Annotated in this window: 57 protein-coding genes and 2 pseudogenes (2 of these 59 only partly in view); 29 read left to right on the top strand and 30 right to left on the bottom strand. The window is 67.9% G+C overall.

Features of this window, described 5'->3' with window-relative positions; all coding sequences use genetic code 11:
* From G6N20_RS06720 to G6N20_RS06695, 6 genes are all read right to left on the bottom strand, one after another.
* Positions 1-438, bottom strand: partial view of a hemolysin family protein gene (locus tag G6N20_RS06720; RefSeq protein ID WP_083051037.1) — the start only. Its footprint begins 612 nt before the window's first position; the window shows 438 of its 1,050 coding nt (coding positions 1-438); the start codon lies at positions 436-438; its stop codon lies beyond the left edge, outside the window.
* Entirely contained in the window at positions 438-1,817 is a 1,380-nt protein-coding gene (locus G6N20_RS06715; protein WP_083051040.1) for a hemolysin family protein, read from the bottom strand. Before G6N20_RS06715 ends, G6N20_RS06720 begins: the two co-directional genes overlap by 1 nt.
* A gap of 177 nt (positions 1,818-1,994) precedes the next feature.
* Positions 1,995-3,431 carry a GuaB1 family IMP dehydrogenase-related protein gene (locus tag G6N20_RS06710; RefSeq protein ID WP_083051043.1) on the bottom strand — a complete coding sequence of 479 codons (1,437 nt, stop codon included), beginning with the start codon at positions 3,429-3,431 and terminating at the stop codon, positions 1,995-1,997.
* Between the two features lie 16 nt (positions 3,432-3,447).
* A complete protein-coding gene (gene gndA, locus G6N20_RS06705; protein WP_083051045.1) occupies positions 3,448-4,899 on the bottom strand; it encodes an NADP-dependent phosphogluconate dehydrogenase in 1,452 nt (483 codons plus the stop codon).
* Between the two features lie 113 nt (positions 4,900-5,012).
* On the bottom strand, positions 5,013-5,954 hold the full coding sequence (locus G6N20_RS06700) for a M56 family metallopeptidase (RefSeq protein ID WP_083051047.1): 942 nt from the start codon (positions 5,952-5,954) through the stop codon (positions 5,013-5,015).
* Between the two features lie 14 nt (positions 5,955-5,968).
* Positions 5,969-6,385 (bottom strand): BlaI/MecI/CopY family transcriptional regulator, encoded by a 417-nt coding sequence (locus G6N20_RS06695; RefSeq protein WP_083051050.1) that lies wholly within the window; start codon positions 6,383-6,385, stop codon positions 5,969-5,971.
* A gap of 299 nt (positions 6,386-6,684) precedes the next feature.
* Between G6N20_RS06695 and G6N20_RS06690 the strand changes: the two genes are divergently transcribed.
* Positions 6,685-7,110, top strand: a complete 426-nt coding sequence (locus G6N20_RS06690) for a PaaI family thioesterase (RefSeq protein ID WP_083051809.1) — start codon at positions 6,685-6,687, stop codon at positions 7,108-7,110.
* A 74-nt stretch (positions 7,111-7,184) separates the two neighbouring features.
* Here the strand turns inward: G6N20_RS06690 and G6N20_RS06685 are convergent, their stop codons facing one another.
* Together G6N20_RS06685 and G6N20_RS06680 are read right to left on the bottom strand one after the other, a co-directional pair.
* Complete coding sequence (locus tag G6N20_RS06685) at positions 7,185-8,567, bottom strand: NAD(P)/FAD-dependent oxidoreductase (protein ID WP_083051764.1); 1,383 nt, start codon at positions 8,565-8,567, stop codon at positions 7,185-7,187.
* A gap of 176 nt (positions 8,568-8,743) precedes the next feature.
* A complete protein-coding gene (locus G6N20_RS06680; protein WP_083051767.1) occupies positions 8,744-9,421 on the bottom strand; it encodes an SDR family oxidoreductase in 678 nt (225 codons plus the stop codon).
* Between the two features lie 245 nt (positions 9,422-9,666).
* On the opposite strand from G6N20_RS06680, the gene modA reads away from it, so the two are divergent.
* From modA to G6N20_RS06650, 6 genes are all read left to right on the top strand, one after another.
* Entirely contained in the window at positions 9,667-10,428 is a 762-nt protein-coding gene (gene modA / locus G6N20_RS06675; RefSeq protein WP_083051770.1) for a molybdate ABC transporter substrate-binding protein, read from the top strand.
* A gap of 19 nt (positions 10,429-10,447) precedes the next feature.
* A complete protein-coding gene (locus G6N20_RS06670) occupies positions 10,448-11,242 on the top strand; it encodes an ABC transporter permease (protein ID WP_083051773.1) in 795 nt (264 codons plus the stop codon).
* Between the two features lie 6 nt (positions 11,243-11,248).
* Positions 11,249-12,358 carry a sulfate/molybdate ABC transporter ATP-binding protein gene (locus tag G6N20_RS06665; protein WP_083051776.1) on the top strand — a complete coding sequence of 370 codons (1,110 nt, stop codon included), beginning with the start codon at positions 11,249-11,251 and terminating at the stop codon, positions 12,356-12,358.
* A 51-nt stretch (positions 12,359-12,409) separates the two neighbouring features.
* Positions 12,410-13,399: an alanine and proline-rich secreted protein Apa gene (locus G6N20_RS06660; protein ID WP_083051779.1), complete on the top strand. Its 990-nt coding sequence runs from the start codon at positions 12,410-12,412 to the stop codon at positions 13,397-13,399.
* Positions 13,400-13,505: 106 nt separating this feature from the next.
* Positions 13,506-13,805, top strand: coding sequence for a GlsB/YeaQ/YmgE family stress response membrane protein (locus G6N20_RS06655; protein ID WP_083051782.1), 300 nt, complete (start codon positions 13,506-13,508; stop codon positions 13,803-13,805).
* Positions 13,806-13,844: 39 nt separating this feature from the next.
* The gene (locus G6N20_RS06650) at positions 13,845-14,870 is read left to right on the top strand and encodes a zinc-binding alcohol dehydrogenase family protein (protein WP_276003707.1); all 1,026 of its coding nucleotides are present in this window, start codon (positions 13,845-13,847) and stop codon (positions 14,868-14,870) included.
* A gap of 50 nt (positions 14,871-14,920) precedes the next feature.
* Here G6N20_RS06650 and G6N20_RS06645 read toward each other — a convergent pair whose 3' ends face one another.
* The 3 genes from G6N20_RS06645 to G6N20_RS06635 all read right to left on the bottom strand — a co-directional run bounded on the left by G6N20_RS06645 (position 14,921) and on the right by G6N20_RS06635 (position 17,337).
* Positions 14,921-15,685, bottom strand: a complete 765-nt coding sequence (locus G6N20_RS06645; protein WP_083051788.1) for a CPBP family intramembrane glutamic endopeptidase — start codon at positions 15,683-15,685, stop codon at positions 14,921-14,923.
* Positions 15,686-15,772: 87 nt separating this feature from the next.
* Complete coding sequence (locus tag G6N20_RS06640; RefSeq protein ID WP_083051815.1) at positions 15,773-16,438, bottom strand: MOSC domain-containing protein; 666 nt, start codon at positions 16,436-16,438, stop codon at positions 15,773-15,775.
* A 50-nt stretch (positions 16,439-16,488) separates the two neighbouring features.
* Complete coding sequence (locus G6N20_RS06635) at positions 16,489-17,337, bottom strand: SDR family oxidoreductase (protein WP_083051812.1); 849 nt, start codon at positions 17,335-17,337, stop codon at positions 16,489-16,491.
* 182 nt (positions 17,338-17,519) lie between these two features.
* Between G6N20_RS06635 and G6N20_RS06630 the strand changes: the two genes are divergently transcribed.
* From G6N20_RS06630 to G6N20_RS06620, 3 genes are all read left to right on the top strand, one after another.
* Entirely contained in the window at positions 17,520-19,928 is a 2,409-nt protein-coding gene (locus G6N20_RS06630) for a CaiB/BaiF CoA transferase family protein (RefSeq protein WP_083051791.1), read from the top strand.
* Positions 19,929-20,558: 630 nt separating this feature from the next.
* The gene (locus G6N20_RS06625) at positions 20,559-22,043 is read left to right on the top strand and encodes an acetyl-CoA acetyltransferase (protein WP_083051794.1); all 1,485 of its coding nucleotides are present in this window, start codon (positions 20,559-20,561) and stop codon (positions 22,041-22,043) included.
* 135 nt (positions 22,044-22,178) lie between these two features.
* Complete coding sequence (locus G6N20_RS06620; protein ID WP_083051796.1) at positions 22,179-24,281, top strand: NAD-dependent epimerase/dehydratase family protein; 2,103 nt, start codon at positions 22,179-22,181, stop codon at positions 24,279-24,281.
* Here the strand turns inward: G6N20_RS06620 and G6N20_RS06615 are convergent, their stop codons facing one another.
* From G6N20_RS06615 to G6N20_RS06600, 4 genes are all read right to left on the bottom strand, one after another.
* Positions 24,282-25,514, bottom strand: a complete 1,233-nt coding sequence (locus tag G6N20_RS06615; protein WP_083051799.1) for an NAD(P)/FAD-dependent oxidoreductase — start codon at positions 25,512-25,514, stop codon at positions 24,282-24,284.
* A 65-nt stretch (positions 25,515-25,579) separates the two neighbouring features.
* Positions 25,580-26,305: a DUF72 domain-containing protein gene (locus G6N20_RS06610; RefSeq protein ID WP_083051801.1), complete on the bottom strand. Its 726-nt coding sequence runs from the start codon at positions 26,303-26,305 to the stop codon at positions 25,580-25,582.
* Between the two features lie 34 nt (positions 26,306-26,339).
* Positions 26,340-26,729 carry a nitroreductase family deazaflavin-dependent oxidoreductase gene (locus G6N20_RS06605; RefSeq protein ID WP_083051803.1) on the bottom strand — a complete coding sequence of 130 codons (390 nt, stop codon included), beginning with the start codon at positions 26,727-26,729 and terminating at the stop codon, positions 26,340-26,342.
* Between the two features lie 120 nt (positions 26,730-26,849).
* Positions 26,850-28,094 (bottom strand): alpha-hydroxy acid oxidase, encoded by a 1,245-nt coding sequence (locus G6N20_RS06600; RefSeq protein WP_083051821.1) that lies wholly within the window; start codon positions 28,092-28,094, stop codon positions 26,850-26,852.
* Between the two features lie 33 nt (positions 28,095-28,127).
* On the opposite strand from G6N20_RS06600, the gene G6N20_RS06595 reads away from it, so the two are divergent.
* A complete protein-coding gene (locus tag G6N20_RS06595; RefSeq protein WP_083051806.1) occupies positions 28,128-28,562 on the top strand; it encodes a DUF1810 domain-containing protein in 435 nt (144 codons plus the stop codon).
* 165 nt (positions 28,563-28,727) lie between these two features.
* A pseudogene (locus G6N20_RS06590) lies at positions 28,728-30,044 on the top strand (HNH endonuclease signature motif containing protein); the annotation flags it as partial.
* 244 nt (positions 30,045-30,288) lie between these two features.
* On the opposite strand, the gene G6N20_RS21070 reads toward G6N20_RS06590, so the two are convergent.
* Complete coding sequence (locus G6N20_RS21070) at positions 30,289-30,630, bottom strand: group II intron maturase-specific domain-containing protein (RefSeq protein WP_232065450.1); 342 nt, start codon at positions 30,628-30,630, stop codon at positions 30,289-30,291.
* A 63-nt stretch (positions 30,631-30,693) separates the two neighbouring features.
* Entirely contained in the window at positions 30,694-31,389 is a 696-nt protein-coding gene (locus G6N20_RS21065) for a reverse transcriptase domain-containing protein (protein WP_232065449.1), read from the bottom strand.
* 759 nt (positions 31,390-32,148) lie between these two features.
* On the opposite strand from G6N20_RS21065, the gene G6N20_RS06580 reads away from it, so the two are divergent.
* Positions 32,149-32,865: an EthD domain-containing protein gene (locus tag G6N20_RS06580; RefSeq protein WP_083048987.1), complete on the top strand. Its 717-nt coding sequence runs from the start codon at positions 32,149-32,151 to the stop codon at positions 32,863-32,865.
* Positions 32,862-33,305, top strand: coding sequence for a TIGR03618 family F420-dependent PPOX class oxidoreductase (locus G6N20_RS06575; RefSeq protein ID WP_083048996.1), 444 nt, complete (start codon positions 32,862-32,864; stop codon positions 33,303-33,305). The genes G6N20_RS06580 and G6N20_RS06575 overlap by 4 nt, the downstream gene beginning before the upstream one ends.
* Here G6N20_RS06575 and G6N20_RS06570 read toward each other — a convergent pair.
* Complete coding sequence (locus G6N20_RS06570) at positions 33,302-33,517, bottom strand: (2Fe-2S)-binding protein (RefSeq protein WP_083048998.1); 216 nt, start codon at positions 33,515-33,517, stop codon at positions 33,302-33,304. The two genes, G6N20_RS06575 and G6N20_RS06570, sit on opposite strands and share 4 nt — an antisense overlap.
* 308 nt (positions 33,518-33,825) lie before the next feature.
* Between G6N20_RS06570 and bfrA the strand changes: the two genes are divergently transcribed.
* The 7 genes and pseudogenes from bfrA (at position 33,826) to G6N20_RS06545 (ending at position 38,289) form a co-directional block, all read left to right on the top strand.
* Positions 33,826-34,305: a bacterioferritin BfrA gene (gene bfrA, locus G6N20_RS06565; protein WP_083049109.1), complete on the top strand. Its 480-nt coding sequence runs from the start codon at positions 33,826-33,828 to the stop codon at positions 34,303-34,305.
* Between the two features lie 61 nt (positions 34,306-34,366).
* Positions 34,367-34,561: pseudogene (locus G6N20_RS22150) on the top strand (MFS transporter); the annotation flags it as partial.
* Positions 34,562-34,728: 167 nt separating this feature from the next.
* A complete protein-coding gene (locus G6N20_RS22145) occupies positions 34,729-34,932 on the top strand; it encodes a hypothetical protein (protein ID WP_372516299.1) in 204 nt (67 codons plus the stop codon).
* 51 nt (positions 34,933-34,983) lie between these two features.
* On the top strand, positions 34,984-35,235 hold the full coding sequence (locus G6N20_RS22140; protein ID WP_372516289.1) for a hypothetical protein: 252 nt from the start codon (positions 34,984-34,986) through the stop codon (positions 35,233-35,235).
* 9 nt (positions 35,236-35,244) lie between these two features.
* Positions 35,245-35,775: a carboxymuconolactone decarboxylase family protein gene (locus G6N20_RS06555; RefSeq protein ID WP_083049001.1), complete on the top strand. Its 531-nt coding sequence runs from the start codon at positions 35,245-35,247 to the stop codon at positions 35,773-35,775.
* Positions 35,776-35,797: 22 nt separating this feature from the next.
* Positions 35,798-37,150, top strand: a complete 1,353-nt coding sequence (locus G6N20_RS06550; RefSeq protein WP_083049004.1) for a type I glutamate--ammonia ligase — start codon at positions 35,798-35,800, stop codon at positions 37,148-37,150.
* Between the two features lie 32 nt (positions 37,151-37,182).
* On the top strand, positions 37,183-38,289 hold the full coding sequence (locus G6N20_RS06545; protein WP_142272065.1) for an amidohydrolase family protein: 1,107 nt from the start codon (positions 37,183-37,185) through the stop codon (positions 38,287-38,289).
* Here G6N20_RS06545 and G6N20_RS06540 read toward each other — a convergent pair.
* From G6N20_RS06540 to G6N20_RS06520, 5 genes are all read right to left on the bottom strand, one after another.
* Entirely contained in the window at positions 38,286-39,668 is a 1,383-nt protein-coding gene (locus G6N20_RS06540; protein WP_179961520.1) for a phenylacetate--CoA ligase family protein, read from the bottom strand. The genes G6N20_RS06545 and G6N20_RS06540 overlap by 4 nt on opposite strands.
* Positions 39,669-39,823: 155 nt before the next feature.
* The gene (locus G6N20_RS06535) at positions 39,824-41,140 is read right to left on the bottom strand and encodes a cytochrome P450 (protein ID WP_083049009.1); all 1,317 of its coding nucleotides are present in this window, start codon (positions 41,138-41,140) and stop codon (positions 39,824-39,826) included.
* A 75-nt stretch (positions 41,141-41,215) separates the two neighbouring features.
* Positions 41,216-41,626 carry a lipoprotein LpqH gene (locus G6N20_RS06530; protein ID WP_083049012.1) on the bottom strand — a complete coding sequence of 137 codons (411 nt, stop codon included), beginning with the start codon at positions 41,624-41,626 and terminating at the stop codon, positions 41,216-41,218.
* Positions 41,627-41,841: 215 nt separating this feature from the next.
* A complete protein-coding gene (locus G6N20_RS06525; RefSeq protein WP_142272060.1) occupies positions 41,842-42,300 on the bottom strand; it encodes an SRPBCC family protein in 459 nt (152 codons plus the stop codon).
* A gap of 54 nt (positions 42,301-42,354) precedes the next feature.
* Positions 42,355-42,771: a transglycosylase family protein gene (locus tag G6N20_RS06520; RefSeq protein WP_083049117.1), complete on the bottom strand. Its 417-nt coding sequence runs from the start codon at positions 42,769-42,771 to the stop codon at positions 42,355-42,357.
* Positions 42,772-43,264: 493 nt separating this feature from the next.
* Between G6N20_RS06520 and G6N20_RS06515 the strand changes: the two genes are divergently transcribed.
* Positions 43,265-43,801 carry a hypothetical protein gene (locus tag G6N20_RS06515; RefSeq protein ID WP_232065448.1) on the top strand — a complete coding sequence of 179 codons (537 nt, stop codon included), beginning with the start codon at positions 43,265-43,267 and terminating at the stop codon, positions 43,799-43,801.
* Positions 43,802-43,842: 41 nt separating this feature from the next.
* On the opposite strand, the gene ag85B is transcribed toward G6N20_RS06515, so the two are convergent.
* Positions 43,843-44,820, bottom strand: a complete 978-nt coding sequence (gene ag85B / locus G6N20_RS06510; protein ID WP_083049016.1) for a diacylglycerol acyltransferase/mycolyltransferase Ag85B — start codon at positions 44,818-44,820, stop codon at positions 43,843-43,845.
* A 515-nt stretch (positions 44,821-45,335) separates the two neighbouring features.
* On the opposite strand from ag85B, the gene G6N20_RS06505 reads away from it, so the two are divergent.
* A complete protein-coding gene (locus tag G6N20_RS06505) occupies positions 45,336-46,469 on the top strand; it encodes a DUF7159 family protein (RefSeq protein ID WP_083049122.1) in 1,134 nt (377 codons plus the stop codon).
* A 17-nt stretch (positions 46,470-46,486) separates the two neighbouring features.
* Here the strand turns inward: G6N20_RS06505 and G6N20_RS06500 are convergent, their stop codons facing one another.
* Positions 46,487-47,035 carry a YceI family protein gene (locus tag G6N20_RS06500; protein ID WP_083049018.1) on the bottom strand — a complete coding sequence of 183 codons (549 nt, stop codon included), beginning with the start codon at positions 47,033-47,035 and terminating at the stop codon, positions 46,487-46,489.
* A 582-nt stretch (positions 47,036-47,617) separates the two neighbouring features.
* On the opposite strand from G6N20_RS06500, the gene G6N20_RS06495 reads away from it, so the two are divergent.
* Genes G6N20_RS06495 through G6N20_RS06485 form a run of 3 tightly spaced genes read left to right on the top strand, consistent with a single transcriptional unit; the run spans position 47,618 to position 48,577 of the window.
* Positions 47,618-48,025 (top strand): hypothetical protein, encoded by a 408-nt coding sequence (locus G6N20_RS06495; protein ID WP_083049125.1) that lies wholly within the window; start codon positions 47,618-47,620, stop codon positions 48,023-48,025.
* 11 nt (positions 48,026-48,036) lie between these two features.
* Positions 48,037-48,348, top strand: coding sequence for a hypothetical protein (locus G6N20_RS06490; protein ID WP_083049021.1), 312 nt, complete (start codon positions 48,037-48,039; stop codon positions 48,346-48,348).
* Positions 48,349-48,358: 10 nt separating this feature from the next.
* Positions 48,359-48,577, top strand: coding sequence for an Rv1893 family protein (locus tag G6N20_RS06485; protein WP_083049023.1), 219 nt, complete (start codon positions 48,359-48,361; stop codon positions 48,575-48,577).
* A 56-nt stretch (positions 48,578-48,633) separates the two neighbouring features.
* Here G6N20_RS06485 and G6N20_RS06480 read toward each other — a convergent pair whose 3' ends face one another.
* Both G6N20_RS06480 and G6N20_RS06475 read right to left on the bottom strand, forming a co-directional pair.
* The gene (locus G6N20_RS06480; protein WP_083049026.1) at positions 48,634-49,764 is read right to left on the bottom strand and encodes a nitronate monooxygenase; all 1,131 of its coding nucleotides are present in this window, start codon (positions 49,762-49,764) and stop codon (positions 48,634-48,636) included.
* Positions 49,765-49,873: 109 nt separating this feature from the next.
* The gene (locus G6N20_RS06475) at positions 49,874-50,332 is read right to left on the bottom strand and encodes a hypothetical protein (RefSeq protein WP_083049127.1); all 459 of its coding nucleotides are present in this window, start codon (positions 50,330-50,332) and stop codon (positions 49,874-49,876) included.
* Positions 50,333-50,435: 103 nt separating this feature from the next.
* Between G6N20_RS06475 and G6N20_RS06470 the strand changes: the two genes are divergently transcribed.
* Together G6N20_RS06470 and G6N20_RS06465 are read left to right on the top strand one after the other, a co-directional pair.
* Positions 50,436-52,367 (top strand): flavin-containing monooxygenase, encoded by a 1,932-nt coding sequence (locus tag G6N20_RS06470; RefSeq protein WP_083049029.1) that lies wholly within the window; start codon positions 50,436-50,438, stop codon positions 52,365-52,367.
* A gap of 10 nt (positions 52,368-52,377) precedes the next feature.
* Positions 52,378-53,403, top strand: a complete 1,026-nt coding sequence (locus G6N20_RS06465; RefSeq protein ID WP_083049032.1) for a zinc-binding dehydrogenase — start codon at positions 52,378-52,380, stop codon at positions 53,401-53,403.
* Between the two features lie 79 nt (positions 53,404-53,482).
* Here the strand turns inward: G6N20_RS06465 and G6N20_RS06460 are convergent, their stop codons facing one another.
* A complete protein-coding gene (locus tag G6N20_RS06460; protein ID WP_083049034.1) occupies positions 53,483-54,394 on the bottom strand; it encodes a class I SAM-dependent methyltransferase in 912 nt (303 codons plus the stop codon).
* A gap of 16 nt (positions 54,395-54,410) precedes the next feature.
* Positions 54,411-54,842: a D-aminoacyl-tRNA deacylase gene (dtd, locus tag G6N20_RS06455; RefSeq protein ID WP_083049036.1), complete on the bottom strand. Its 432-nt coding sequence runs from the start codon at positions 54,840-54,842 to the stop codon at positions 54,411-54,413.
* A gap of 32 nt (positions 54,843-54,874) precedes the next feature.
* On the opposite strand from dtd, the gene G6N20_RS06450 reads away from it, so the two are divergent.
* Positions 54,875-55,180, top strand: a complete 306-nt coding sequence (locus G6N20_RS06450; RefSeq protein WP_083049038.1) for an MTH1187 family thiamine-binding protein — start codon at positions 54,875-54,877, stop codon at positions 55,178-55,180.
* Here the strand turns inward: G6N20_RS06450 and G6N20_RS06445 are convergent.
* Positions 55,177-55,466: the 3' portion of a macro domain-containing protein gene (locus tag G6N20_RS06445; protein WP_083049129.1), read on the bottom strand. The gene runs 205 nt beyond the window's last position; the window shows 290 of its 495 coding nt (coding positions 206-495); the start codon falls outside the window, past its right edge; it ends in the stop codon at positions 55,177-55,179. The two genes, G6N20_RS06450 and G6N20_RS06445, sit on opposite strands and share 4 nt — an antisense overlap.

Raw genomic sequence — 55,466 nt, 5'->3', positions numbered from 1 at the left:
ATAGGCCAGGTAGGGGGGGACCAACAGCATCGCTGTTCGCTCCGGGCCGGCCAGCGCGATGTTCTTCGGCACCATCTCACCCAGCAGCACATGCAGCGTCACCACGATCGCCAGAGCGACCACGAACGACATCGTGTGCAGCAGAGCCGGAGGTATGCCGGTGAGCCCGAAAATAGCCTGCAGCAAATGCGCGACGGCGGGTTCGCCGATGCGGCCGAGCAGGATCGAGGCGACGGTGACACCCAGCTGCGCTCCGGCCAGCATCAAAGGAAGCCGCTCGCCGGCCCGGATCACGGTGACCGCGCTGGCCCGGCCTTGCTCCGCCAACGCTTCCAGACGGTCACGGCGGGCCGAGATCAGCGCGAACTCCGCTCCGACGAAGAACGCGTTGGCGCCGATCAGCAGGATCGCCAGCAGCACCGCCAGCACGGCGCCCATCAGTCGCTCCGTCCGGTGGCCGACCCGGCAGACCCGTCGGGTTGACCGCCGCGTTCCGTCAGCTCGAGCAGGTCGATCCGGCGGCCGTCCATCCGGACCACCGTGGCCTGCCACCGCACCGAATCGTCGGGCAGGCCGTCGGGGTCCAACGCGGGCAGCTGGACCGTTTCGCCGGCCACCGGGATGTGGCCGAGCTCCCGCAGCACCAGCCCGCCGATCGTCTCGTATGGCCCCTCGGGGGCTCGATAGCCGGTGGCGGTGGCCACCTCGTCGATGCGCAGCAGGCCCGAGACCCGCCATCCGCCGCCGGCGGCCACCACATCGGGAGTGGCATCGTCGTGCTCGTCGCGGACGTCGCCGACGATCTCCTCGACCAGATCCTCCAGGGTGACCATGCCCGCGGTGCCGCCGTATTCGTCGACAACCATCGCGGTGTGCAGCGCATCGGCCCGGATCTGGGCCAACACCGCGTCGCCGTCCAACGTGGACGGCACCACCGCCGCCGGCTTGGCGACCGTACTCAGCGTGGTCTGGGCGCGCTCGGCGGGCGGGACGTCGAACGCCTGCTTGACGTGCACCATGCCGACGGTCTCGTCGAGGTCGCCCCGGACCACCGGGAACCGGGAGAACCCCGACGTGGCGGCCGCGGCAACCAAGTCGGCGATGGTGTCGTCGACCTGCAGCGCCACGATCTTCGATCGTGGCGTCATCAGCTCCTCGGCCGTCAAGGTCCCGAACCGCAGCGAGCGGTGCATCAGTGACGCGGTGGCGTCATCCAGCGAGCCGCTGCGTGCGGAGCTGCGCACCAACGACACCAATTCCTGCGGTGAGCGCGCCGACCGCAGCTGCTCCGCCGGCTCGATACCCAGCCGTCGCACCACCCAGTTCGCCGCCCCGTTGGTCAACCGGATGGCGGGGGTGAACAGCAGGGAAAACGACAGCTGCGGAACCACCACCGCGCGGGCGATCCGCAACGGGCGCGCCACCGCAAGATATTTGGGCACCAGCTCGCCGAACACCATCGACACCGATGTGACGATCACCAGCACCAGAAACGTCTGGATACCGTCGGCCACCCGGTCGGGTATCCCGATCGCCGTCATTGCCGAATGCGGAATTCGGGCCACCAGCGGTTCGGTCAGATAGCCGGTCGCCAGCGTGGTGATCGAGATGCCTATCTGGGCACCCGAGAGCTGGAACGACAGCCTGTGATGCGCGCGCCGGATGAAGCGATCCCGGTTGCCCCCGGCGCGCGCGTTTGCCTCGACGGTGCTGCGGTCCAGCGCGGTCAGCGAGAACTCGGCCGCGACGAACACCGCGGTGCCCACGGTGAGCGCCAGAATGGCCAGCACGCTGATCACGACGCCGACATGGTTCATCGGCGGGTCGCCTGTCGGTCTACCTTGGGCCGAGCCCGAGCACCCGGTGCCGGGGATGGCCGCCCGGCCCGGGAGCCCACGGCCACCACGGGTGCCTGCGGCACGTCAACCCTTTCGCTCGATGCCGCGCAGCCCGTCGCGGCGGTTGTGAAGTTCATATGGTAGCGCCGCGAGGCGTCACCAACCCGTCGGCAATGGATGGCCCTCGGCGAAGCCCGCCGGCGACTGCACGCCGACCACGGCCCGCTCGTGCAGCTCCGCCAGATTCGAGGCCCCGACATAGGTGCAGGTGCTGCGCACGCCGGAGGTGATGTGGTCGATGAGATCCTCGACACCCCCGCGGTCGGGGTCAAGCCCCATCCGCGACGTCGAAATGCCTTCCTCGAACAACGCCTTGCGTGCGCGGTCGAACGGGCTGTCGGTGGTGGTGCGGGCGACCACCGCCCGCTTGGACGCCATGCCGTAGCTCTCCTTGTAGGGCCGATCGTCGCGGTCACGCATCAGGTCGCCGGGGGACTCGTAGGTGCCGGCGAACCACGACCCGATCATCACGTTGGCCGCGCCGGCGACCAGCGCCAGAGCCACGTCACGCGGATGACGGATCCCGCCGTCGGCCCATACGTGCCCGCCGAGCTGCCTTGCGGCGGCTGCACATTCGAGTACGGCGGAAAATTGCGGGCGGCCGACGCCGGTCATCATCCGGGTGGTGCACATGGCGCCCGGCCCGACGCCAACCTTGACGATGGTCGCCCCGGCTTCGAGCAGATCCCGCGTTCCCTGTGCGGACACCACATTCCCCGCCGCCAACGGCACGCCCAAGCCCAGCGAGGAGATGGCCTTGATCGCGTCCAGCGTCTTGACCTGGTGCCCGTGCGCGGTGTCGATGACCAGCACGTCCACCCCGGCCTCGACCACGGCTTGCGCCCTGGCGGCCACCTCACCCGTGATGCCGACGGCCGCGCCGACCCGCAGCCGGCCCGCGGCGTCGGTGGCCGGGGTGTAGATGCCGGTGCGGACGGCCCCGGTGCGGGTGAGCACCCCCGCCAACGTGCCGTCGGCTGCGGTCAGCACCGCGACGTCGATCGGGGCGTGCTCGAGCAGGTCGAAGATCTTGCGCGGGTCGGTGCCCGCCGGGGCGGTCACGAAGTCCGTCGTCGCGACATCGCGCACCCGGGTGAAGCGGTCCACGCCGACGCAGGCCGATTCCCGCACCAACCCCAGCGGGCGGCCCTCGAAGACCACCACCGCGACGCCGTGCGCCCGCTTGTGGATCAGGGCGGTGGCGTCGGACACCGAATCGTCGGGGGCCAGCGTCACCGGGGTGTCGAGCACCAGGTCACGGCTCTTGACGAACTCCACCGTCTGCCGCACCGCCGGGATGGGCAGATCCTGCGGCAGGATCACGATGCCGCCGCGGCGGGCCACGGTCTCGGCCATCCGGCGCCCCGCTACCGCGGTCATGTTGGCGACCACCACCGGAATGGTGGTGCCCGAGCCGTCGGCGGTGGACAGGTCGACGTCGAACCGTGACGCGACGTCGGAACGGTTCGGCATGATGAACACGTCGTTATAGGTCAGGTCGTACCCGGGTCGATGCCCGTCCAGAAACCTCATCGGCAACACCCGCTCGCTAGGCCGGCACTTCGCTTCGATCTCCGCTCCACAGGGTGTGGAACGTGCCCGGCTGGTCGACGCGCCCGTAGGTGTGGGCACCGAAGAAGTCGCGCTGGGCCTGGGTGAGCGCGGCTGGCAACCGCTCGGTGCGTAGTCCGTCGTAGTACGACAGGGCCGAGGAGAATCCGGGGGTCGGAATACCCAGTTGGGCCGCCGTGCACACGACGCGCCGCCAGCTGTCGATCGCCGATTCGACGGCGCTGCGGAAATACGGCGCGACGATCAGGCTGGCCAGGTCGGGGTCGGCGTCGAACGCCTCCTTGATCCGGTTGAGGAATTTGGCCCTGATGATGCAGCCGCCGCGCCAGATGGTGGCCAGGTCGCCTGGTCTGATGTCCCAGCCGAATTCGGCGCTGCCGGCCTGGATCTGGTTGAAGCCCTGCGCGTAGGCCACGATCTTGGAGGCGTACAACGCCTGCCGGATGTCGTCGGTGAACGCCTCACGGTCGGCGGGTCTGTCACCGAGCTTGCCCGAGGCCAGCCCCCGCGCGGCCGCGCGCTGCGCCACCGAACCGGAGAGTGCGCGGGCGAACACCGCCTCGGCGATTCCGGTCACCGGCACGCCCAAGTCCAGCGCGGACTTGACCGTCCAGCGGCCGGTGCCCTTCTGCTCGGCCTGGTCGAGGATCACGTCGACCAGCGGCTTGCCGGTCTTGGCGTCGGTTTGGCGCAGCACCTCCGCGGTGATCTGCACCAGGTAGCTGTCCAGGTCGCCGTTGTTCCACTCGGTGAACACGTCGGCGATCTGCGGCGCGGTCAGATCCAGCCCGTCGCGCAGCAGCTGGTAGGCCTCGCCGATGAGCTGCATGTCGGAGTATTCGATGCCGTTGTGCACCATCTTGACGAAGTGGCCGGAGCCATCGGGACCGATATGGGTGCAGCACGGCACACCATCGACATGAGCGGAGATCCGCTCCAGCAGCGGGCCCAGCGATCGGTATGACTCGGGTGGTCCGCCGGGCATGATCGACGGCCCGTTCAGCGCTCCCTCTTCACCCCCGGACACCCCGGCCCCGACGAAATGCAGGCCACGCTCGCGCAGGGCTTTCTCGCGACGAATGGTGTCGGTGAACAGCGCATTGCCGCCGTCGATGATGATGTCGCCTTCTTCCATGGCGTCGGCGAGTTCGTTGATCACGGCATCGGTGGGGTCACCGGCTTTGACCATGACCAGCACTCGGCGCGGTTTTTCCAGCGCGGCAAGGAATTCCGGAATCGTTTCGGTGCGCACGAAGTTTCCCTCGGAGCCATGCTCGGTCAGCAAGGCATCGGTCTTGGCGATGGACCGGTTGTGCAGCGCGACGGTGTAGCCGTGTCGGGCGAAGTTTCGGGCGAGGTTGGAACCCATCACGGCCAGGCCAGTGACGCCGATCTGGGCGGTAGCGGTCTTGGTTTCCGAGGAGCTCATATTCTTCGCCTCTCAGGTTCGCAGAACTGTCGCTGGGGCTTTCGACAAAGCTATTGGACACACTGTGGCACAGCAGACTGGTGGCGCGCCCAACCGTTCGGCCCGGGGTCGAGCTAGAGGAATAGCCGGTGCAGCTCGGTGAGCCACGGTACGGCCAACGCGATGGTGGGCACCACCAGGACCGCGGCGGCGGCCAGGTAGGCGGCCGCCGACACCACCAGGCTGTTGCCGGGCCCCGACAGCCGGCGCACCCGCAGCACCGTGCTGGGACCCCCGGCGGCCAGCGCGCCTTGTGGAGCCCGCCCGGACGCGCAGGCGACCAGCGCGCGGGCCAGGGGAGCGCGGCCCGCGGCGCGCACCGCCGCGTCGTCGGCCAGCAGCTCGACGAGCAGCTGCGCCGCGCCGAGGGCGTGGGCGCTGCGCACCAGCCGCGGAAACGCGGCGTGGACCGCGGTGAATGCCTCCAGAACCAGGTCGTGTCGGGCGCGCAGGTGAGCCCGCTCATGGGTGAGGATGGCCGCGACTTCGTCGTCGGTGAGCTGCTTCAGCGTCCCCTCGCTGACCACGACCCGGCTGCGCACCCCGGGCAGGCAGTAGGCGAGCGGTTGCGCGACATCGAGGACGCGAAGGGTGCGGGCGCACGGCCGGGCCAGGGCGGCATCATGTCCGACCCCGACCAGGTCGACCACCCTCCGGTGGCGGGCCCGCCGTCGCCGGGTGGCGATCGCCACCCGCAGGACCGCGACCGCCAGGCGGGCGCCCACCAGCACGGTCAGCGCGAAGACGGCGATGTATGCCGCCCACAGCGGCCAGCCGAGCCGTTGCTGCGCCGCGACGACGCTGGCCGTGGGCCGCCCGTGCGGGCCGGGAATGAGCAGCCGACTGGCGATGGCGATGCCGGCGCTGAAGGCCGACAGCACCGCGGCCAGCGCGATGGCTTGCCAGAGCACCATGGCCGCACGCGGGGCCCGCACCGGCCAGGTCGCTCGGGCCAACACGGCCGGTGTCGGGCCAGCCAGCAGCACCGCGAGGATGGTGAAGGCCAGCGCGGACACGCTGCTAGTCTCCCTCAGTCCTCCGTCGCAGCGCCAGCGGTTGGCGAATCGCGATGACTTGCTTCCAATTCGGCCAGTGCGCGCCGGAGTGCGTCGGCCTCGTCGGCGCCGACCCGCTCGACGAAGTGCACCAGCGCGGCCTGCCGGCCACCGGAGTCCTCGGCCTGGGCCAGCGCATCGACCATCAGCCCGGCCACCAATTCGTCACGGCCATGCACGGGCGCATAGCGGTGGGCGCGATCGTCACGGATCTGGGAGACCAGATTCTTCTTGGCCAGCCGTTGCAGCACGGTCATCACGGTGGTGTAGGCGAGCTCGCGGCGCGCCGATAACGCTTCGTGGACCTGGCGCACGGTCTGCGGCTCCGCCGTGGACCACAGGTGATCCATTACGGCGCGTTCCAGATCCCCCAGGCGCGTCAGCTTGGCCATAGTCCGTTCCATCTCCATCAGCGTTGATTCCAGCGTACCCCGGATTACTACCGGCGGTCGTAAACAATACCCGGTTAACGCTTGCAAAATTAGGGCAGCCTTGCCTATGCTGGGTTGGGTCGAGCGACACAGACCGCGGCAGAGTCCTGAGGGCTGCAGTGACCCCCGGTCTACTCGATCGGCGAGCCCCGCGCCTGGCGCGGGGCTCGCCCGTTTCCCGGTCCGTGAGACCGGAGCTGTCGACCGCCGGTTGGGTCGACGGTTCCGATGGTGTAGACACTGAGGACGTGTCCTCGACGCTGGACCCGGAAGTTCCCGACGCCCCGTTCGATTTCTTCGCACCCTTCGACGCCGAGTTGGGTCTGCGGTTCACCGAGCTCAGCCCCGACGGCGCCCGCGCACAACTGCAGGTCAAACCCGAGCTGTTGCAGACGATGGGCATCGTGCACGGCGGCGTCTACTGCTCGATGATCGAAAGCATGGCCAGCGTGGCCGCATTCACCTGGCTGGCCGCGCATGGCGGCGGCAACGTCGTGGGCGTCAACAACAACACGGATTTCCTGCGCGCGATCACGGCGGGGATGGTCTACGGCAAGGCCGAACCACTGCACCGTGGTCGGCGTCAGCAGCTGTGGTTGGTCACCATCACCGACGAGACCGAACGGGTGGTGGCGCGGGGTCAGGTGCGGCTGCAGAACCTCGAGACGCACTCCGGCGGCGCCTAGCCTAGCCGCGACGATCCTGTCGTCGGTGTTAACGCATGCCGCACTACGAGATGGCCACGATTGCCGGTGACCGGCTAACTGGCCACCCGGGCGCCGGCCGTTGACCCCTGCGCCTCGGCGGCCAGCTCGGCCAGCTGTTCGAGCCGCGTTCGGGCGAACGCCTGCTGGTCGGTGATGGTCAACTGCCCACGCCGCGTGCTCAGAAACGTCACCGTCCACGACAGCAAGGTGGTGATCTTGGTCTTGAACCCGATCAGATAGGCCAGGTGCAACACCAGCCAGATCAGCCAGGCGATGAACCCGCTGAACTCCAGGGGCCCGATCTGGGCGACCGCGGAAAACCGCGACACCGTCGCCATGGAGCCCTTGTCGACATAGTGAAACGGCTCCCGCCGTGTTGGGTCGGCCCCGGCGAGCTCACGCTTGATCGTGTTGGCCACGTATTTGGCGCCCTGGATGGCTCCCTGCGCCACTCCCGGCACGCCCTCGACGGCCGCCATATCGCCGACCACGAAGACGTTGGGATGCCCGGGGATCGACAGGTCGGGCCGCACCTGGACCCGGCCGGCCCGGTCCAGCTCGACGGGGGCCTGCTCGGCGAGGTCCCTGCCCAACCGGCTGGCCTGGACGCCGGCGGACCAGACTTTGCACGCCGACTCGATGCGCCGGACAATGCCGTCGGAGTCCTTGACGGTGATGCCGTTGCGGTCGACATCGGTGACCAGTGCACCCAGCTGGATCTCCACGCCCAGCTTCTGCAGCCGTTCGGCCGCCCGCTGGCCCAGCTTCTCACCCATCGAGGGCAGCACCGCGGGGGCGGCGTCGAGCAGGATCACCCGCGCCCTGGCCGAGTCGATGTGCCGGAACGCCCCCTTTAACGTGTGTAACGCGAGTTCGGCGATCTGCCCGGCCATTTCCACTCCCGTCGGGCCGGCTCCGACGACGGTGAAGGTCAGCAGCTTGGCCCGCCGCTCCGGATCGCGTGAGCGTTCGGCCTGTTCGAAGGCGCTCAAGATCCGGCCGCGCAACTCCAGGGCGTCGTCGATCGACTTCATGCCGGGCGCGAACTCGGCGAACTGGTCGTTGCCGAAATAGGATTGGCCCGCTCCGGCTGCGACGATCAGGCTGTCATACGGCGTTTCGTAGGTGTGGCCGAGCAACTCCGAGACGACGCACCGATTGGCCAGGTCGATGTGGGTGACGTTGCCCAGCAGCACCTGGACGTTGCGCTGCTTGCGCAGCACCACTCGGGTGGGCGGCGCGATCTCACCCTCGGAGATGATCCCGGTGGCCACCTGATACAGCAACGGCTGGAAGAGGTGATGCGTGGTGCGGGCGATCAGCTTGATGTCGACGTCGGCTCGCTTGAGCTTCTTTGCCGCATTGAGTCCGCCGAACCCCGATCCGATGATCACCACGTGATGCCGACGGCCGGGTTCAGCTAGCTGGGGACTCATGCGCAGCGGCTCCTGACGGAATCTCCTTGACGGGTGACACAGTTAGCCACCACGCTAGTCAACTTGACCCAGCCACGCCCAGGCACGGGCATGTGTCATTACCCACATGCGCATCACACCGGTCGCCGGTTGCCGTGGCAGACGTTGTCGCGATCCGCGCGGAAAGCGAAACGGGCTCAGGCGAAGTGCGCCAGCGCGCCGTGGCTCACGTGCAGTGTCTGGCCGGTGATGTGACGAGCCGCGGCGGTGGTGAGAAACAGCGTCAGCCGCGCGATCTCCGCGGCAACGGGCGCGGGCGTGCGCGACAGGCCTTGGTAGCCAAGCTGGGCGCCGCGCCCGCACGCGACGGCGTTGACCGTGATGCCCCGGGTGCCGAATACCTCCGCCTGACCGCTGATCCAATTCGACAGGGCGGCCTTGATCGCCGCGTCGGCGCTGCCCGCGGGCGGGTTCTCGGCCACCACGGTGATGATGGACCCACCGGAACGCAGATGGTCACCTGCGGCCTGCACCATCAGCACCGCCGAGAGCACCGTCGCGTCCAGCGCCGTGCGCCACGCGGTGGCCGTGTCGGACAGCGAGTGGGTGCGGGGGTCACCGGCGTCCCAGGTGGGTGCCGGCACGTTGACGATGGTGTCCAGGTGATGCGGGAACAGACCGCGTACCTCGGTGAGGCTGGCCGGGTCGGCGGTGTCGCAGGCAATGGCGTCGGCGTCGAGCTCCTTGGCGACGACCTCGAGATCGCCTCGGCGGGCGCCCACCAGGGTTATCTTGTGATCGGCATCACGAAAGCTCTCGGCCACTGTGCGTCCCAGGTCGGTGTCGCCCCCGGTGACCAGCACTTCCACTGCCACGACCTCCTCGTGCTCAACGAAACCCAGACCCTTGCCAGGTCACCCGCTCATCCGCGTGCGCCGGCGCGGCCAACCTTGCTCCTGAGGGTTGATGTTACTGGACAGTAGCTATTCGGCAAATCCCGCGTGGCCGCGACGCGCAGACGATTTGGGTAACGATTTGGCCCACGCGCTCGTGCTATTTCTCGCCCGAGGGTGGCACGGCCCCGCTGCAGGCCGAAGTTCCCCCGGGCTAGGTTTGTCCAATGCGTCGGATGCTGGCCGGTTGGGCGTCGATGCTGCTGGTCTGCGCGCCGGCGGGGTGCGGTTGGTTGCCACGGACGGCGCAGGCCGCCCGGTCCGTCGTGGTGTTCGCGGCTGCCTCGCTCAAGCCCGCGTTCACCCAGATCGGTGAGCGTTTCACCAGGGACAACCCCGGCACGAGCGTGGACTTCAGCTTTGCGGGCTCCTCCCAGCTGGCGGCTCAGCTGACGCAGGGCGCCACCGCCGACGTGTTCGCCTCGGCGGACACCGCGCAAATGGACACCGTCGCCAGGGCCGGGTTGTTGGCCGGAGATCCGACGAACTTTGCCGCCAACACGTTGGTCATCGTCACCACACCGGGAAATCCGAAGCATGTCGGCTCCTTCGCCGACCTCGCCCGCCCGGGGCTCGGTGTGGTGATTTGCCAACAGCGGGTGCCGTGCGGATCGGCGACCCGGCGCATCGAAGCCGTCACCGGGATCCGCCTCGATCCGGTCAGCGAGGAACCGAGCGTGACCGACGTGCTCGACAAGGTCACCACCGGTCAGGCCGACGCCGGCCTGGTGTATGTCACCGACGCGCTCGGCGCCGGCGCCAAGGTGGCGACCGTCACGTTTCCCGAGGCCGCGGGGACGGTGAACAGCTATCCGATCGCGGTGCTGAAAAAGGCGTCCCAACCGATGCTGGCGCAGCGGTTCGTGGCCGCGGTGACGGCTGAGACCGGTCGGAAGATCCTGGATCAGTCCGGCTTCGCTAGCCCCTGACGAGCCCTGACAAGCGACCGTGCACCGGCCTACGGATCTGCCCCGCTGGGTTTATCTCCCCGCCGCCGTGGGGATGACCTTGGTGGCGTTGCCTCTGGTCGCGATCGCGATCAAGGCTGATTGGCCGCGCTTCTGGTCGCTGATCACCGGCCCGTCCTCCACGACGGCACTCCGGCTGAGCCTGCGCACCGCCGCCGTGAGCACGATGCTGTGCCTGCTGCTGGGCGTCCCGATGGCGCTGGTGTTGGCGCGCGGCCGGCCACGGCTGGTGCGGCTGCTGCGACCGCTGGTCCTGCTGCCGTTGGTGCTGCCGCCGGTGGTCGGCGGCATGGCGTTGCTCTATGCGTTCGGGCGGCTCGGATTGCTCGGGCACTACCTGGAGGCGGCCGGTATCCGCATCGCGTTCAGCACGGCCGCAGTGGTGCTGGCGCAAACCTTTGTGTCGTTGCCGTTTCTGGTGATCTCCCTCGAGGGTGCCGCCCGCGTCGCGGGAGCCGGCTACGAGGTGGTGGCGGCGACGCTCGGGGCGCGGCCCGGCGCGGTCTGGTGGCGGGTCACGCTGCCGCTGCTGGCGCCGGCCATGATGTCCGGGGCGGTGCTGGCTTTCGCCCGCTCGCTCGGGGAGTTCGGGGCGACGCTAACGTTCGCCGGCTCCCGGCAGGGCGTCACCCGCACCCTGCCGCTGGAGATCTATCTGCAACGGGTCAACGACCCGGACGCGGCGGTGGCGCTGTCGATGCTGCTGGTCGCACTGGCGGCGCTGGTGGTAATGGTCCTGGGCGCTCGCCGGCTGACCGGCTCGGACACGAGGTAGCCGAACATGAGCGAGTTGCAGCTGCGCGCGCTGGTCGCAGACCGCCAGCTTGACGTTGAGTTCTCGGTGTCCGCGGGCGAGGTGCTGGCCGTGCTCGGACCCAACGGCGCGGGCAAATCCACCGCCCTGCACGTCATCGCCGGGCTGCTCCGACCCGATGAGGGGCATGTGCGGGTGGGGAACCGGGTGTTGACCGACACCGCCACCGGTGTCAACGTGGCGACCCACGATCGTCGGGTTGGGCTGCTGCTGCAGGATGCATTGCTGTTTCCGCACTTGAGCGTGGCCGCCAACGTGGCGTTCGGACCGTGCAGTCGTCGCGGGATGTTCCGGTCCGGCCGTGCCCGGGAGAAACGGTCGGCCCTGCGCTGGCTGCGCGAGGTCGACGCCGAGCAGCTGGCCGACCGTAAGCCGCGGCGGTTGTCGGGAGGTCAAGCGCGGCGGGTCGCCATCGCGCGAGCACTGGCAGCCGATCCCGAGGTGCTGCTCCTCGACGAGCCGCTGACCGGGCTCGACGTGGCCGCCGCCGCGGCCGTGCGCGCGGTGCTGCGCAGCGTGGTCAGCAGCAGCGGATGCGCTGCCGTCCTGGTCACCCACGACCTGCTGGATGTGTTCACCCTGGCCGATCGGGTCCTGGTGTTGGAGGCCGGGAAAGTCACCGAGATCGGTCCGGTCGCCGATGTGCTCGCCGCTCCGCGCAGTCATTTCGGAGCCCGTATCGCGGGCGTCAACCTCGTCGGCGGAACGATCGGCCCCGATGGCCACCTGCACACCGGGTCCGGACAGTATTGGCAGGGCACCGCGGGCGAGCCGCTCACCGCCGGACAACATGCGGTTGCGGTGTTCGCGCCCGCGGCGGTGGCGGTGTATCGAGACCCGCCGCGGGGCAGCCCGCGCAACACCGTGCGGGTGACCCTAGCCGAGCTGCATGCCCGCGGACCGGACGTCCAGCTGCGCGGCCAGGACCAGCCCGATGGCGCACCCGGCCTGACGGCACGCGTCACCGCCGAAGCCGCCGCAGAGCTGCAGCTGACACCCGGGGCGAGCGTGTGGTTCAGCGTCAAGGCTCACGAGGTGGCGCTGCACCCGGCGCCGTGGCGACACACCCGCCGGTGAGCCGAGCAGGTCGTCCTTGCGTCCCGGCGCTAACACGGTAGGTTCGTCGCCATGCATCAGGTGGACCCCAACTCGACACGTCGCAACGGACTGTGGGCGGTCTTGGCGATCGCCGCGGCGGCCGGTGCCAGCGTCGTCACCATTGCGTTGCCGGCGACCTCCAGCGCCGATCCGGAGCCAGTGCCCCCGCCCACCACGACCGCGGCCCCGGCGACCACCGCCACACCCGCACCGGCGACCACCGCGGCCACACCGGCGCCAACGAACACGCCGACCGGCCAGCCCGGCGATCCCAGCGCGGTCCCACCGCCGGTCGACCCCAACGCACCACCCACACCCGTCGTCGACCCCAACGCACCCGAGCCCGGCCGCGTCGGCAACGCAGCCGGCGGATTCAGCTTCGTGATCCCCCCCGGCTGGGTGGAGTCCGACGCCTCCCACCTCGACTACGGGTCGGCCCTGCTCAGCAAGTCGCTCGGCGAACCGCCGCTGCCCGGACAGGCGCCGCCGGTCGCCAACGACACCCGCATCGTGCTCGGCCGGCTGGACCAACGGCTTTACGCCAGCGCCGAAGCCACCAATCCCAAGGCGGCGATCCGGCTGGGCTCGGACATGGGCGAGTTTTTCATGCCCTACCCCGGCACGAGGATCAACCAGGAAACCGTTCCGCTCAACGCCAATGGGGTCTCCGGAAGCGCCTCCTACTACGAGGTGAAGTTCAGTGATCCGGCCAAGCCGAACGGCCAGATCTGGACCGGCGTCATCGGCACTCCCGCGGCCAGCACACCCAATGCCGGACCACCCCAGCGCTGGTTTGTGGTCTGGCTCGGGACCTCGAACAACCCGGTCGACAAGAATGCGGCCAAGGTCTTGGCCGAGTCGATCCGGCCGTGGACACCGCCGCCGGCCCCCGCCCAAGCTCCGGGAGAGCTCGCACCGGCGCCGGCAGCGCCCGCGCCCGAACCGTCGCCCGCCCAGGCCCCGGCCGCGGGAGTAAACCCCACCCCCACCCCGGCGTCGCCGCGGACCCAACCGGCTTGAGCGTGCGTGCGGGTCGGCGGGCCGGCACGGTCGAGTGGGCGAGCACCCACCCACGTCGGGGCGTGGACGGGGGAAACCGAGATAACAGCCCATCGAGGAGATCCGCATGGACGTCATGGCGACCACCGACTACCAGACCTTCGCCCCGCCGACGGCGGTGAGCTGGCTCGCCTACATCATTATCGGCGGAATCGCCGGCTGGATCGCGGGCAAGATCGTCAGGGGCAGCGGCTCGGGCATCCTGTTGAACATCGTCATCGGCGTGACCGGCGGGTTTCTCGGCGGCATGCTGCTGCACTGGCTGCATGTCGATGTCGAGCATGGCCGCAAATGGTTCACGTTCTTCGTCTCGCTGCTGGGTGCGGTCATCCTGCTGTGGATCGTCAGCCTGGTGCGCAGGCGGTAACACAGCCGCACGCCGGCAAAACGGCGGCATGATGGAGTGATGGGCCCGAAGGCGACGACGACGATGAGCGCGTGGCAGGTGCGTCGCCCCGGCCCAATGAACACCGGCCCGCTGCAGCGAGTCACCACCGAGGTGCCGCGGCCCGAACCGGCCGAGCTGCTGGTCGCGGTGCACGCCTGCGGGGTGTGCCGCACCGACCTGCACGTCACCGAGGGCGACCTGCCGGCGCACCGCGACCGGGTAACCCCCGGCCATGAGGTGGTGGGCGAGGTCGTCGAGGTGGGCGCCGACGCCGGCGACACCTTCGCCCCGGGGGATAAGGTTGGCATCGCCTGGCTGCGGCACACCTGCGGGGTGTGCACATACTGCCGCCGCGGCGACGAGAACCTGTGCCCGCAATCCCGCTACACCGGCTGGGACGCCGACGGCGGGTACGCCGAATTCGCCACGGTCCCTGCGGCTTTCGCGCACCACCTGCCCACCGGGTACAGCGACAGCGAGCTGGCCCCGTTGTTGTGCGCCGGCATCATCGGATACCGCTCCCTGCTGCGCGCCGAGCTACCACCCGGCGGGCGGCTCGGGGTCTACGGGTTCGGCGGCAGCGCGCACATCACCACCCAGGTGGCGTTGGCCCAAGGCGCCGAGGTGCACGTGATGACCCGCGGGGCCGAGGCGCGCGAGCTGGCGCTGGCGCTGGGCGCCGCGTCGGCTCAAGGCGCCGACGATCCGCCCCCGGTGGCGCTGGACGCCGCGATCCTGTTCGCCCCGGTCGGCGAACTGGTGCTGCCCGCACTGGAAGCGCTGGACCGGGGCGGCACCCTGGCCATCGCCGGGATCCACCTGACCGATATTCCGCGCCTCAACTATCAGCGACATCTGTTCCAGGAGCGGCAAATCCGCTCGGTCACCTCCAACACTCGCGCCGATGCCCGCGCCTTCCTGGCCTTCGCGGCCCAGCATCACATCCACGTCACCACACCGGAATATCCACTCGGTCAAGCCGATCGAGCGCTGACCGACCTCGGTGCCGGCCGAATCGCCGGAGCCGCCGTGCTGTTGGTGTAACCGCGGCTGCCGGGCTTTCAGCTGCTCACCGGAGGCAACGGCAACGCAGATCAGGTAGCCAGGTGCCACACCACGGCGGCGGCCACCGCGCCCGCCCCGTTCAACGACCAGTGCAGCGCGATCGGCGCGAGCAGGCTGCCACTGCGCCGGCGCAGCCAGCTGAACACGAACCCGGCCACACCGGTGGCCAACACCGCTACGGCCACCCCCGTGCACATCCCGACGAATCCGCCGCCGAACAGCCGGGTGAAGCCGACATTGTTGCTCGTCAGTCCCAACGAGGTCGCGACATGCCACAGGCCGAACAGCAGGGAGCCCGCCACCGCGACACCGCGAAATCCCCAGGCCCGATTCAGCGCGCCCTGCAGCACCCCGCGAAAGGCCAGCTCCTCGGGGATGACGGTCTGCAGCGGAATGATGACCATCGAGGCGACCAGCGCGCCCGAGACCGTCGCGTAGTGGTTGTTCATGAACATCGGCCGGGTCATCGGAAGCAGCACGCCGATCGAGATCACCGATATCACGACGGCCACGGCGGCCAGTGCATATCCGAGCCCGGATCGCCAGTGCTCCCGGCCCAGGCCGAGTTCGGCCCAGCCCAGGCCGTTGCACCGGACCAGGATCACCAGCCCGACGGCGGCGGCCGGCACCGTCGCGATGCTCGCCCACGGCGTGGTGAAGTGGGCGATCAGGTTGGTGAGCACTAGCACCACCACGACGACGGCGACGTCGACCTGGATCCGGAACCGGTGCAGCACCGAAAGCTGCGACACCAGCGAATCAGGAAGGAGGGTTGCGGTCGCCAGGTCAGACATCGTCGCCGAGTCTACCTGTGGGCGGCCGGCCGTCGGCGCTGTTCGACGACCCGATCGTGGCACGCCACAACCGGCCGCACCCGCTGGTCAGCCTTCGGTGGACGCGAGGTGGCCGCGCGCGTAGGCCGCGAGCTCGGCCGAGAGTGCGTCGGCCGCCAACAGCCGGGACAGCAACTCCGGCTCCGACATTCGGGCACGAAACGCCAAGGCGACGGTCACTTCGTGATCGGGGCGGTATTCGATCGTGATTGCATCGCCGGCGCGAACCGTTCCGGGCGCGATCACCCGTAAGTACGCACCGGGTTTGGCGGCCCGGGTGAAGGTCTTGATCCAGTGCTGGCGATTCAGGAACGCCGCAAACGTTCGACACGGCGTGCGCGGCGCGGAGACCTCCAGCAGCAAGCCATCGGCGCCGATCCGCCAACGTTCGCCGATTCGCGCGTTGGTCACATCAACGCCGGCGGTCGTCAGGTTCTCGCCGAACATCCCGGGGGTGAGCGGGCGCTGAAGCTGGGTTTCCCACGCGTCCAGATCTTCTCGCGCATACGCGTAGACGGCCTGGTCATCCCCGCCGTGGACCTTCTGGTTGCCGATGGTGTCCCCGACGAGCCCACTGCCCAGGCCGCCATGCATCGGCCCCGGTGCGCGCACCATCACCGCCTCGGTCGTGGCCACCTTGTCGATGCCGGTCACCGTCGACACCGCGCGCGGATCGGGATTAGTCCGAACACGCGCCACATTGACCGACACCACCTGCGCCACCCGCACAGGGTAACGCCGAGGATCGGTGGAGCTCGCCCGGCTCACACTTCGCCGCGAGCGCGGGCCTCATAGGACTCGCGCTTGGCCACGTCGACGTCGTCGGTGAAGACATGTTCACCGCCGAGCATGCGGTTGAGCCCCTCGGTCACCACGCGCGGCATGAACTTCTGTGCCGCGACCGCCGCGCCGGCCGCCCTGGTGACCCGCACCCGCGGCTTGGGGTGAGCGATCAGCCTGACGATCGCGTCGGCGATGTCTTCGGGTTCGGCGTTTTTGAATCCTTTCACCCCGGCGGTTCCCGCCGTCAGCTCGGTGTTGACGAACGTCGGCAACACCGTGGAGAACTTCACACCGGCCGACCGGTACTCGAGCCTCGCCGAATCGGTGAACCCGATGACCGCGTGCTTGCTGGCGCAGTAGCTGGCCAGCCCCACGACGTAGAGCTCGCCGGCCAACGAGGCGACATTGATGACGTGCCCCCGCCCGCGCGGCACCATCCGCTGGGCGGCGAGCTTGCTGCCCAGGATCACCCCGTAGACATTGATGTCGAGGATGCGCCGGGTGACCGCGTCGGGCTCGTCGACAATCCGGCCAACGGGCATGATGCCGGCGTTGTTGACCAGCACGTCGATCGGGCCCAGTTGGCGCTCCACCTGATCGAGGAAGTCCGAAAACGACTGCGGGTCGGTGACATCGAGCTTTCCGTACACGTCGAGCCCCAGGTCGGCACCGGACTCCTTCACCTTTGCCTCGTCAACGTCGCCGATGGCGACCTTGGCGCCCAGATTGTGCAGCGCGGCCGCGGTCGCCAAACCGATTCCGCGCGCACCCCCGGTGATGACGATGACCTTGTCACGGATCTTGGGGCCGATCGACCTGGTGCCTGCCACGTTCCGTCCCTTCGCGGTGCGATGAGCCAAGCACAGCACTCCGGCAGCCGTCGTGCAAACGTCCGGGCGTGCGACCGCGGCCAACGTCGGGCGGCTATCACGGACGTCGTTCTGTCGCATGGGATTTCACGCTGGCACCGGTTGTGTGCGGGCGGCGACGCAGCGCCTTGTACGGTGTCCACATGCCGGACGGGTTGCTCGACGCGGTGCGCGTGCTCGACTTGTCCGACGGCAGCGCTGACACCGTCACTCGTTTGCTGGCCGACCTGGGCGCCGACGTGCTCAAGGTGGAACCCCCCGGCGGCAGCCCGGGACGCGCGACGCCGCCGACACTGGCCGGTGCCAGCATCCCGTTTGCCGTGCACAACGCGAACAAGCGCAGCACCGTGCTGAACCCGCACGACGAGGGCGACCGTCGGCGATTCCTCGACCTGGCCGCGGGCGCCGACATCGTGGTGGACAGCGGCCTTCCCGGGCGGGCCGCCGCCTACGGCTGGTCATGCGCCGACCTGGCCGATCGGTATCCTCACCTGGTCGCGATGTCGGTGACCGACTTCGGAGCCGTCGGCCCGCGGGCGTCATGGCGTGCGACCGATCCGGTGTTGTATGCGATGTCGGGGTCGCTGTCGCGGTCGGGTCCGGCCACCGGTACCCCGGTGCTGCCACCGACCGGCATCGCGTCGGCCACCGCGGCCGCGCAGGCGGCCTGGGCGGTGTTGGTCGCCTACTACAACCGATTGCGTTGCGGTACAGGAGATTACATCGATTTCTCGCGGTTTGACGCCGTTGTCATGGCGCTGGACCCGGTGTTCGGGGCGCACGGACAGGTCGCCGCCGGCATCCGCAGCAGCAAACGGTGGCGGGGACGACCCAAGAACCAGGACGCGTACCCGATCTATCCGTGCAAGGACGGCTACGTGCGGTTGTGCATCATGGCGCCCCGGCAGTGGCGCGGCCTGCGCCGGTGGCTGGGGGAACCGGACGCCTTTCAAGACCCCAAATACGACGTGATCGGCGCGCGGTTGGCCGCCTGGCCGAAGATCAGCGCCCTGGTCGAGGCGTTCTTCGCCGACCAGACCATGAAGGATCTGGTCGCCGCCGGGCAGGCGCAAGGGGTGCCGATCGCCGCGGTGCTGACGCCGTCGCGGATCCTGGACTGCGAACATTTCCAGGCGGTGGGCGCGATCACCGATGCCGAACTCGTCCCCGGGGTGCACACCAGGGTGCCCACCGGGTACTTCGTCGTCGACGGCGAGCGCGCGGGTTTCCGTAGCCCGGCCCCCGCCGTCGGACGAGACGAGCCGCGCTGGCTTGCCGACCCGGTGCCGGTTCCCCCGCCCCGGGGCCGGATCGGCGACTATCCGTTCGCCGGTCTGCGGATTCTCGACCTCGGCATCATCGTCGCCGGCGGCGAGCTGAGCCGGCTGTTCGGCGACCTGGGTGCGGAGGTCATCAAGGTCGAAAGTGCTGACTATCCGGACGGGCTGCGGCAGGCCCGCATCGGCGACGCGATGAGCGAGTCGTTCGCCTGGACCCACCGCAACCACCTCGCCCTCGGACTGGACCTGCGCGGCAGCGCCGGCAAGGACATCTTTGGTCGCCTGGTCGCCGAGGCCGACGCGGTCTTCGCCAACTTCAAGCCGGGAACGCTGACCTCGCTTGGGATTACCTACGACGCGCTGCGGGCGCTCAACCCGCGGATCGTGCTCGCCGGAAGCAGCGCTTTCGGCAACCGGGGGCCATGGCGCAGTCGGCTGGGCTACGGCCCGTTGGTGCGCGCCGCCACCGGCGTCACCGGCGTCTGGACGTCCGACGAAGCCCGTCGCGACCAAGCCCGGCATGCCTTCTACGACGCGACCACGATCTTCCCGGACCACGTGGTCGGGCGGGTCGGTGCCGTGCTCGCGCTGGCGGCGCTGATCCGCCGAGACCGGACCGGCCATCGAGCGGGCCGGGGTGCCCACGTCCACATCTCTCAGGCCGAAGTCGTCGTCAACCAACTGGACACCCTGTTCGTCACCGAGGCCGCCTCGGCGGCCGGGGTCGCCGACATCCGGCCCGAATCCGCCGTGCACGCCGTCTACCCATGCGCCGGCGACGACGAATGGTGCGTCATCTCAATCCGCTCCGACGACCAATGGTGCTGCGCCGCCTCTGTTTTCGGTACGCCCGAGTTGGCGAGGGACCCGCGCTTCGCGACAGCTGAGTCGCGGGTGACCAACCGCGCCGAGTTGGTGGCCGTGGTGTCGGCCTGGACACGCACCCGTACCCCCGTGCAGGCGGCCCAGGCGCTGCAGGCGGCCGGTGTTTTGGCCGGCCCGATGAACCGACCGCCCGATATCCTGGCGGACCCCCAGCTGATCGAGCGAAAACTGCTGCGCGACATGGTGCATCCGCTGATCGCCCGTCCGCTGCCGGCGGAGACAGGTCCGGCACCGTTTCGTCACATCCCGCAGGCGCCCCAACGCCCGGCGCCGCAACCCGGACGGGACACTTGGGAGATCTGTCGCAGACTGCTTGGCATGAGCCCGGAAGAGATCGAGCGCCTGATCCACGACCGTGTGCTGTTCGGGCCGGCTGGCCGCGCCTAGCGGTTCCGACTGACGTCTTCACCCGCACGGTTTTTCGTCGGCGGCCGCTGTTGGACCTGGTTTTCGCCGAGGCCGCGGGGCTCGAGGCCGACCGCACGCTGAAATCGATCTACCGGACCGGCCGGGCCCCACTCGCACGGCGCTGGCCAACCGAGCAAGTCACAGTGGCCCCAGGAGTCTCTCCTCCAGCGAACACCCAATGTGCCCGCCTAGCAGCGACAATCCCTAACACTCGGTGGCACCCCAGAGGTTGTCGCGGCAAGGCGGGCACACCGAACATCCCTGCCGACGGCGACCAATGTGACGGATGTGACGGGCGCGGCAGGGGTTATCGCCGCGCGGCAACGCCGTTGGCTCCTCCTCAGGCCGCGCCGCGGCCTGCATCGTCGCCGCGCTGAACCCGATGGCCCGGCTCCTCCTCAGCGCCGCGGCCGCATCGTCGCCGCGCTGAACCCGATGGCCCGGCTCCTCCTCAGCGCCGCGGCCTGCATCGTCGCCGCGCTGAACCCGATGGCCCGGCTCCTCCTCAGGCCGCGCCGCGGCCTGCATCGTCGCCGCGCTGAACCCGATGGCCCGGCTCCTCCTCAGGCCGCGCCGCGGCCTGCATCGTCGCCGCGCTACGTTCGAGGCATGCCAGTCGATCCCAGGACACCGGTAGTGGTCGGCTATGGCCAGGTCAACCGTCGCGACGAAATCAACCCCGACACCCCGTCCATCGAACCGGTTGATCTGATGGCCGCCGCGGCCCGCCAAGCCGCGGATTCCCGGGTGCTGGCGGCCGTCGACTCGATCCGCGTGGTGCACATGCTGTCGGCGCACTACCGGAATCCGGGGCTGCTGCTCGGCGAACGCCTCGGCGCCACCGACTTCACCGCGTACTACAGCGGTATGGGCGGCAACATGCCGCAATCCCTGCTCAACCAGGCCTGCCTAGACATCCAACGGGGGCGGGCCGGCGTGGTGCTGTTGGCCGGTGCCGAAACCTGGCGCACCAGAACCGGGCTGCGGGCCAAGGGCGGCAAACTGGTGTGGACCGTCCAGGACGACTCCGTGCCGATGCCAGTGATCACCGACGACGACGTGCCGATGTTCGGTGAGGCGGAGCTGAAGATCCGGCTGGACCGCCCCGCGTACGTGTACCCGTTGTTCGAGCAGGCACTGCGGATCGCCAACGGCGAATCGATGGCCGATCACCGCCGGCGGATCGGACGGCTGTGGGCGCGTTTCAGCGCCGTCGCCGCGGGCAACCCGCACGCCTGGATTCGTCGGCCGGTGACCGCCGAGGAAATTTGGCAGCCTGGCCCGCAGAACCGGATGATCAGCTGGCCCTACACCAAATTGATGAACTCCAACAACATGGTTGACCAGGGCGCCGCGCTGCTGCTGACCTCGGTCGAGCGGGCCACCCGGCTGAAGATCCCCGCCGAACGGTGGGTGTACCCGCAGGCGGGCACCGACGCCCATGACACCCCGGCCATCGCCGACCGCGCCGAGCTGCACCGGTCGCCGGCGATCCGCCTCGCCGGGGCGCGGGCGCTGCAGCTGGCCGGTCTGGGGATCGACGACGTCGACTACGTCGACCTGTACTCGTGTTTTCCCTCCGCCGTGCAGGTGGCCGCGGCCGAACTCGGGCTGGGCGTCGACGATCCCGCCCGGCCGCTGACGGTCACCGGCGGGCTCACCTTCGCCGGCGGCCCGTGGAGCAACTACGTCATGCATTCCATCGCCACCATGGCCGAACTGCTAGCGGCCCACCCCGGGCGGCGAGGTTTGATCACCGCGAACGGCGGTTATCTGACAAAGCACAGCTTCGGCGTCTACAGCACCGAGCCGCCGTCGGAATTCCGTTGGGAGGACCTGCAATCGGTGGTGGATCGGGAACCCATCCGCAAAGGTCTGCTGGACTGGGAGGGCGTGGGCACTGTCGAGGCCTGGACGACGCCGTTCAACCGGGACGGAGAACCCGACAAGGCCTTCCTGGCGGTCCGCACGCCCGACGGCTCGCGCGCCTTGGCGGTGATCACCGATCCCAGCGCGGCCGCGGCGACGGTGCACCACGACATCGCCGGAGCCGAGGTTGCCATCGCCGCCGACGGCGGCGCGACCGTGCGGTAACCGACAGCCGGGATCACGGCAGCCACAGGACCCCACGCAAGGTTACGTTTAGAGTCACGTTCAGGACTCAACCGTCGCGCAACCAACACCCGCGTGCTTATTGTCATGAATAGACGTTGGGGGAGGTGAGGCCGGGTGCAAATCCTGGTTACCGACGCCTCGGGCACTGTCGGGCGGATGGTGGCGCGTCAGTTGATCGCGGCCGGCCACACGGTCAGCGGCATCGCGCGACGCCCGCACGACAGCCTGCATCCCGACGTCGAATTTGTTTGCGCGTCACTGCGCGACCCGGTGCTGCTGGAGTTAGCCGCCGATGCCGACGCGGTCATCCACCTCGCCCCGGTCGACACCGGCGCGCCGGGCGGCGCGGGCATCAACGGCGTCGCTCACGTGACCAACGCGGCGGCGCGCGCCGGTGCCCGGTTGCTGTTCGTGTCCCAGGCCGCGGGGTCGCCCGAGCTGTACGGGCAGGCCGAGACACTGGTGTCCAGCGGCTGGGCGCCCAGCCTAGTCATTCGGATCGCGCCGCCGGTGGGCCGCCAACTCGACTGGATGGTGTGCCGAACCGTGGCCACGCTGATGCGTGGCAAGGTGTCGGCGCGGCCGATGCGCGTGCTGCACCTCGACGATCTTGTCCGCTTCCTGGTCTTGGCGTTGAACACCGACCGCAACGGCATCGTGGACCTTGCCACACCCGACACCATCAATGTGGTCACCGCGTGGCGGCTGCTGCGCTCGGTGGACCCACGTTTGCGAACGCGCCGAGTGCGCAGCTGGCAACGGTTGATACCGGCCATGAATACTGCTGCAGCACAGGAAGATTGGGGCTTTGACTTCGGTTGGCAGGCGGCCGAGGCGATCGTCGACACCGGGCGCGGACTGGTCGGTCGCCGGCTTGATCCCGCCGGCGCGATCGGCGGGTCCGGTCAACTGGTGCTCCCGGTGGAGCCCGCCCCGCGGAGTCAGCCCGCCGACGGCGAACCGTTGATCAGCGCGGCGCCGGACGGGCTGGAAGGTGAGTTCGACGACCGGATCGACCCGCGGTTCCCGGTCTTCAGCGCGGCCAACCTCGCCGAGGCGCTGCCGGGACCGCTGACCCCGATGACGCTCGACGTCCAGGTGAGCGGATTGCGCGCGGCGTGTCGGGTGCTGGGTGGCGTGCTCGCGCTCGGCGATGTGGTTGCCCAGGAGTGGGGGAGCAGGGCCATCGCGGTGTTCGGTCATCGCCCCTACGTCGGGGTGTCGGCCAACCTTGTCGCCGCCAGCCAGCTGCCCGGCTGGGACGAGCTGGCGGTCACCCAACGCGCCCTCGGCGCCCGGCCACCGATCACCGACCCGCTGCCATTCGGTCGACCGCAACTGGCCAGCGGACCGGCCGGCTCGGTCGCCAAGGCGGTGGTGACCGCGCGGTCGATCGCCGTGTTGCGCCATCTCCGCGGCGACACCCGGGCCTACATCGCGGCCGCGACGGCCGAGCACGTCGACGCGGAGCGGCTGACCTCGCTACCGGACGCCAGCCTCGAAGTCCGCATCGGGCTGTTGCGGGACCGGATTCACCAGGGCTGGATTCTCACCGCGTTGTGGGTGATCGACACCGGGGTCACCGCGGCAACACTGGAGCACACCCCAGCGCGGTCCGGCGTGCCCGGCGTGGGGCTGATCATGGACAGCGGTCGCATCGCGGCCGAGATCACCTCGCTGGCAGCGGTGTTACGCGCTGACCCGCCGTTGTGTGCGCTAGCCTCCGACGGCAACGTCGCCAGCGTCCGCGCGCTGTCGCCAGCCGCCGCTGCCGCCCTGGATGCGGCCGGTGCCCATCTGGGGCACCGCGGCCGCGGTGAAGCCGAGCTGGCCAACCCCACGTTCGGCGACGACCCGGCGACGCTGCTGATCACCGCCGCCGAAGCCGCCGCGGCGCCCGCCGAACCATCGCCACCGGCGAGCCTGGCCCACCGGTTGGCCGCCAGCGCCCGCGTTTCCCGGGAGCTGACGCACGACACCACCATCCGGTTCACGCATGAACTTCGGATGACGTTGCGCGAACTGGCCTCTCGCCGGGTCGCGGCGGACCTGTTCGACGTGGTCGACGACGTGTACTACCTGACCTGCGACGAGCTGGTGACCATGCCGGCCGACGCCCGGCTGCGGATCAAACGGCGTCGCGCCGAGCGGGAACGCCTGCAAGCACAACGCCCGCCCGATGTGATCGACCGCGCCTGGATTCCGGTGGGTTCGTGATCAACCCAGCAGATCCGCCAACGGTTCCTGCGGGTCCGCCAGCCGGTCGGTGTCGACCGGTGCCTGCGACCGAATCAAGCCTTTGACATCGTCGACGACGTCCCAGATGTTGACGTTCATCCCGGCCAGCACGCGGTTGTCGCCGTCCAGCCAGAAGGCGAGGAATTCGCGGCCGGCCACGTCCCCGCGAAACACCACCCGCTCGACGCCGGGCGCGTGCCCGACATACTCCATCCCCAGGTCGTACTGATCGGTGTAGAAGTAGGGCAGCTCCGCGTATACGCCCGGGGTGCCCAGCATCCCCGCCGCCGCCACCTTGGGTTGTTTGAGCGCATTGGCCCAGTGCTCGGTGCGAATCCGGGTGCCGAGCAGTGGATGTGCGGCGGCGGCGATGTCGCCGACCGCGAAGATGTCGGCGTCGCTGGTGCGCAGCGCCTCATCGACCAGTACGCCGCCGTCGCCCACGGCCAGCCCGGCTTGTGCGGCCAGTTCGATGTTGGGTTTTGCGCCGACGGCCACCAGCACGGCATCGGCGGTCACGGCCGATCCGTCGGCCAGCGTGAGGCCGGTGGCCCGGCCGCCGTCGGTGGTGATCTGCTCGACCGATGCCCGCAGCCGCAGGTCCACCCCATGGTCGCGGTGCAGGTTGGCGAACACCTCGCCGACGGTTTCGCCGAGCGCGGCCTGCAGCGGTTGTTGGGCGGTTTCCACGACGGTGACGTCGACACCGCGCTGGCGTGCGGCGGCGGCCACTTCCAGGCCGATCCAGCCGGCACCCACGACCGCGAGTGAAGATCCTTCGACCAGAACCGAATTCAGTGCGACCGCGTCATCATAGCTGCGCAGATAGTGCACGCCATTGGCGTCGGCTCCAGGTATCGGTGGGCGCCGCGCCGCCGATCCGGTCGCCAGCAACAGCTTGTCGTAGTTCACCGCGGTGCCGTCGGTCAGGCCGATGGCGTGTGCCGACGGATCCAGCGAGCTGACCCGGGTGCCAAGTCGCAGGTCGACGTTACGGTCGCGGTACCACGCCGAGTCCTGCACGGTGAAATCGGCCAGCGACTTCTTGCCGGCCAGGTACTCCTTGGACAGCGGAGGACGATCGTAGGGAAGGTGCCGCTCGTCACCGAACAAGATGATCTGACCGTCGAAGTCGTTGTCTCGCAGTGCTTGTACCGCCTTGGCCGCGGCCAGCCCGCCGCCGACGATGACGAATGTTGTCGACCTGGCCATGATCGCTCCTCCATTCTGCCTTGAAGCCGGGACGTCCCAGCCTACTCACGGCGGCCGAACGCGGTCTAACGCAACAGTTTCCGTAACGACAACGCGTTGCAGACAGCGTGGCCACCCAGGTCGTTGTTGAAATACACCCACACGTCCCGACCCGCGTCGTCCCACTCGACGATGCGCTCGACCCACCGTCGCAACTCGGCGCAGGTGTAGGAGCCGGTGTACATCGCGCCGGGATCGGGGCCATGCATCCGGACATACACCACGTCGGTGGTGGCCCGCGGAATACATGCCAGCCCGGCGCCGCTCATCACCACGTACGCGGCGCGGCGACCTGCCAGCAGGTGGTACACTGCGGGATCGTCCCAGGACGGGTGGCGCAGCTCGACGGCCACCCGGATGGACGCCGGCACGCTGCGCAGGAAGGAATCCAGGCGAGCATCATCGCGAGGCTGCTCGGGATGCAGTTGAACCAGCAACACCCCGTGGTGATCGCCCAACACCTGCCAGCAACGTTCGAATCGCGCGATCCAGGGTTGCGGCGCGGCCAACCGGCGGTAATGGGTCAGTCCGCGGTGGGCCTTGACCGACATGGTGAACCCGTCCGGGAGCTGATCGCGCCACCCGGCGAACGTCGCGTCTTTGGGCCAGCGGTAGAAGCTGGCGTTGAGCTCGACCGTGTCGAAAACCTCGGCGTAGCGCTGCAACCGGCGCGCGGCCGGCATATTGGGTGGGTACAGCACGCCGGTCCAATGGTCATACGACCACCCCGACGTGCCGATCCGGATCGTCACCGCCGAATCACCCGGCGTCGCAGGCCACGGTGTTTCAGTCCAGATCCACCCGAATGGTGAGCAAGTCAGTGCCCATGGTCAACACTCCCGCGCTGTTGAGCCGGGGCAGGCTGCGTAGCCGCTGTCGTGGGTCGTCGTCGGGCAGCAGATGCGCGGTTCCGCTGCGCCACCGACCGCCGATGCGCACCCGGACCGCCGGATTGGCCTGGATGTTGCGGACGTAATCGGAGTGGTAGCCGTGTTCGGAGACCATCCAGAACCGGTTGTCCACCACCTTTCCGCCCACCGGTGTGCGCCGCGGTTGTCCCGATGTGCGGCCCGTGGTTTCGAGCATGGTCCCCGGCAATCTCCGGCCGATCGGGTTGACCACCAGCCGTTGAACGCGACGCACCACCTGCCGTTTGACACCTCGAAGATCGGGCATGACAGCGATTCTGCAGGATCGCGTGCCGTCCCGAAAGTGCGCTATGCCGGGCGCGGTACGGGAATACCGACAGCGCGCAAAAGCGCGCTCGAGGGCTGGCGAGCCACTTGCTGTGTCGTGTCAGGCGGGCGGCCCGATGGGTACCAGCCGCCGTAATTGCGTCACATGCTTGGCCGCGAGCTCTTCGAGGCAGGTGACGCCCAGGAGCGCCATCGTGCGGGTGATGCCACCTTCGAGGATGTCGATCGCGCGCTTGACGCCCGGCTCACCGCCGGCCATCAGCCCGTAGAGGTAGGCCCGACCGACCAGTGTGCACCGCGCGCCCAAGGCGATGGCCGCCACGATATCGGCGCCCGACATGATGCCGGTGTCCAGCAGGATCTCGGTGTCTTTGCCGAGCTCGCGTGCCACCGAAGGCAACAGGTGGAACGGCACCGGGGCCCGATCAAGTTGGCGGCCACCGTGATTGGACAACACAATCCCGTCGACGCCGCGGTCCACCACGGCGCGCGCGTCGTCCAGCGTCTGGATCCCCTTGACGACGAGCTTGCCCGGCCATTGCGACTTGATCCAGGCCAGATCGTCGAAGGTGACGCTGGGGTCGAACATGGTGTTCACATACTCAGCGACACTGCCCGGCCAGCGATCCAGCGACGCAAACGCCAGGGGCTCGGTGGTCAACAGGTCGAACCACCAGTGCGGGCGCGGCAGCGCGTCGAGCACGGTTCGCAGCGTGAGCGCCGGCGGGATCGACATCCCGTTGCGGACGTCGCGCAACCGTGCGCCGGCGATCGGAACGTCAACGGTAACCAGCATGGTGTCGAATCCCGCGTCGGCCGCGCGTCGCACCAACGCCATCGAGCGGTCCCGATCGCGCCACATATACAGCTGAAACCACTTGCGGCCCTGCGGAACAGCGGTGACGACATCTTCGATCGAGCAGGTAGCCACGGTGGACAGCGAGAACGGGATCCCGGCTGCGGCGGCCGCCCTTGCGCCGGCGATCTCGCCCTCGGTGTGCAGCAGGCGGGTGAATCCGGTCGGCGCGATCCCGAACGGCAATGCCACCGGTTGGCCAAGAACGTTCCAGCCGGCAGTCACGTTGGTGACGTCACGCAGGATGGTCGGGTGAAACTCGATGTCGCGGAAAGCTTGTCGCGCACGCTGGAGGGACAACTCGTCGTCGGCGGCGCCGTCGGTGTAGTCGAACGCCGCCTTTGGGGTGCGCCGTTTGGCGATGCGTCGCAGATCCTCAATGGTCAGCGCGGCGTCCAGGCGCCGCTTGGTGCGGTCGAGCTCGGGCCGTTTGAACCGGATCAGTGGCGCCAGATCGCGGGCTCTGGGCACTCGCCGCTTGATCGCCATCAAACCATCTAACCAGTGTGCGACCGTGGTGATATGCAATCGGCGCGTGATCCGTTCGACCTGAAGCGTTTCGTCGACGCCCAGGCGCCGATCTACCGCAATGTTGTCGACGAGCTGCGCGCGGGACGAAAACGCGGTCACTGGATGTGGTTTGTGTTCCCGCAACTCCGCGGGCTGGGCCGCAGTCCGATGGCGGTGCACTACGGCATCTCCTCGCTCGAGGAAGCCCGCGCGTATCTCGCGCATGACCTGCTCGGGCAGCGACTGCGCGAGTGCGTTCGGTTGGTCAACCGGGTGCACGGCCGCTCGGTCGAGGAGATCTTCGGCTTTCCCGACAACCTCAAGCTGCGCTCGTCGATGACGCTGTTCGCCCGCGCCACCGACGACAACGCGGACTTCGTCGCGGTGCTGGCCAAGTACTACGACGGCGAGGAGGACTCGTTGACCATTGCGCGGTTGACCCGCTAACGCGGCCCTGCCATGGCCAGTTGCTGAGCGTCCCGGCGCCGCCGTGGATCCCGCCGCCCGGCCCGGCACTTCAGACATCATGGGTCACTGAATTCACTTGTGCAACGGCGTGTTTGCCTGTGGATAACCCTGGTGCGCGTCGGCGAAGCGTGATAGTATTCGAACATGCATTCGAGTAGCCGGGAGGAGGTTGTCGAGGTGTTCGACGCCCTCGACGCCGCCCTGGGTCGGGCGCTGGAGTTGTCGATCGAGGTGTTGACCACCGGCGAGTGCCTGGCCATGCTGGAACGCTGCGAAACGCTGCGCCGCCGCCTGCCCGCGATCGAGCACCCGTTCATCAACAGGCTCGCCGACCAGGCCGACGCCAGCGAACTGGGCGGCAAGCTGGCGTTCGCGTTGGCCGAGCGGTTGCGCATCACCCGCGGCGAGGCAGCCCGGCGCATCGGTGAGGCTGCCGAGCTGGGGCCGCGGCGGGCGCTGACCGGCCAACCCCTGCCGCCGCTGCTGCCCGCCACCGCCGAAGCCCAACGCGCCGGGCGTCTCGGACCCGACCATGTGCGGATCATCCGTTCCTTTCTGCATCAGCTGCCCAGCGGGGTGGATCTGCCCACCCGGGAGAAGGCCGAAGCCGAACTGGCTCAGTTGGGTGGCCGGTTTCGGCCCGATCAGCTGCACAAGCTGGCCGCCAAACTCGCCGACTGCCTCAACCCCGACGGCAATTTCACCGACACCGACCGGGCCCGCCGCCGCGGGGTGATCCTCGGCAAGCAGGGCGCCGACGGCATGTCGGCGATCACCGGCTACCTGACCCCCGAAGCCCGCGCCACCCTCGATGCGGTGCTGGCCAAGCTGGCCGCCCCCGGCATGGCCAACCCCGCCGACCCCACCCCCTGCCTCAGCGGCACCCCGTCGCAGGCCGCGATCGAGGCCGACACCCGCAGCGCCGCCCAGCGCAATCACGACGGGTTGCAGGCCGGGCTGCGGGCGCTGCTGTGCTCGGGGGAGCTGGGCCAACACAACGGGCTGCCCGCGGCGATCATCGTGTCCACCAGCCTGGCCGAGTTGCAATCGGCTGCCGGGCACGCGCTCACCGGTGGGGGCAGTCTGCTGCCGATGAGCGAGGTGATCCGGCTGGCCGCCCACGCCCACCACTACCTGCGCATCTTTGACCACGGCCGCGAGCTGGCGCTCTATCACACCAAGCGGCTGGCCTCCCCTGCCCAGCGAATCGTGTTGTACGGCAAGGACCGCGGGTGTTCCTTTCCGAATTGTGATGTGCCGGGCTATCTCACCGAGGTGCACCATGTGACCGATTTCGCCCAGTGCCAGAAGACCGACATCAACAACCTGACCCAGGCCTGCGGCCCGCATCACCAACTGGCCACCAGCGGCGGCTGGGCCACCCGCAAACACCGCGACGGCACCACCGAATGGCTTCCGCCCGCCCACCTCGACCATGGACAACCCCGCACCAACAGCTACGTGTCGGGTAGCCGGGGGGAGTCGCACCCCCCGGCTCCCACAGAACCGTACGTGAACCTCTCGATTCATACGGCTCTTATCACCTTGATCACCAGACGGTGGGGACGCCAGTTGTCCATGCCCAGTGCGCGAAGAACCGCGGGTATTGCTTGGTGACCCGCGACCACGCGTGCTGGAACTCCCGCGGCTCCGGAACCGGCGATATTTTTGCGGACCCAGCGCATCAGGTAGGCGTTGATGCGTGTCAGGAGGGATACAGCGCCGACCGATAGAAGGCGCCGTAGTAGTTCATCCAGCCGCGCACAATCGGGTTGATCGTGCTGGCCAGACCGGCGAAGGTGTGACCGGTGCGGTGGTGCAGTCGCCAAGACCGCACCTCGCGTCCAATCTTTTTCAAGGCGTCCCTGCTGATCGCGGGCATAAACGAGACGAACATGCTCCCGTTTTTGTTGCGCACCCCGCGCGGGCGGAACGTGAAACCAAGAAACGTGAACGACGTGTGCTCATAGTCACCGCGCCGCTTGCCGTCCCTGCAGTACACGATCCGAGTCTTGTCGGGATGCAGCCGCAACCCGACCTCAACCATTCTGTCCTGCAGCGCGGCCAGCACCCGGCGGGTTGGCGCTCGCTGACGCAGTGCACGACCGCGTCATCGACATAGCGCTCGAACCGGACGGTCGGAAACCCGGACCATCCACATATCGAACGCGTAGTGCAAGAACAGGTTTGCCAGCACGGGCGAGACCGGCGACCCTTGTGGGGTACCTCGGTCACGCTGCTGCAAGGTGCCGTCGGGCAACACCACCGGGGCCTGCAGCCACCGGCGCACATACAGCATCACCCACGGCAAGTCGGTGTTGGCCTGCACCGCCTTGAGCATTAGATCCCACGACACGCTGTCGAAAAATTTCTCGATGTCCAAATCGATCACCCAGTCGGTTTTCCAGCAGCGCTGCCGGCACGCGCCCACCGCATCCACTGCCGAACGGCCCGGCCGGTAGCCATAGGAGTCGTCATGGAAGATCGACTCGACCTTCGGTTTCAACTCCTCGGCCACCACCGTTTGCGCCACCCGGTCAGCGATGGTGGGCACGCCCAGCATCCTGGTCCCTCCGCCATGCGGCTTGGGTATCTCCACCGCACGCACCGGAGGCGGAAAGTAACTCCCCGAGGACATCCGATTCCAGACCTTGTACAGATTGTTCTGCAGGTCGGCCTCGAACGCCTCGATCGTTACTTCGTCCACGCCCGGTGCGCCCTTATTCGCCTTGACCTTCTCCCAGGCCTCCATCACCGCCCACTTCGAAATCTCGAACGGCTTGCCTGGCGACTTCAACTTGCTCACGCAACTCCTCCCGACACCCGAAAGTCTCGGTTGATCGAACGAACACGTCACAGATGACCCGGCCCCTTCGCTCCACCCCCATTACAGGAGCTTCACCACTACTACGAGCCAGTCCGCCGACCGGACCCGCGACGATACTCACACCCGCACAGGCGGGGGCTACTCCCTATCTCCCACTCCAACCTCGAACGGGAAGTATCGTTCCGGCCTTCTCCTGTTCCATGCAGAAGCCGCAGACCGGGCTCGCGTCGCCTACATGCCGGACACCACCTGGCCAATCAGCGGGCACCCGCCAGGCTCATCCCGGGATCGGATGAACACCCCGGTTTCGATGTCACCTGATTTTCTTTCGACACGTCAGCAGCGAATCGCTTGCGCTCGCCTTCCCGGTCCCCACCTGACACGTCACGCGCGCCTTTTCCACATCGCTCACCACGGTCGCGTCACCGCTTCCGCAGCATGTGGCGGTTTGAAGCCTCCCCCCGCAGGGCGACTCCGAAGGGCCGACAATCCTTCATCTCCTGCACAGCACCGCTAAAGGAAGCACTACCTACATCGACACTCCCTTCCCACGATCAGGACACACCCACCCCGAAAAACTCCTCCACAACAACGACGACGAGGACGACCCGTGACCACCGACGCCAGCCGGCCGGCGCTAGTGCACATGGTGATTTCACACATTCGACAAAGCCCAGTGGAGAGGCCGCCAGCGCTCAAACCCCAGCCCGCGGTGCCCGAAAATGTAAGTTCGGGCCCATGGAAAAGGTGATGGCCGTGCTAATGCGCGCGGACCCCGATGACCAATGGTGCGAACACCAACGAGGCCCGGTGGCCGACGCCCTGCTGGGCCTCGGGGTTCCCGGGCTCTCGGTCAATGTCCGCGACAGCGAGGTGCGCCACTCGCTCATGACGCTGACCACGTTGAACCCGCCAGCGGCCGCGGTGGTGAGCCTGTGGACCCAGCAATGTTATGGCGAACAACTGGCGGCGGCGCTGCGACTGCTCGCCCAGGAATGCGCACAGCTCGCTGCCTATCTGGTCACCGAGTCCGTCCCGCTGCCCGGGCCCCCGGTCGAACTAGGCTCTCGCACACCGGGTTTAGCTAACATCGCGCTGCTACGCCGGCCGGCCGCCCTCGACCAAGAGACCTGGCTGAACCGCTGGCAGCGCGACCACACGCCGGTTGCCATCGAGACGCAGGCGACGTTCGGCTACACCCAGAACTGGGTGGTGCGGGCCCTCACCCCGGACGCACCCGGAATCGCGGGCATCGTCGAAGAGTTGTTCCCCATGGACGCGATCACCGACATCAAGGCGTTCTTCGGGGCCGCCAACGACCGCGACCTGCAACGTCGTCTCAGCCGGATGATCGCCAGCACAACCGCATTCGGTGCCGACGAGAACACCGACACCGTGCCGACCAGCCGCTACGTGTTCAAGACACCTTATCTAGATTGCGAGGACCACACATGACGACACTCACCGAGGCAGTGGCGCTGGCCGAAGCCGAAAGGGGTCTGGCGGTGGTCTCCACGGTTCGTGCCGATGGAACCGTGCAGGCATCACTGGTCAACGTCGGCCCGTTGCCCCACCCGGCCAGCGGGGAACCGGTCCTGGGCTTTACCACCTACGGCAAGGTCAAACTCACCAACCTGCGGGCGCGGCCGCAACTTGCGATCACGTTCCGCAACGGCTGGCGGTGGGGGACCGTGGAAGGCCGCGCGGAGCTGGTAGGCCCCGACGACCCGCAGCCGTGGCTGGCCGGCGCCGACCAGTTGCGGCTGCTGCTCCGCCGCGTCTTCACCTCAGCCGGCGGCACCCACGACAACTGGGACGAATACGACCGGGTGATGGCCGCGGAGCGGCGTGCCGTGGTGCTGATCGCGCCGACCCGCGTCTATGGCAACGGTTAGACCGCGGCCGCGTCGCTAGCCCGCCCGGGGCCGAACGGGGCGGGGTCGAGTCGGGTCGCGGCGGCAATGATCGCCCGCAAGGTGCGCCGGCAGCGTCCGCAATCGCCGCCGGCTCCGCACGCGGCGGCAACCTCTTTCGAAGTCGACGCGCCACGCGCGACGGCGTCACACACCATTTGGTTGGTGGCCCCGACACACAGGCAGACATACATCAGCAAACCCCCACCGGACGCTCGCTCACCGCGTCCCGGATCATCGGGACACGTGCCGAACGAACAAGCCGCATATTAGTGGAGTCTAACCTAAGTAGGTTAGTGGAGTCTAACCTAAGTCGACGACACGCCGCCTGGGCATCGCCCCTCGTGACGCGCCGGGGCCCCACGAACACCGCGCCGGCGCATGGTCGCTGCACTACATTGAATCCGGCACGCAAAAGTGTTGCCACCGCCCGGCGCAGCGGCGCTCCAGCCCAGCCCGCCGACCGAGGTTAGACCACGAACCGCCGTCCCTAGGAGTGATCATGCAAGGTGATCCGGATGTCTTGCGCCTGCTCAACGAACAACTGACCAGCGAGCTGACCGCCATCAACCAATACTTCCTGCACTCGAAGATGCAAGAGAACTGGGGCTTCACCGAGCTGGCGGCGCACACCCGCGCGGAATCGTTCGACGAAATGCGCCACGCCGAGGAAATCACCGATCGCATCCTGCTGCTCGACGGCTTGCCCAACTACCAGCGCATCGGGTCGTTGCGGGTCGGCCAGACGCTGCGCGAACAGTTCGAGGCCGATCTGGCGATCGAGTTCGAGGTGTTGGAGCGTCTCAAACCCGGAATCGTCATGTGCCGGGAGAAACAGGACACCACCAGCGCCATACTGCTGGAAAAGATCGTCGCCGACGAGGAGCGACACATCGACTACCTGCAGACGCAGCTCGAGCTGATGGACAAGCTGGGAGAGGAACTGTACTCCGCGCAGTGCGTCTCGCGGCCACCGAGCTGACACCACGGCGCAACGCTCGCGCCACGCCGGCAAACTCGGTGACCTGTTCGGCCGCAAACCGGTGCTGCTGGCGTCCACCGCGCTGTACCGCGTCGCGTCGGTGCTGTGCGGGCTGTCGCAGTACATGACCATGCTGGTGACCCTCCGGGCGCTGCAGGGGCTCGCCGCCGGCGCGATGAGCGTCACCACCAGCGCCCTGGTCGGCGATGTCGTTCCGCTCCGACACCGCGGCCACTACCAGGGCATCTTGGGTGCGGTGTTTAGGATCGGAACGGTGGCCGGCCCGCTGGCAGGCGGCTACCTCACCGACGTGGCCGCACCCATCGTTTCGGCCTACGACCAGTCGCTGACGCAGGGGTTCCTCTGGGCGGGCGTGGTCGGCCTGTCGGGTTCCTGCTGGCGCTGTTCCTGCGTGAGGCCCCGTTGCGGCAGATCCACGACACCGCCGGCGACCTCGGTGACGGGTTCGGCATGCCGGGCACCGAATCACCGGAAACGATGCTGGAAGCCGCGATGTGGCGCATGCTGCACAACACACCGGATGAGCGTTTGCGCAGCATCGCCGCGCAATCCGGCTGTCGGCTCGATGTCGCCGAATTGTGGGGCGTGTTGCGCATTTACCAATAAGACCGGCTGTTCGGGGCGGCGCAGCTGACCGAGATCGCCAAACACCTGCATGTGCCCGTCGAGGTTGTCCGGCCCACGTTCGACCGCCTGGTGGCCAACGGCTACGCGGTGCTCGACGAAGACAGATTGTCGCTCACCCAATCGGGCGTGCAGCAGGTCGACTTGCTGTCTGCCCCGACCCTTGACTGGGCGGTGGAAAATCTGGCCATATCGGCCGGCGCCGAGATCGCACTCAGCCCGGCAGCCTGGCGGCCCGCGCCTAGCGCCGTCACCGGCGCCAGGTCGCCCGCCGCGGCTGGGTAGCATCTCGGCATGAGCCGAATCGGAACATTCGCCGACGACGATGTGGCCGGCTGGATCGTGAAGTCCCCTGAACTCGGCGGTGCGCTCGCCAATTTCAGTCGGATGGTCTACAGCAAAAACCGGCTCCCACTGCGCACGCGTGAGCTCGCGCGAGCGGTGATCGCCAACCACAACGAATGCGTCGTGTGCGCCAACACCCGCTTCGCGGATGCCGAGACCGGCGACTCGGACATTCCCGAAGAGCTATACGAGCACGCCCCCGACTGGCGCACCTGGCCCGGCTACAGCGAACAGGAGCGGCTGGCGGCCGAATTCGCGCACCGATTCGCCACCGAGCACACCGCGCTGCGTGACGACGAAGACTTCTGGAGCCGATGCCGGCAACACTTCTCCGATGAGTTGCTCGCCGACCTGGCGCTCTCGTGCGCGCTCTGGGTGGGCATGGGAAGGATGTTGCGGACCCTGGACATCGGCCAGGCCTGCAGGTTGACCTTGCCCCGCCATGCCCAAGGCGTGTCGACCGGGCAGCCGCTGGACTAGCCCACCCGCAGAATGGTCGCCCATGACCGCCACACCGCTTGCCGCCGCGGCGATCGCCCAATTGGAGGCCGAGGGCGTCGACACCGTGATGGGCACCGTCGTGAACCCCGCCGGGATCACCCTGGCCAAGATGGTGCCGATCAGGCGGACCAACACGTTCGCCGATCCCGGCCTGGGCGCCAGCCCCGTGTGGCATGTGCTCGCCATCGACCAAAACGGCATCGCGTTCACCGAAGACGCCGGTGTGGTCGGCGACCAGCGGGTGCGTATCGACCTGTCCGCGTTGCGCATCATCGGCGACGGGTTGGCCTGGGCACCCGCGGTGTTTGTCGAACAGGACGGCACGCCCGTGCCCGCGTGCAGCCGCGGAACGCTGTGCCGGATCGAGGCCGCGCTGGCCGCGGCTGACATCGAAGCGGTGGTCGGCCACGAGGTCGAATTCATGCTCGTCGACGCGGACGGTGCCCGGCTGCCGTCGACGCTGTGGGCGCCGTATGGACTTGCCGGCTTGCTCGAGCACGAGGCGTTCGTTCGCGATGTCATCTCGACGGCCACGGCGGCCGGGGTCGCGATCGAACAGTTCCATCCCGAATACGGAGCCAACCAGTTCGAGATCTCGTTGGCGCCGCTGGCCCCGGTGGCCGCCGCCGACCAGCTGGTGGCGACCCGGATCATCATCGGCCGCGCCGCCCGCCGCCACGGGATGCGGGTCAGCCTCTCGCCGGCGCCGTTCGCCGGCAACGTCGGATCCGGTGCCCACCAACACCTTTCATTGATCACCCCGGAAGGCCCGTTGTTCTCCGACGAAACGGGTGGGTGCGGTATGACGGCGGCCGGGCGATCCGCGGTGGCCGGAATCCTTCGCCGGCTACCCGAGGCGCAGGGGATTCTCTGCGGATCGATCGTGTCCGGATTGCGGATGCGTCCCGGCAATTGGGCCGGGGCCTATGTGTGTTGGGGCACCGAGAACCGCGAAGCGGCCGTGCGCTTCATCAAGGCCGGCCCGGGCGGTCCACACGGCGGCAACGTCGAAGTGAAGGTGGTCGACCCCTCGGCCAACCCGTACTTCGCGTCGGCGGCGCTGCTCGGGCTGGCGCTGGACGGCATCAGCGACCAGGCAGCGCTTCCACCGGAAACGACGGTAGACCCGGCCATGCTTTCCGACGCGGACCGGGCCCGCGCCGGTACCGTGCTGCTGCCCCAGGCTCAAGCTGAAGCGATTGCCGCACTTGATAATTCGAAGGTGCTGCGGGAAATCCTGGGCGATCCAGCGGTGGACATGGTGGTGGCGGTAAGACGCATGGAGCAAGACCGATACGCAAACCTGGGCCCCGAGCAGCTGGCCGACAAGTTCCGGATGGCTTGGAGCCTGTGACCCGGTCCACCACCGGGCCTGAGTTTACGGCGCTGGCCCGACACATCAGCGGTGTGCCGCTGATCGATCAGCATGTACACGGCTGCTGGTTGACGGCGGGGGACCGGCGCCGGTTCGAGAACGCGCTCAATGAGGCCAACACCGAACCGCTTGCCGGCTTCGACTCCGGGTTCGACTCACAACTCGGCTTCGCGGTACGCAATCGCTGCGCGGCCATCCTGGGGCTGCCCAGACACGTTGACCCGCAGCTATATTGGGAGCGCCGCGGCCAATTCAGCGAGGCCGAGCTGGCTCGGCTTTTCCTGCCCGCCGCCGGGGTGAGCGATTGGCTGGTGGACACCGGCATCGACGGTGTCGCGGACGTCGCCGAACTCAGCGACCTATCCGGGGGCCGGACTCACGAGGTGGTGCGCCTGGAGCAGGTGGCCGAGCAGGCCGCGCGGGCGCCCGGCGACTACTCATCCGCATTCGACGAGATCCTGCGGCGGCGTGCGGCCACCGCGGTCGCCACCAAGTCCATCCTGGCCTACCGGGGCGGGTTCGACGGCGATCTGACCGAGCCGTCGTCGGCGCAGGTGGCCGAGGCCGCCACGCGGTGGCGCGACCGCGGCGGTACCCGGTTGGACGATCGGGTCCTGCTGCGCTTTGGATTGCACCAGGCGCTACGGCTGGGCAAGCCGCTGCAATTGCACGTCGGCTTCGGCGACCGGGACTGTGATCTGCACAAGACCAATCCGCTGTATCTGCTTGACTTTCTACGGCGATCCGGGCACACGCCGATCGTCTTGCTGCACTGCTATCCCTACGAGCGTGAGGCCGGGTATCTGGCCCAGGCCTTCAACAACGTCTATCTGGACGGCGGGTTGAGCGTGAACCACTTGGGTGCTCGGGCATCGGCCTTCATCGCCCGGCTGCTGGAGCTGGCGCCGTTCCGCAAGATCCTCTACTCGTCGGACGCGTTCGGTCCCGCCGAACTGCACTATCTCGGCGCGGTCTTGTGGCGCAACGGTATTCACCGTGTCCTGCAGGGCTTTCTGGACAGCGGCGACTGGAGCGAGGCCGATGCCATCCGGGTGGTCGACCTCATCGCCCACGGCAACGCCGCCCGCGTCTACCGCCTCGGCGAGAATGCCCGCTAGCGGCCGTCAAGGGGGATAAACCGCCGTAGCTTTGCGCTGGCGAGGTGCCGCCGCAGGCTGTCGGCCACCCGGATCCGGATGGTCGGCTCGGACAACCCATGCCGGCGCAGTTGGGCGATCAGCGCGGAGGTCAGTGCCGTGGTGTCCGCGGCGCCCACGACCACGATGTCGGCTCCGGTCGCCGTCTGGGTGACCTGGTATTCGGATACCCGGGCATCGGTGCCGAGAATGTGACGAAACACGGTCGCGGGCACCGTCGTTGCCCCGTAACGAAAGTCGTCGTCGCGGCGCCCGCCGATATCGGTGATGCGCGCGAAGGCGCTGCCGCACGCGCAGCCACCCGGCAGCGGCATGACGTGATCGCCAAGGTCGTAGCGGATGAACGGGAAGGTCCGGTTGGCCAATCCGGTGGCCAGCGTCCGGGCGGCCGGTTCGTCGGCACCGACCGGCACGCCGTCGTCATCGACGCGCTCAAGGATGACTTCGTCCTCGCACACGTGCAGTCCCGGTCCTCGTCCGCAACCGACCGCTTGGACGCCGATTTCGGTTGAGCCCCACAGGTTGTGGATGGCTGCGCCCCAAGCCTGGGCTATTGCGTTGCGGTCCTCGTCGAGCAGCGGCTCGGAGTTGGTGCTCACCCGAACGGGTGAGATGCGCAGGCCGCCGGCCAAGCTCGCGCGGGCCAGGCGTCCGATCACGCTTGCATATCCCACCAGGTGGGTGGGTTGCGCGGCGGCCACCTTGGCGAGCACGTCGTCGAACGGTGCGCCCGCGGCGATTACCACGGTCTGCATGCCCGGGGCGGTCGGTATGTCGAAAAGTGGTGTGCTGGCGTGTGGCGGGCTGCCGGCCACCAGCACGGCAAGCCGGGCCGAGCGGGAAGCACCCGATGCGCGACGCTCCTCGCGCGCCTGTATCCGCCAGGCCAGGCAGGCCGCCGAGACAAAGAACGGCCAATCCCATACGTAGACGCCGCGCACCCCGCTGGAACCGCCCGAGCTGAAGATCTGCTGCCCACCCTCGGTGTACGAAAACCATTGCTGCTCAGCGAGAATGCGTTCGGCCCGGTTGCGGTCCAGGTCGGCCGAGGTGGTGATGGCGTCCCACTGTTGCTGGGCGTCCTGCTTGGTCATCATCGGCAGCGACGCCAGATCGGCGACCGAGGCGCCAGCCGGGTCCAGCGTGTTCAACCGCCGGGCGTGAAATGGTGACCGCTGCTTGGCGTGGCTCAGCAGGGCTCTCAGCCGGCGAGTCTGGTAGTCCTCGATCTGCCGGCGCGACCACTCCAGCCGCAGCATGTGCTCTTCGAGACCGGCCCGCACCGCGCTCAGATGCTCCCGGCGCATCCGCCGGTAGGCCGCCGCATCGCCGTCCGCCATGGCCGTCATGACACCCGGCCCCGGGAGCGCTGTCAACCGCAGGTTGCGGCGACGGTCCGAGGACATTCGCATGCACACACGTTCCGGAAGGCGTCGCCTGGCGATCGTCGTCGGCGCACTCAGTGTCGTGTCATCGGCGTCGCCGCCGGCCACGGTTACGAGGAAACCATCGACCGAGCCGGCCCCAGCGTCACCGGCAGACTCGACCAGCCCCGCAGCACCCGGGTATCGCGCCTGCTGCCGGCACCGGCGGACCGCACCTCGGGAAAGCGATCGAAGAAGGTTCGCAGCCCCACCTCCCCTTCGGCGCGAGCAAGAGCCGCCCCTAGGCAGAAGTGGCGGCCGGTGGAGAACGCCAGATGCTTTCCCGCATTGGGGCGTTCGATGTCAAAGCGGTTCGGGTCGGGGAACACCGACGGGTCGCGGTTGGCGCCGGCCAGATAAATCACCACCACCTCGCCGCCCCTGATCCACGTGCCCGCCACCTGCACGTCGTTGCGCGCCATCCGTCCGGTCAGCTGCACCGGGGAGTCCAGCCGCAGGATTTCTTCGACCGCGTTTGCCCACAGCTCGGGCCGCCGACGCAGGGTGTCCAGGTGCTCGGGCGCATCCAGCAACATGCGAATTCCATTGCCCAACAGGTTCACCGTGGTTTCGAACCCGGCGACCAACACCAACCCGGCGATCGCCTGAAGTTCGCGCTCGTCCAGGCGTGACTCGGCCGCACCGCTTTCAGCCGTTCGGATCAACTGGCTCATCAGGTCGTCACCGGGGGTGCGACGCAACTGCGCCAGGTGCGCCACCAGCCAAGAATTGAAACCCACGATTCCCTGCTGGACGCGCCGGTACTGCCGCCACGGCACGCCGATGTCCAAACTGGGCGCCGCCAGTTCACCGAATTCCAGGACGCGCCGACGGTCCCGGTCGGGCACACCCAAGATGTCGCTGATGACCGCGATCGGGAGTTGTGCGCAATACCGCCCGACGACATCGACTACGCCGGGCTGCTCGGAGAGCTGATCCAACAGCGCGGTCGCCGTCTGCTCGACGCGATCGCGTAGCGCGCTGACCGCCCGCGTGGTGAAAACCGCCGAAACCGTCTTGCGGTAGCGGGTGTGGTCGGGCGGTTCAACCGCCAACAACGACGGTGGCTGCATCGGGTGCAGTTGGTCGTCGCGGGTGCGGCGCTCCAGCCAGCGCAGCGGTGCGGGCAAGTTGGACCCGAACGTGATGGCATGGAAGTCGTCGGAGCGCAGCAGCTCATGGGCGAGCTGATGGTCCACGGTCAGGTAGCTGACGCGGCACCGCACCAGCGGTCCGCGGGCCCGTACTTCGTCGTAAAACGGCACCGGATCGGCGGCGACGGCCGGATCAGCGATCAAGCGGGCCTGCAAGTCGCCCCGCCGAATCCCGATCGCGGCCGCGCCGCGGACAAACCCGTGCATCGCGAACCAGTGCAGCCTGTCCTTCACCGCTCCTCCATCGATTGCGTGGCCTTTGCTCAAGACTAGGCCCGAGACGCGGGATGCGGATCGGCGTCGGGCGCATCAGCACTCGGCGACGATTGTGAAGTCCGTTGTCACCACCTTGTTGGGATTGCTGTTGCTGATGCCGTAGGCGCTGCCGGTGATCGTGTACTTGCCGCGGGCCAGCTCGACATGGATCTCGCCCACCCCGCCCTCCCAGGCGCTGCCGTTGAACCCGGCGACGTTGCGGATCTTGACCCACTGAGGGATCACCCGGTCACCGCTGTACAGCACGACCGCTTGAACGTGGCCGCCCTGGTCACGGATGTCGAGGGTCCGATACGACCGCTCCTGACTGCACGCAGCGGGTCGCGTCGTGTGGGTGTCGCCGTCAACGGTCACCCGCGCGGCTTTCCGGGGCACGGTCTTGGCCTGGGCACATCCCGAGACGCCGGCGGCGACCACCACCGCGACCCCAACCACGGCGACCATCCGGTTCCCCACCAGCCACCTCCCACGTCGGGCCCGAGCATCGTGCACCAAACATTACTGCCGTTTGGGGTCCTGCGCGGCCCAGGGATGAGGCGATACGACGTCAGCATGAACTCCGGCCCGATGCAGTGCGAGCGCCGCATCGGTGCAGCGTTGTCCGTCACGCCCACGCCGGTGATGACTACCGATTTCATGGGATCCGGTCAAAGCGCCGCTCAGCCCGCCTCGACAACCTCTTTGATCCGCTCCAACGTCTTCTTCATGTCCCGAATGTTGTTGCGTTGGCGTAGCCAGCCACCGAAAACCCAGTAGTACACGGTGGTGAACAACGACCGGGTGAGCCGGAATGACTCGGTGACGTCGGTGCCGTCACCCGCGGGCGTCAGCCGGTAGTGCCAGTTGTTCACCGGCCTGTCCCCGACCATCACAGCAAACCCGAACTCGCGGCCCGGCTGACACGCGGTCACCCGGCACGTCGTCCAATACACCGGCCCGATCCCGTTTCGCCGGACATGCCCGCGGAAGCGAGCACCGAGCGCCGGGCCGGTGGCACCGTCGAGCCATTCGGCTTCGAAGGTTTCCGGTGAGAATCGTCCGGTGTTACGAATATCCGCGATCAGATCCCAGATTTTGTCCGCTGGAGCCGCCATGTGAACCGTTGCCGAACCCTCCATAGCAGGATCCAAACATGTTCACGGTAACGAAACCAGACCAACCGCCGATATACATTATTTGGGCGCGAATATCGAGATGATCTGGACGACGGTCTGCTCCAATTGACGCACCGGCTTGGGCAACGCCACGGGCACCGGCGGCAGGCCGCCGGCGCTGGCGCACTTGGGCCACGCAGCCGGTCCCTGGGAGGCCAATACCCGGTTGGCCACTGCGATTTGTTCCTGCTTAGAGGCGGTTGCGGGGTTTCCCACGCCGCCGTGCTCCTCCCACGTGGTCTGCTTGAACTGCAACCCGCCATAGTGCCCATTGCCGGTGTTGGCCGTCCAGTCTCCGCCCGACTCGCACTGCGCGACGGCGTCCCAGTTCATGCCACCGTGGGCGTGTGAAACACCGGTGGAGAGCGTCATCGCCACGGCGACGAATCCGGCGGCCGTGGTGATCTTGATGAGGGGCTTTCTGATGTGCGTCATGCCCGGCATTTCGCCGGGAGTGGTCAAAGCGTTACCGATCAGAAAAAGTTGTGAGATCGGTTATCTACCGCTTCGAGATTGGCGCAAACGGCGTTCAGCCGAGCCCGGCACGCCGGCGCGGGTGCCGGGCGGTGCCGCCGACGCGCACCGGCGGGAACCCGTTGACACAGGTTGTCGCCGCGGCGCGGTGGCATCGGTCGCACCGCACGGGCGGTCGCTCGGCGGGCGCGCCCGCCGAGCGCAGCAAACTCCGACCGGGCGCGATCTGAGACAAAATCTTAGTGTTCAGGGCCGGAGACAGGTCGACAACCAAGGTATCCTCGGCTGAGAACTTACAGGCACACAGTACGGAAGTTGCGTGCACGGTGCGCAGCACCACGATGGTCCACCAACACGGCATGCATGGCCTTATCGCCGATCCCGCCGGACATGCGGGCACCGGCCGATGACCCGACCCGATGATGAATGGTTGCGCCCACGGTGGGCTCGGCCCGTGATCGCTGCCATGCTGGCCGTCTCACTGCTGTTCGCTGGAGCATTCCTGGCGGTGGCAAGGTTTCATTCGTCGCCATCCGACGTTCTTGACCACCCGGCCAACCCGGTCTCCGACGATGCGACCCGGGCTCTAGTCGTCGAGGCGGCCAAACACGTCGTCACCGTCGCCGGCCTGCAGACGACGACCGCCGGTTACCTGTTGATGTCGTGCAAGAACCGCGACGATCCGCCGTATCAGGGCGCGGTCTACCTGACCTTCGTGCTGCCCGCCGGTGCGCGCGCCGACACCTACTTTCGGACGGCTGCGGCGGCGCTGACCACGCACGGCTGGACGGAGGGCCTGCCGCCCAGTGACCAGGTGTTCGGAAAAACCCTGTCCAAGGGCGGCGTGACCGCAATCCTCCACCGCCACGACGCGGACACCGGCATGGGCGTCCTGCGCCTCTATGGGCAGTGTCGGAACATCACCGATCACCGCCGGGACCCGACCGGGTGGATCGACATCACCGGCGAGTTGACCCTTACGGTTCGCTGAACGCCCGCCAAACCACTACCGGGCTTGACGATCTGGTGAGATCAGCGCGCCCCCAAGGAGCCCTGCAGGTCACCCTTCATCGCGTTGAGCTGTGCACCCCAGTACTCCCAGCTGTGGGTGCCGTTGGGTGGGAAGTTGAACACGGCGTTGTGCCCGCCCGCGGCGTTGTAGGCATCCTGGAACTTGATGTTGCTGCTGCGAACGAAGTTCTCCAGGAACTCGGCGGGGATGTTGGCTCCGCCCAACTCCGTCGGGGTGCCGTTGCCGCAGTAGACCCACAGACGGGTGTTGTTGGCCACCAGCAAGGGGATCTGAACCGTCGGGTCGTTGCGCTGCCACGCCGGATCGCTCGAGGGGCCCCACATATCAGCGGCCTTGTAGCCGCCGGCGTCACCCATCGCCAGCCCGATCAGCGTGGGCCCCATGCCGCTGGAGGGGTCCATCAGGGCCGATAGCGAACCTGCGTAGATGAACTGCTGGGGGTGGTACGCGGCCAAGATGAGGGCCGACGAGCCGGCCATCGAGAGGCCGACTGCGGCGCTGCCGGTGGGCTTGACACCCCGGTTGGCCGACAGCCACTGCGGCAGCTCGCTGGTCAGAAACGTCTCCCACTTGTAGGTCGAGCAGCCCGCCTTGCCGCAGGCCGGGCTGTACCAGTCGCTGTAGAAGCTGGACTGGCCACCCACGGGCATGACGATCGACAGGCCCGACTGGTAGTACCACTCGAATGCGGGGGTGTTGATGTCCCAGCCGTTGTAGTCGTCCTGCGCGCGCAGGCCGTCGAGCAGGTACACCGCGGGCGAGTTGTCCCCGCCGCTCTGGAACTGGACCTTGATGCTGCGGCCCATTGCGGCCGACGGCACCTGCAGATACTCCACCGGCAGACCTGGCCGGGAGAACGCTCCCGCGGTCGCCGCTCCACCGGCGAGTCCGACCAGGCCCGGCAGGGTAACGGCCGCAGCCGCGCCGACCAGGAGTCGGCGTCCCCAGGCCCGCATCTTCCCGCTCACGTCTGTCATACCTGTGCCCCTTGTCGTTATCTCGTCGTGCTCCCGGCAGAACATACCGTGTGAATAGGCCAAATGTCGATTTGGACGCAAATTCATTTCAGTTCTGTATCGGTTGCCACCGGGAATACAGCAACTGTGCTAGGTGGGCCGGGACGGTGTTACGGCATCCTATATAACCCGCTCGCCGCCCGGATAAACAGCCGACACGCAGGCAGTTGTGGGGAGTTTACCCGCGCTGCCCGACCCGGGCGCCGGGCACCCACCCGCGGTAGTAGCGGCGCGGGTCGCGCCCCGCCGTGCACGCCGGGGCGATTTGCCGCGCTACCTGTCGGTTTCCTGGTGGTTTCCACACCCGGGAAGCCGGACTTGCGTCGACCGCGTAGGCTCGCTCGAAGCAAGCCGACGCAAGACCACGCTATCGCGGTCCGTTCCGGCGCCCATGCACCATCGCACCCGAGTCTTCCCGGGTGTGCGATGGCGCTGGCCGAGGTGTCGGAGGTCGGGGAACGATTGAGGTGCGCAATTTGGATACGGTACTGGGGCTATCGGTGACGCCGACCGCCGTCGGGTGGGTCCTTGCCGAGGGGCACGGCGCAGACGGCAGCATCGTGAGCCATCACCAGATGAAACTGCACGCCGGCGCCGGCGTGCCCGCCCTCAACGCCGCGGCACGGGTGGCAGCCGAAGTGTCGCGCGCTAGCCAACTGGCCACCGCGGATAATCGCCGTCTGCGCGTCATCGGCGTGACCTGGAACGACGACGCGTCGGCACAGGCCGCCCTGTTACTGGAGGCGTTGACCGACGCGGGTTTTGACAACGTGGTGCCGGTTCGGTTGCTCGATGCCGTCGAGACACTGGCCCGGGCCGTCGCACCCATCATCGGCTACGAGCAAACCGCGGTGTGCATTCTCGAACACGAGTGGGCGACCGTCGTGATGGTGGACATCCGCGACCATCGGACACAGTCGGCCGTCAAGCAGGTGCGTGGCGGCTTCGACGGGCTGACATCCTGGCTGACCGGAATGTTTGACCGCAGCGGATGGCGACCGGCCGGCGTGGTTGTCGTCGGCTCCGACAATGCCGTCAGCGAATTCTCGCGGCAGCTGGAAAAGGTCCTCCCGGTACCGGTTTTCGCGCAAAGCATGGCGCAGGTGACGGTGGCGCGGGGCGCGGCCCTCGCGGCGGCTCGCAGCACCGAGTTCACCGACGCGGGTCTGGTGGCCGAATCCGAGGAGCCCGTCGCCGTGCCCACGCGGCCTCACCGGCGGTCCTACGTCGGGGCAGCGGCCACCTTGGCCGCCGCCGCGGTCACCTTCGTGGCGTCGGTATCGCTGGCGGTGGGGCTGCGGTTGGTGCCCGACGAAGATCGCACTGCTGCACACACGGTGTCCAAGTCGGTTCCTCCCGTCGCCGAAGCCGTGGCCATCCCATCGCCCGCACCGGCCGGTTCGGTCGCCCCGGCCGCTCCGCAACCCCCACCGCAGCAGGAACCGGTCCGCCTGACTGGCGGTGAACGGGCCGCCGGGTCCACGCCCGAGGAGCGGCCCGACCCCGCCGCGCCCCGCCCGGATGCCAACGGTGGGCCACTTCACTTGACCAGGGTGCTGGAGCACATTCCCGGTACGTACGGCGATTCGGCGACGCAACCACCCGAATAGGTCATCACCCGGGTGAATCAGCCGTCCTTGGCCCGCACCGCGGCGAAGGACACCGTCACCTCGTCGGCCACCCGCAGCGAGCCCATCAGCAGCGAGTGGGGCTTGACGCCGTAATCGGACTGGCGCACGACGGATTCCACCGACATGCGCCAGCGGCCACCGAGATCGTCTGTGCGTAAGTCGATCACGTGCGCACGCGACTTTCCCCGGATGTCCAATGTTCCCGATAGACGGTAGCCTTCCCCGGTCTTTACTATCGCCTCGGCGGTGAAACGGATCTGGGGAAAGCGCCCGGCGTCGAGCGACCTCATCGCGGTCGACCGCACCAGCGCCTTCTCCGGCCCCGACAAGGCTTTGACACCGCCTTCACCGCGCAGCACCTCGAACGAATTCACCTCAACCACAAGCTCTGCGGTATCGGGCTCACCCGCCGCCCAGCGCACCGTGGCCTGCCACCGTGTCATCGCGATGGTCAGTCGATGGCCCATGCGCGCGGCCCGGCCGGTGACGCCGGTGCGAACGGTCAACTCGCCGTCGGATGGCTCCAGGGTCCAGGTGTCGGTCACAGACCGACTGTAATCACAGCGTTAAAACGGTGCGGTACCGTGACACGACGCGCCGGGCGCTGCTGATTGCCGGGCGTGGCGGCGTAGCCATTTGACCCCGCGGTCACGGCTTCTGGCGACCCGGTGCGCAAGGTGACGTTTCCTGTTTTCTCTCCCGCCTCACGCATTCCGGCACGGCAGGGATATGCGATGTGCCCGCCTAACAGCGACAACCGTGGCTGTCGCTCGAAGGCGGGCACTTTGCATATCGGCCAGTACCGGGTACACGTGGGGCAGATGAGCAAGGTGCGACACCTGGAGCGGCCGGTCAGAACGCCCAGATGCCTACCGGCGCGGATGTAAACGTAGCTGGAAGTCAGCTGGTTTGCTGGTTTGAGAGCCAGGGTTTCAGCAATCTTGAGCTCGAGCTGGTCTCGGCGGCAACGACGGGGACCGGCGTTCTCATGCGCGCGTACCGGCCGATCAACGGCTCGGCCGGATGATCGGCCGCAAGCCTTTCGCGCCCGCGCGACACCACCTTGTGGGTCCCGCCACAATCGTTATGCTGTGCTGAAGCTCGCCGGTGTGTTGGAGAGGTGGTGCATGTTTCGCGAACTGCTCGTAGCCGCTGCGATCACGGGTGCCACGATCGGTGCGGCCCCGGTTGCCGGCGCCGACAACGGGCACTACGAAGGCGACGTGCCGGGGATGAACTACGACGCTTCGCTGGGCGCGCCCTGCTCCAGCTGGGAGCGGTTCATCTTCGGGCGGGGCCCCAGCGGCCAGGCCGAGGCCTGCCACTTCCCGCCCCCTAACCAGTTCCCGCCGGCCGACACCGGCTATTGGGTCATCTCCTACCCGCTGTACGGAGTCCAGCAGGTGGGCGCCAAATGTCCGGGGCCGCAAGCGGCGGCACAAAGCCCCGATGGCCTGCCGATGCTCTGCCTGGGCGCTCAAGGTTGGCAGCCTGGCTGGTTCACCGGGGCGGGTTTCTTCCCGCCCGAGCCGTAGTCGGTCGCACCATGCGCGACGGTCAGCCCAACACATCACCGGTCCCGCGGTGGCTGCGCTTCGTGCTGGCGTCTGACCGGACCGGATCCGCCTGGTATGTCGGGGCCGGCTTTTTCTTCGCGCCGGTGCTGGCGGTGTTGTCGCCATGGCCCACCGCCACCGCGGTGCTGTGGTGGGTCATCGCGCTGGCGGGCCTGTGGCTCGGTCTGCTGGGCATCGCGATGGCCGCCGGGCTGGCACGGGTGTTACGCTCCGGCGCCGAAATACCGGAAGCCTACTGGCGCACGCTGGTCGACTACCGATCCGTATCCGCCAACGAATAGGAGACTTTTGATGGGCTTCAATCCCAAAGATGCGGTCGACGCGGTCAAAGACATCGCGGCCAACGCCGTCGAAAAGGCCTCGGACATTGTCGAAAACGCCGGCCACATCATCCGCGGCGACATCGCCGGCGGGGCCAGCGCCATCGTCAGGGATTCCATCGACATTGCCACCCACGCCGTCGACCGGACCAAAGAAGTGTTCACCGGCAAGGCCGAGGAAGAGGAATAGTCAGATAACAGCCAGCGTCCTCGGACGCCGACGGGCACAACACTTCTCGTTTACCGTCACACCGACGCGGCGGCATTCAGCTCGTCCAGCCTGGTGGTCGCCTCCAGGTACTCCTGCACCCACCGCTGTATGACGGCCGCCGTCTTCTCCACCTTGGTGAGCTGTCCGACAACCTGCCCGACCGGGTTGAACGCGACGTCGACGGTCTCGTTGGGGTACTTGTGCGTGGCCTTGACGGCCATGCCGGAGACCATGTACTGCAACGGCATGCCCAGCGGCTTGGGGCTGTCGGGTTGCTCCCAGGCCTCGGTCCAGTCGTTGCGCAGCATCCGGGCCGGCTTGCCGGTGAACGACCGGCTACGGACGGTGTCGCGGCTGGTCGCCTTGGCGTATGCCGCCTGCTGAACCGGGGTGTTTCCGGCTTCCTCCACCATCAGCCACTGGGAGCCGGTCCACGCCCCTTGGGCCCCCAGCGCCAGCGCCGCGGCGATCTGCTGGCCACTGGCGATACCACCCGCTGCCAGCACCGGCAGCGGGGCCACTTCCTTGACGACCTGTGGCCACAACACGATCGAGCCCACCTCGCCGCAGTGCCCGCCGGCCTCGCCGCCCTGGGCGACGATGATGTCGACGCCGGCGTCGGCGTGCTTGCGGGCCTGCGAGGGGGAGCCGCACAACGCAGCCACCGTGCGACCGGATTCGTGAATGTGCCTGATCATCTCCACCGGTGGGGTGCCGAGCGCGTTGGCGACCATCGTCATCTTCGGGTGCTGCAGCGCCACATCGACCTGCGGGGTGGCCGTCGCCTCCGTCCAGCCGAGCAGCTGCAGGCTGTCCTGGTCGCTGTCCTCGATGGGAACGCCGTGGTCGGTCAGGATCTTGCGGGCGAACTCCAGATGCTCCTTGGGCACCATCGACCGCAACCTCTCGGCGAGCTCCTCGGCCGAGAGCTGCGCGTCCATGCCCTCGTACTTGTTCGGGATCACGATGTCGACGCCATAGGGATGGTCACCGATGTGCTCGTCGATCCAGCGGAGTTCGACCTCCAGCTGCTCGGGGGTGAAGCCAACGGCGCCCAGCACGCCGAAACCGCCGGCCTTGCTCACCGCGACGACGACATCGCGGCAGTGGGTGAACGCAAAGATGGGAAACTCGATACCGAGTTCGTCGCAGATGGCGGTGTGCATGCCTGCTCCTGGGCGCTGACCGATACCAGTGAAACTGAAACGTGTTCTAGTTTAGTACCGATGCCGGTGGCCCGGCCAGCCAGGTACCCCTCGTGGTAACTACGGCCCGTCAGCTCGCCAGGGCGTAGGTCACCCACAGGATGACGAACGCGGCCATGCAGCCGGTGCCGAGGAGGTGATCCCGGCAGATGGCCCGCGCCAGGCGGCTCTGCTGAGCCGCGTCGTCGACGCGGTTTCCCAGTCGCACCGCGCAGGGGACCGTGTGTACCCACGCCAACCCCACCGGGATACCGGCCAGACCGGCCGAGGCCAGCAGCAACCAACCCGGGTCGTGACCCCTGGCTGCCTGAAATCCCAACGCGGCCAACACAATCACCATGACCAGAGCGATCAGCCGGCCCATCGGGCGCGAGGTGGTCGTCGCGCGATGGTAGTAACCCGCGATGGACGCCAGCACCGGCTCGGGGAGCTCCGCACCCCGGTGGCCGAGGACCTGCAGGTCGAACATCAAATCCATCCACAAGACGGCCAGCAGGAACCCGCTGCCGGCCGTCAGTAACGGGGCCACGGCGCTCATCCACCTCCGTCCGCAACAGGGTAGCGTAACGGGCGCGCAATTACGCACCTACCCGTAGCGTAATTGTCCCGGGTCCACCGAGAGGATCGGCTCGATGCGCAGCCTGTACGCCGGCCTGCCCTTCACCACGTCCACGCCGGAGATCGCCGCCGCGCTGGAAGACGTCAGCGTCCCGACGCTGCTGCTGTCGCTGGTGCACATCACCGGCGACCCCCGTTTCATCCACGACTTCAAGCCCATGGGCCTGTTCCTCAACGAGGTCCAGGGGTTCATGTCCGAAGCGGACCAGGCCCGCGCCCGCGCCGAAGCGCTACCGGTGATCGTCGACTACCGCGACCGCGGCTGCCCCGAGCCGCAGCCACTGGGCATCGACCTGGTCAGGGACATGATGGACTGGGCGGCCTGCGAACACGTTCCCGACGACTATCTACCCCTGCTGTTAGAAGAAATGGACCTGGAAGGAGTGGACCCCCGCCGCCCGGCGGCCCTGCCGACGGCAAGCACGGCGGAGATGCCGGTCCTGGTAATCGGGTGTGGCGAATCCGGCATCCTGGCCGGAATCCGCCTCAAGCAGGCCAACATTCCGTTCACCATCGTGGAGAAGAACGCCGGACCCGGCGGAACATGGTGGGAGAACCGCTATCCCGGCGCCCGCGTCAACGTGGCAAACCATTTCTATTGCTACAGCTTCGAACCCAACACCGACTGGACACACTTCTTCGCCGAGCAGTCCGAGCTGCGGGACTACTTCACCCGGGTGATGACCAAACACGCTCTGGCTGACCATGTTCGGTGGCGCACCGAGGCCCTCTCGGCCGACTGGGACGACGACGACGGCGTCTGGCGCGTTGCGCTGCGCTCGGCCGACGGCACGCTGAACACCCTGGGGGCGCGAGCCGTCATCACCGCGGTCGGCCAGCTGAATCGACCGCATATCCCCAAATTCGACGGCGCCGACACCTTCGAGGGGCCATCGTTTCACTCCGCGGCCTGGGATCACTCCGTCGACCTGACCGGCAAACGCGTCGCCCTGATCGGGGCCGGCGCCAGTGGCTTTCAGATCGCACCCGCGATCGCCGGCGACGTCGAGCGTCTCACCGTGTTCCAGCGCACCGCCCAGTGGATGTTCCCCAATGCCATGTATCACAACCGAGTCGGAGACGGCGTGCGCTGGGCGATGCGCCACCTGCCGTTCTACGGCAGGTGGTACCGCTTCCTGCTGCTGTGGCCGGGCGCCGACAAGGGACTCGACGCCGCCCGCGCCGACCCGAATTACACCGACCAGGACTATGCCGTCAGCGACATCAACGCCGCCGCCCGGATGATGTTCACCCAATGGATCGAAAGCCAGGTCGGCGACGACCACGACCTGTTGGCCAAGGTCATGCCCGACTATCCCGCCACCGGAAAACGGACTTTGCAGGACAACGGAAGCTGGTTGCACACGCTGCGGCGCGACAACGTCGAGCTGGTGCGCACCCCGATCCGAAAGATCACCCCGCACGCCGTCGTCACCGACGACGGCGTGGCCCACCCTGTCGACATCATCATCTACGCCACGGGGTTTCGGCACACCGATGTGCTCTGGCCACTAAAAATCACTGGCCGCAACGGAATTGACCTGCACGGCATGTGGGGACGCCGACCCCACGCCCATCTCGGCATCACGGTTCCGGGCTTCCCGAACCTGTTCCTCATTTACGGGCCGGGCACCCACCTGGCACACGGCGGCAGCCTGATCTTCCATTCCGAACTGCAGATGCGCTACATCAACCTGTGTCTGCAGCGCCTCGCACAACCGGACGTCCATTCGTTGGAGCCGACGGCCGAGGCGGCCACCGCATGGCATCAACGCACGCAGGCCGAAATCAAGAAGATGGTGTGGTCACATCCCGGGGTCAAACACTCCTATTTCAAAAACGCCGACGGCGAGATCCACACCGTCAGCCCCTGGCGGCTCAGCCAATACTGGGCCGCGGTGCGCCAACCCGACTGGTCCCAATTCGTTGTGCGACAACGAAAGTGAGCACGCCAACATGCGCGCCGTAGTCCTCGACGGGCCCGGCAGCATCCGGGTCGACACCCGTCCCGACCCGCAACTTTCCGGGCCCGATGACGTGATCGTCGCGGTGACCGCCGCCGGGATCTGCGGATCCGACCTGCATTTCTACGACGGTGAGTATCCGTTCGCCGAGTCGGTGGCGCTGGGCCACGAAGCGGTCGGCACCGTCGTCGAAGCCGGACCACAGGTGCGCACCGTCGGGGTCGGCGACCTGGTCATGGTGTCCTCGGTAGCCGGCTGCGGCAGCTGCCCGGGGTGCGCGACCCGGGATCCGGTCATGTGCTTCTCCGGCCCGCGGATTTTCGGCTCCGGCGCGCTCGGCGGCGCGCAGGCCGATCTGCTCGCCGTGCCGGCCGCCGACTTCCAGGTGCTCACGATCCCCGACGGAATCACCACCGAGCAGGCGCTGCTGCTCACCGATAACCTCGCCACCGGCTGGGCCGCGGCCCGGCGAGCCGACATTCCATTCGGCGGCACGGTGGCGGTGATCGGCCTGGGAGCGGTCGGCCTGTGCGCGCTGCGCAGCGCGGTGATGCAGGGCGCCGCAAAGGTTTTCGCCGTCGACCGAGTCGACGGGCGCCGCCAACGTGCCGCCGCGTGGGGCGCCACGGCACTCACCCCGCCGGCAACCGAAGCCATCCTCGCCGCGACCGGCGGCCGCGGCGCCGACTCGGTGATCGACGCCGTGGCAACCGACGCGTCGCTGACCGACGCGCTCACCGCGGTGCGGCCCGGCGGTACGGTATCGGTGGTCGGCGTGCACGATCTGAAGCCGTTTCCCTTGCCCGCCCTCAACTGCCTGTTGCGCAGCATCACGCTGCGCCTGACCACGGCACCGGTGCAGCGCACCTGGCCCGAGCTGATCCCGTTACTGTTATCCGGCCGGCTTGATGTCGACGGCATCTTCACCACCGCGCTGCCGCTGGACGACGCGGCCACAGGCTACGCGATCGCCGGGTCGAGGTCGGGCGACGACGTGAAGATCCTGCTGACGCCGTAGCAGCCGCTGGCCGATTGTGAATCTGACGACGCCACCTCGGCGTGTCGCGTCGCCAGATTCACAATCGCCGGCGATTGATTCACGCCTTGGTGGCCACTACGTACTGCGACCGCATGAAGCTGTCGATCTTGACGTCCACGACGGCCGGGGTTCTCCGGTAACCGGCCTGCAACTCGAGGGTGTTCCGGACGGGTTCGACAATCCATCCCTGCGTGGCCAACCACCCTGCGGGATCGGTCTTGTCGTCATAGGTGAGGGCGGTGAAATCCACGTCACCTGACATGTTGACCCCCGGGTGGTCGGCTTCCAGTGCCGCCAGCTGCTCGTGGTCAAGACGTGACCCCAGGGCGCCCGTGGCAAGCCGGCTGCCGGGCGCGCACAGCTCACCGATCCGGGTGAACAGGGCGTGCTGCGCGTCGCCGGTCAAATAGGGCAGCAGTCCCTCGACCGACCAGGCGCCGGGTCGTTGGGGATCAAAGCCGGCTGCTTTCAACGGGGTGGACCAGTCCGTGCGCAGATCGGCTGCGACCTCGATGCGGCGGGCTTTGGGCACAGCGCCGCGCTGGTGCAGCACGCGCGCCTTGAATTCCAGGACCTTCGGCAGGTCCACTTCGAAAACTGTTGTCCCGGAAGACCATTCGAGGCGATATGCCCGGCTGTCCAGGCCGGCGGCCACGATCACCGCCTGGTGTATGCCCGCGTCGCCGGCGGCGGAGAAGAAGTCGTCGAAGAACCGGGTTTGCACCCCGTAGAGACGCGGAAACGCGGTCTGGTCCACCGAGGTTGGCGGGTTGGCCAGCAGACCGGTGAGATACGGGTCCGCTGATGCGGCGACGAAGTCCTGAGCGTAGTCATCGACGACCAGCGGTTGTGGGCCGACCGCGTGCAGCGCGCGCCAGCCCGCCACCAACAGCGCGGTGTAGCCCACGCCGCTGACAATGTCCCATTGGTCGTCGTCGGAACGAAGCGATCCAAATTCAGGTCCGGTCATCGGCCGTCCTCTCTCGTCAAAGCTCCAGCATGACGGTCACCGGGCCGTCGTTGACCAGTTCGACCCGCATGTGCGCACCGAAGACACCGGATTCCACGTGTGCCCCCAACCCGCGCAACGCCTGCGCGAACGCCTCGACCAGCGGCTCGGCGACCGCGCCCGGCGCGGCCGCGTTCCACGACGGACGGCGGCCCTTGGCGGTGTCGGCATAGAGGGTGAACTGGCTGATCACCAAGACTGGGGCGTTGACGTCGGCGGCGCATTTCTCGTCGGCGAGAATGCGTAAATTCCAGAGCTTTTCGGCCAGCCGGTGCGCCTTTTCCACTCCGTCGCCGTGGGTGACCCCGACGAAGGCGAGCAGGCCCTGGCCATCCGGCCGGATGGCACCGACCTGCCGTCCGTCCACCGACACCGCCGCGGATGAGACCCGTTGCACCAGAACCCGCATGGGGATCGATGCTGCCATGCGACAGTAGATCAATGTCTGTGCTGGTCGCGTTTTCGGTCACCCCGTTGGGTGTGGGGGAAAGCGTCGGCGAGATCGTTGCCGACGCGGTTCGGGTGGTTCGTGATTCCGGTCTGCCCAACAAGACCGATTCGATGTTCACCGTGATCGAAGGTGACACCTGGGACGAGGTCATGACGGTGGTGCGACGCGCGGTGGAAGCCGTGGCCGCTCGGGCACCCCGAGTCAGCACGGTGATCAAGGTCGACTGGCGCGCCGGCGCCTGCGACGCGATGACGCAGAAAGTCGCCTCCGTGGAACGTCATCTCTCCGGGCGCTAGCGCTGCAGTGCGGCGGTAAACGCCCGCTCGGCCGCATCGCCGTGAACCGCGAACACCACGCGCTGCAGCGAGCCTGGTTGGTGCCGGCGAACCGCCTCGACCATCAGCCGGGCGGCATCCTCGAGCGGGAACCCGCCGACGCCGGTGCCGAACGCCACCAGCGCCAGCGAGCGGCAACCGAGTTCGTCGGCCTTGCGCAAGGTCGAGGCGGTGGCCCGGGTGATGATCTCGCCCGAGGTCGGACCGCCCAGCTCCATGGTTGCCGCGTGGATCACATACCGCGCCG

The organism is Mycobacterium shinjukuense (genome assembly GCF_010730055.1).
Lineage (GTDB): Bacteria > Actinomycetota > Actinomycetes > Mycobacteriales > Mycobacteriaceae > Mycobacterium > Mycobacterium shinjukuense.
Note: the sequence above shows the minus strand (reverse complement) of the source record. Positions and strands in the feature narration are given on the sequence as shown.

Excerpts from the sequence above, each read along its gene's own strand:
- G6N20_RS06715 (WP_083051040.1), bottom strand. The coding sequence starts at position 1,817 with ATGAACCATGTCGGCGTCGTGATCAGCGTGCTGGCCATTCTGGCGCTC.
- G6N20_RS06710 (WP_083051043.1), bottom strand. The coding sequence starts at position 3,431 with ATGAGGTTTCTGGACGGGCATCGACCCGGGTACGACCTGACCTATAAC.
- gndA (WP_083051045.1), bottom strand. The coding sequence starts at position 4,899 with ATGAGCTCCTCGGAAACCAAGACCGCTACCGCCCAGATCGGCGTCACT.
- G6N20_RS06695 (WP_083051050.1), bottom strand. The coding sequence starts at position 6,385 with ATGGCCAAGCTGACGCGCCTGGGGGATCTGGAACGCGCCGTAATGGAT.
- G6N20_RS06685 (WP_083051764.1), bottom strand. The coding sequence starts at position 8,567 with ATGAGTCCCCAGCTAGCTGAACCCGGCCGTCGGCATCACGTGGTGATC.
- modA (WP_083051770.1), top strand. The coding sequence starts at position 9,667 with ATGCGTCGGATGCTGGCCGGTTGGGCGTCGATGCTGCTGGTCTGCGCG.
- G6N20_RS06665 (WP_083051776.1), top strand. The coding sequence starts at position 11,249 with ATGAGCGAGTTGCAGCTGCGCGCGCTGGTCGCAGACCGCCAGCTTGAC.
- G6N20_RS06660 (WP_083051779.1), top strand. The coding sequence starts at position 12,410 with ATGCATCAGGTGGACCCCAACTCGACACGTCGCAACGGACTGTGGGCG.
- G6N20_RS06655 (WP_083051782.1), top strand. The coding sequence starts at position 13,506 with ATGGACGTCATGGCGACCACCGACTACCAGACCTTCGCCCCGCCGACG.
- G6N20_RS06650 (WP_276003707.1), top strand. The coding sequence starts at position 13,845 with ATGGGCCCGAAGGCGACGACGACGATGAGCGCGTGGCAGGTGCGTCGC.
- G6N20_RS06645 (WP_083051788.1), bottom strand. The coding sequence starts at position 15,685 with ATGTCTGACCTGGCGACCGCAACCCTCCTTCCTGATTCGCTGGTGTCG.
- G6N20_RS06630 (WP_083051791.1), top strand. The coding sequence starts at position 17,520 with ATGCCGGACGGGTTGCTCGACGCGGTGCGCGTGCTCGACTTGTCCGAC.
- G6N20_RS06625 (WP_083051794.1), top strand. The coding sequence starts at position 20,559 with ATGCCAGTCGATCCCAGGACACCGGTAGTGGTCGGCTATGGCCAGGTC.
- G6N20_RS06615 (WP_083051799.1), bottom strand. The coding sequence starts at position 25,514 with ATGGCCAGGTCGACAACATTCGTCATCGTCGGCGGCGGGCTGGCCGCG.
- G6N20_RS06605 (WP_083051803.1), bottom strand. The coding sequence starts at position 26,729 with ATGCCCGATCTTCGAGGTGTCAAACGGCAGGTGGTGCGTCGCGTTCAA.
- G6N20_RS06600 (WP_083051821.1), bottom strand. The coding sequence starts at position 28,094 with ATGGCGATCAAGCGGCGAGTGCCCAGAGCCCGCGATCTGGCGCCACTG.
- G6N20_RS06595 (WP_083051806.1), top strand. The coding sequence starts at position 28,128 with ATGCAATCGGCGCGTGATCCGTTCGACCTGAAGCGTTTCGTCGACGCC.
- G6N20_RS21070 (WP_232065450.1), bottom strand. The coding sequence starts at position 30,630 with ATGGTTGAGGTCGGGTTGCGGCTGCATCCCGACAAGACTCGGATCGTG.
- G6N20_RS06580 (WP_083048987.1), top strand. The coding sequence starts at position 32,149 with ATGGAAAAGGTGATGGCCGTGCTAATGCGCGCGGACCCCGATGACCAA.
- G6N20_RS06575 (WP_083048996.1), top strand. The coding sequence starts at position 32,862 with ATGACGACACTCACCGAGGCAGTGGCGCTGGCCGAAGCCGAAAGGGGT.
- G6N20_RS06570 (WP_083048998.1), bottom strand. The coding sequence starts at position 33,517 with ATGTATGTCTGCCTGTGTGTCGGGGCCACCAACCAAATGGTGTGTGAC.
- bfrA (WP_083049109.1), top strand. The coding sequence starts at position 33,826 with ATGCAAGGTGATCCGGATGTCTTGCGCCTGCTCAACGAACAACTGACC.
- G6N20_RS06555 (WP_083049001.1), top strand. The coding sequence starts at position 35,245 with ATGAGCCGAATCGGAACATTCGCCGACGACGATGTGGCCGGCTGGATC.
- G6N20_RS06550 (WP_083049004.1), top strand. The coding sequence starts at position 35,798 with ATGACCGCCACACCGCTTGCCGCCGCGGCGATCGCCCAATTGGAGGCC.
- G6N20_RS06540 (WP_179961520.1), bottom strand. The coding sequence starts at position 39,668 with ATGGCGGACGGCGATGCGGCGGCCTACCGGCGGATGCGCCGGGAGCAT.
- G6N20_RS06530 (WP_083049012.1), bottom strand. The coding sequence starts at position 41,626 with ATGGTCGCCGTGGTTGGGGTCGCGGTGGTGGTCGCCGCCGGCGTCTCG.
- G6N20_RS06525 (WP_142272060.1), bottom strand. The coding sequence starts at position 42,300 with ATGGAGGGTTCGGCAACGGTTCACATGGCGGCTCCAGCGGACAAAATC.
- G6N20_RS06520 (WP_083049117.1), bottom strand. The coding sequence starts at position 42,771 with ATGACGCACATCAGAAAGCCCCTCATCAAGATCACCACGGCCGCCGGA.
- ag85B (WP_083049016.1), bottom strand. The coding sequence starts at position 44,820 with ATGACAGACGTGAGCGGGAAGATGCGGGCCTGGGGACGCCGACTCCTG.
- G6N20_RS06495 (WP_083049125.1), top strand. The coding sequence starts at position 47,618 with ATGTTTCGCGAACTGCTCGTAGCCGCTGCGATCACGGGTGCCACGATC.
- G6N20_RS06490 (WP_083049021.1), top strand. The coding sequence starts at position 48,037 with ATGCGCGACGGTCAGCCCAACACATCACCGGTCCCGCGGTGGCTGCGC.
- G6N20_RS06485 (WP_083049023.1), top strand. The coding sequence starts at position 48,359 with ATGGGCTTCAATCCCAAAGATGCGGTCGACGCGGTCAAAGACATCGCG.
- G6N20_RS06480 (WP_083049026.1), bottom strand. The coding sequence starts at position 49,764 with ATGCACACCGCCATCTGCGACGAACTCGGTATCGAGTTTCCCATCTTT.
- G6N20_RS06470 (WP_083049029.1), top strand. The coding sequence starts at position 50,436 with ATGCGCAGCCTGTACGCCGGCCTGCCCTTCACCACGTCCACGCCGGAG.
- G6N20_RS06465 (WP_083049032.1), top strand. The coding sequence starts at position 52,378 with ATGCGCGCCGTAGTCCTCGACGGGCCCGGCAGCATCCGGGTCGACACC.
- G6N20_RS06460 (WP_083049034.1), bottom strand. The coding sequence starts at position 54,394 with ATGACCGGACCTGAATTTGGATCGCTTCGTTCCGACGACGACCAATGG.
- dtd (WP_083049036.1), bottom strand. The coding sequence starts at position 54,842 with ATGCGGGTTCTGGTGCAACGGGTCTCATCCGCGGCGGTGTCGGTGGAC.
- G6N20_RS06450 (WP_083049038.1), top strand. The coding sequence starts at position 54,875 with ATGTCTGTGCTGGTCGCGTTTTCGGTCACCCCGTTGGGTGTGGGGGAA.